45 protein-coding genes, 5 tRNA genes and 1 rRNA gene (1 of these 51 cut by a window edge) are annotated in these 49653 nt (G+C 36.7%); 2 read left to right on the top strand and 49 right to left on the bottom strand.

The features are described from left to right. Nucleotides 1-105, bottom strand: a 16S ribosomal RNA gene (locus tag BUB48_RS11725); the annotation flags it as partial. Nucleotides 106-779: 674 nt separating this feature from the next. On the opposite strand from BUB48_RS11725, the gene BUB48_RS11720 reads away from it, so the two are divergent. After that, nucleotides 780-1400, top strand: a complete 621-nt coding sequence (locus BUB48_RS11720; RefSeq protein WP_073026430.1) for a metallophosphoesterase — start codon at nt 780-782, stop codon at nt 1398-1400. 81 nt (nt 1401-1481) lie between these two features. Next, a complete protein-coding gene (locus BUB48_RS11715; protein WP_073026429.1) occupies nt 1482-2489 on the top strand; it encodes a hypothetical protein in 1008 nt (335 codons plus the stop codon). A 70-nt stretch (nt 2490-2559) separates the two neighbouring features. Here the strand turns inward: BUB48_RS11715 and BUB48_RS11710 are convergent, their stop codons facing one another. The 48 genes from BUB48_RS11710 to BUB48_RS11470 all read right to left on the bottom strand — a co-directional run. Next, a complete protein-coding gene (locus tag BUB48_RS11710) occupies nt 2560-4434 on the bottom strand; it encodes a sigma-54 interaction domain-containing protein (RefSeq protein ID WP_073026428.1) in 1875 nt (624 codons plus the stop codon). A gap of 413 nt (nt 4435-4847) precedes the next feature. Beyond that, nucleotides 4848-6104, bottom strand: coding sequence for a dicarboxylate/amino acid:cation symporter (locus BUB48_RS11705; protein WP_073026427.1), 1257 nt, complete (start codon nt 6102-6104; stop codon nt 4848-4850). Nucleotides 6105-6134: 30 nt separating this feature from the next. Next, on the bottom strand, nt 6135-6974 hold the full coding sequence (dapF, locus tag BUB48_RS11700) for a diaminopimelate epimerase (RefSeq protein ID WP_073026426.1): 840 nt from the start codon (nt 6972-6974) through the stop codon (nt 6135-6137). A 20-nt stretch (nt 6975-6994) separates the two neighbouring features. Continuing rightward, complete coding sequence (gene lysA / locus BUB48_RS11695) at nt 6995-8257, bottom strand: diaminopimelate decarboxylase (protein WP_333782601.1); 1263 nt, start codon at nt 8255-8257, stop codon at nt 6995-6997. Nucleotides 8258-8756: 499 nt separating this feature from the next. After that, nucleotides 8757-10247 carry a lysine--tRNA ligase gene (gene lysS / locus BUB48_RS11690; RefSeq protein ID WP_073026424.1) on the bottom strand — a complete coding sequence of 497 codons (1491 nt, stop codon included), beginning with the start codon at nt 10245-10247 and terminating at the stop codon, nt 8757-8759. A gap of 11 nt (nt 10248-10258) precedes the next feature. Then, on the bottom strand, nt 10259-10738 hold the full coding sequence (greA, locus tag BUB48_RS11685; RefSeq protein WP_073026423.1) for a transcription elongation factor GreA: 480 nt from the start codon (nt 10736-10738) through the stop codon (nt 10259-10261). A gap of 259 nt (nt 10739-10997) precedes the next feature. Further along, nucleotides 10998-11819, bottom strand: a complete 822-nt coding sequence (locus BUB48_RS11680; RefSeq protein WP_073026422.1) for a hypothetical protein — start codon at nt 11817-11819, stop codon at nt 10998-11000. Between the two features lie 81 nt (nt 11820-11900). Beyond that, nucleotides 11901-12824 carry a quinate 5-dehydrogenase gene (locus BUB48_RS11675; protein ID WP_073026421.1) on the bottom strand — a complete coding sequence of 308 codons (924 nt, stop codon included), beginning with the start codon at nt 12822-12824 and terminating at the stop codon, nt 11901-11903. A 111-nt stretch (nt 12825-12935) separates the two neighbouring features. Then, complete coding sequence (dusB, locus tag BUB48_RS11670; protein WP_073026420.1) at nt 12936-13901, bottom strand: tRNA dihydrouridine synthase DusB; 966 nt, start codon at nt 13899-13901, stop codon at nt 12936-12938. Further along, nucleotides 13902-14684, bottom strand: coding sequence for a type III pantothenate kinase (locus BUB48_RS11665; protein ID WP_073026419.1), 783 nt, complete (start codon nt 14682-14684; stop codon nt 13902-13904). 50 nt (nt 14685-14734) lie between these two features. Next, a complete protein-coding gene (locus BUB48_RS11660; protein WP_073026418.1) occupies nt 14735-15304 on the bottom strand; it encodes an ECF transporter S component in 570 nt (189 codons plus the stop codon). A 129-nt stretch (nt 15305-15433) separates the two neighbouring features. Continuing rightward, a complete protein-coding gene (locus BUB48_RS11655) occupies nt 15434-16423 on the bottom strand; it encodes a biotin--[acetyl-CoA-carboxylase] ligase (RefSeq protein WP_073026417.1) in 990 nt (329 codons plus the stop codon). 300 nt (nt 16424-16723) lie between these two features. Further along, nucleotides 16724-17938 carry a sodium ion-translocating decarboxylase subunit beta gene (locus BUB48_RS11650; RefSeq protein ID WP_073026416.1) on the bottom strand — a complete coding sequence of 405 codons (1215 nt, stop codon included), beginning with the start codon at nt 17936-17938 and terminating at the stop codon, nt 16724-16726. A gap of 30 nt (nt 17939-17968) precedes the next feature. Continuing rightward, complete coding sequence (locus BUB48_RS11645; protein ID WP_073026415.1) at nt 17969-18370, bottom strand: biotin/lipoyl-containing protein; 402 nt, start codon at nt 18368-18370, stop codon at nt 17969-17971. Nucleotides 18371-18383: 13 nt separating this feature from the next. Continuing rightward, nucleotides 18384-18743, bottom strand: a complete 360-nt coding sequence (locus BUB48_RS11640; protein ID WP_073026414.1) for an OadG family protein — start codon at nt 18741-18743, stop codon at nt 18384-18386. Nucleotides 18744-18758: 15 nt separating this feature from the next. Continuing rightward, entirely contained in the window at nt 18759-20306 is a 1548-nt protein-coding gene (mmdA, locus tag BUB48_RS11635) for a methylmalonyl-CoA decarboxylase subunit alpha (RefSeq protein ID WP_073026413.1), read from the bottom strand. An 11-nt stretch (nt 20307-20317) separates the two neighbouring features. Further along, nucleotides 20318-20722 (bottom strand): methylmalonyl-CoA epimerase, encoded by a 405-nt coding sequence (mce, locus tag BUB48_RS11630; RefSeq protein ID WP_073026412.1) that lies wholly within the window; start codon nt 20720-20722, stop codon nt 20318-20320. Continuing rightward, nucleotides 20723-21670 (bottom strand): methylmalonyl Co-A mutase-associated GTPase MeaB, encoded by a 948-nt coding sequence (gene meaB, locus BUB48_RS11625; RefSeq protein ID WP_073026411.1) that lies wholly within the window; start codon nt 21668-21670, stop codon nt 20723-20725. It abuts the gene before it with no gap. An 11-nt stretch (nt 21671-21681) separates the two neighbouring features. Then, entirely contained in the window at nt 21682-22080 is a 399-nt protein-coding gene (locus BUB48_RS11620) for a cobalamin B12-binding domain-containing protein (RefSeq protein WP_073026410.1), read from the bottom strand. A 13-nt stretch (nt 22081-22093) separates the two neighbouring features. Next, nucleotides 22094-23773 (bottom strand): acyl-CoA mutase large subunit family protein, encoded by a 1680-nt coding sequence (locus tag BUB48_RS11615; protein WP_073026409.1) that lies wholly within the window; start codon nt 23771-23773, stop codon nt 22094-22096. Between the two features lie 336 nt (nt 23774-24109). After that, nucleotides 24110-25777 carry a formate--tetrahydrofolate ligase gene (locus BUB48_RS11605; RefSeq protein ID WP_073026407.1) on the bottom strand — a complete coding sequence of 556 codons (1668 nt, stop codon included), beginning with the start codon at nt 25775-25777 and terminating at the stop codon, nt 24110-24112. Nucleotides 25778-25837: 60 nt separating this feature from the next. After that, nucleotides 25838-27646: an ATP-dependent zinc metalloprotease FtsH gene (gene ftsH, locus BUB48_RS11600; RefSeq protein ID WP_073026406.1), complete on the bottom strand. Its 1809-nt coding sequence runs from the start codon at nt 27644-27646 to the stop codon at nt 25838-25840. Nucleotides 27647-27716: 70 nt separating this feature from the next. Then, a complete protein-coding gene (gene hpt, locus BUB48_RS11595; protein WP_073026405.1) occupies nt 27717-28253 on the bottom strand; it encodes a hypoxanthine phosphoribosyltransferase in 537 nt (178 codons plus the stop codon). After that, complete coding sequence (gene tilS / locus BUB48_RS11590; RefSeq protein WP_073026404.1) at nt 28253-29647, bottom strand: tRNA lysidine(34) synthetase TilS; 1395 nt, start codon at nt 29645-29647, stop codon at nt 28253-28255. The genes hpt and tilS overlap by 1 nt, the downstream gene beginning before the upstream one ends. A gap of 17 nt (nt 29648-29664) precedes the next feature. Further along, nucleotides 29665-30540 carry a protein kinase domain-containing protein gene (locus BUB48_RS11585; protein ID WP_073026403.1) on the bottom strand — a complete coding sequence of 292 codons (876 nt, stop codon included), beginning with the start codon at nt 30538-30540 and terminating at the stop codon, nt 29665-29667. Then, on the bottom strand, nt 30533-31243 hold the full coding sequence (locus tag BUB48_RS11580; RefSeq protein ID WP_073026402.1) for a vWA domain-containing protein: 711 nt from the start codon (nt 31241-31243) through the stop codon (nt 30533-30535). Before BUB48_RS11580 ends, BUB48_RS11585 begins: the two co-directional genes overlap by 8 nt. A gap of 55 nt (nt 31244-31298) precedes the next feature. Beyond that, nucleotides 31299-33659 (bottom strand): stage II sporulation protein E, encoded by a 2361-nt coding sequence (gene spoIIE / locus BUB48_RS11575; RefSeq protein WP_073026401.1) that lies wholly within the window; start codon nt 33657-33659, stop codon nt 31299-31301. 314 nt (nt 33660-33973) lie between these two features. Continuing rightward, a tRNA-Thr gene (locus BUB48_RS11570) sits at nt 33974-34049 on the bottom strand. Nucleotides 34050-34060: 11 nt separating this feature from the next. Then, a tRNA-Glu gene (locus BUB48_RS11565) sits at nt 34061-34135 on the bottom strand. A 22-nt stretch (nt 34136-34157) separates the two neighbouring features. Next, nucleotides 34158-34234: transfer RNA gene (locus BUB48_RS11560), tRNA-Met, on the bottom strand. Between the two features lie 21 nt (nt 34235-34255). Next, nucleotides 34256-34331: transfer RNA gene (locus tag BUB48_RS11555), tRNA-Met, on the bottom strand. An 8-nt stretch (nt 34332-34339) separates the two neighbouring features. Beyond that, a tRNA-Leu gene (locus BUB48_RS11550) sits at nt 34340-34428 on the bottom strand. A 93-nt stretch (nt 34429-34521) separates the two neighbouring features. Then, entirely contained in the window at nt 34522-35439 is a 918-nt protein-coding gene (locus tag BUB48_RS11545) for a Ppx/GppA phosphatase family protein (RefSeq protein WP_073026400.1), read from the bottom strand. 112 nt (nt 35440-35551) lie between these two features. Further along, complete coding sequence (locus BUB48_RS11540; RefSeq protein ID WP_073026399.1) at nt 35552-35977, bottom strand: S1 domain-containing RNA-binding protein; 426 nt, start codon at nt 35975-35977, stop codon at nt 35552-35554. Nucleotides 35978-36055: 78 nt separating this feature from the next. After that, on the bottom strand, nt 36056-36370 hold the full coding sequence (locus BUB48_RS11535; RefSeq protein ID WP_073026398.1) for an FtsB family cell division protein: 315 nt from the start codon (nt 36368-36370) through the stop codon (nt 36056-36058). Between the two features lie 28 nt (nt 36371-36398). Beyond that, complete coding sequence (gene yabQ / locus BUB48_RS11530) at nt 36399-36923, bottom strand: spore cortex biosynthesis protein YabQ (RefSeq protein WP_073026397.1); 525 nt, start codon at nt 36921-36923, stop codon at nt 36399-36401. Between the two features lie 29 nt (nt 36924-36952). Then, nucleotides 36953-37240 carry a sporulation protein YabP gene (yabP, locus tag BUB48_RS11525; protein ID WP_084524549.1) on the bottom strand — a complete coding sequence of 96 codons (288 nt, stop codon included), beginning with the start codon at nt 37238-37240 and terminating at the stop codon, nt 36953-36955. Nucleotides 37241-37310: 70 nt separating this feature from the next. Next, nucleotides 37311-37556 carry an RNA-binding S4 domain-containing protein gene (locus BUB48_RS11520; RefSeq protein ID WP_073026396.1) on the bottom strand — a complete coding sequence of 82 codons (246 nt, stop codon included), beginning with the start codon at nt 37554-37556 and terminating at the stop codon, nt 37311-37313. Between the two features lie 68 nt (nt 37557-37624). After that, entirely contained in the window at nt 37625-37900 is a 276-nt protein-coding gene (locus tag BUB48_RS11515) for an HU family DNA-binding protein (RefSeq protein WP_073026395.1), read from the bottom strand. 80 nt (nt 37901-37980) lie between these two features. Beyond that, nucleotides 37981-39459, bottom strand: a complete 1479-nt coding sequence (yabN, locus tag BUB48_RS11510; protein WP_073026394.1) for a bifunctional methyltransferase/pyrophosphohydrolase YabN — start codon at nt 39457-39459, stop codon at nt 37981-37983. A gap of 24 nt (nt 39460-39483) precedes the next feature. Next, a complete protein-coding gene (locus tag BUB48_RS11505) occupies nt 39484-41085 on the bottom strand; it encodes a putative polysaccharide biosynthesis protein (protein WP_073026393.1) in 1602 nt (533 codons plus the stop codon). Between the two features lie 137 nt (nt 41086-41222). Continuing rightward, nucleotides 41223-41780, bottom strand: coding sequence for a stage V sporulation protein T (gene spoVT, locus BUB48_RS11500; protein WP_073026392.1), 558 nt, complete (start codon nt 41778-41780; stop codon nt 41223-41225). Nucleotides 41781-41885: 105 nt separating this feature from the next. Beyond that, entirely contained in the window at nt 41886-42851 is a 966-nt protein-coding gene (locus tag BUB48_RS11495; RefSeq protein ID WP_073026391.1) for a peptidylprolyl isomerase, read from the bottom strand. A gap of 1 nt (nt 42852) precedes the next feature. Beyond that, nucleotides 42853-46386: a transcription-repair coupling factor gene (mfd, locus tag BUB48_RS11490; RefSeq protein WP_073026390.1), complete on the bottom strand. Its 3534-nt coding sequence runs from the start codon at nt 46384-46386 to the stop codon at nt 42853-42855. Beyond that, the gene (gene pth, locus BUB48_RS11485) at nt 46379-46939 is read right to left on the bottom strand and encodes an aminoacyl-tRNA hydrolase (protein ID WP_073026389.1); all 561 of its coding nucleotides are present in this window, start codon (nt 46937-46939) and stop codon (nt 46379-46381) included. The genes mfd and pth overlap by 8 nt, the downstream gene beginning before the upstream one ends. Nucleotides 46940-47004: 65 nt before the next feature. Next, nucleotides 47005-47952, bottom strand: coding sequence for a ribose-phosphate diphosphokinase (locus tag BUB48_RS11480; RefSeq protein WP_073026388.1), 948 nt, complete (start codon nt 47950-47952; stop codon nt 47005-47007). Nucleotides 47953-47972: 20 nt separating this feature from the next. Further along, nucleotides 47973-49355: a bifunctional UDP-N-acetylglucosamine diphosphorylase/glucosamine-1-phosphate N-acetyltransferase GlmU gene (gene glmU, locus BUB48_RS11475; protein WP_073026387.1), complete on the bottom strand. Its 1383-nt coding sequence runs from the start codon at nt 49353-49355 to the stop codon at nt 47973-47975. A 159-nt stretch (nt 49356-49514) separates the two neighbouring features. After that, nucleotides 49515-49653: the final stretch of a hypothetical protein gene (locus BUB48_RS11470; protein ID WP_139249978.1), read on the bottom strand. It continues 194 nt past the right edge of the window; 139 of the gene's 333 nt are visible here — the last part of the coding sequence; its start codon lies off the right edge, out of view; the stop codon is at nt 49515-49517.

Raw genomic sequence — 49653 nt, 5'->3', positions numbered from 1 at the left:
ACTAAGATGATAAAATAGCAAGCTATCCCACCATCTCCGTTCGACTTGCATGTGTTAGGCACGCCGCCAGCGTTCGTCCTGAGCCAGGATCAAACTCTCATGTTAATTCTATTTAACCTACGACTTCCGTCATAGCTTCTACCTAAATTAACTCTTCTTTGTTCAATCCTACTCAAAAGAATTACTTTCATCTAGTACTGTTTAGTTTTCAAAGTCCATTTCTCTCTCTTCGTCAGCTCATCGCGCCGACGAATCTTATATTATCACGCATTTTGCAAACTGTCAATATTCATTTTCGACATTTTTGCTTCATGCTTTGATTTGCTCCCTGCCGAAGCAGGAATTTTATTTTATCATGTCTCAATGTATATGTCAACATGTTTTTTGTTGGATATTTTCAGCAATTACTTAGTAGCATATTAAAAACATGTTATTATCTTTTAGGTATTTGGGATTCATTATTGTTTGCGTTTCCCACCGAAGCAGGAATTACATCTTATCATGTTTAGATCACTCTGTCAATATATAATTCATTGGTTATTTCTTCATTTTACGTTTCATCCTATATGTCAAAAGCGATTTTTACTTATATGTTTTCCCATCATCTTAATAACAGTTAAAAAAGCCAATGTACTTAGAATCAAAGTTCAAACATAAAATATTCTTTTTTATGATGCTAGGTTTATACTCTTCACTAATTATTTTGATTAATGTAAAATTTATTATGTACAATAATATATATAATATGCATTTTTATAATATTTTTACGAGGTTGCAGAATGAATGAAAAATGGAGATATCTTTACTATAGTATAATGGGTTACGTTTTTATACCCGAGAGAATAAGAAACATTAAAGAAAAAAAGCTGCTTCATATATCTGATACACCCACAATCTTTTTTGATGCATTAAAAAAGCTATTAAATGATCTTTCGCCGCATATTATAATACATACAGGCGACATGGTAGATAACATAAAACTGGAAAAATACAGCTATCTACTCCCTAAATATGAGCAGCATCTTAAATCTATAATTGATATTATTGAAAATTCCAGTGCCGAAAAAATATATGTATGTGCAGGCAATCACGATAATGTAGAAATTATGAGAAAGCACCTCACAAGAAGTATCATTATTGAAGATTGTTCTAAAGTTGAAGTCTTTAATAAACAAGCTACACTAAGCCACTATCCCATGAAGGTAGTTGAAAACTCATCAGATTATAATTTCTTTGGACACGATATATCCTTAAGAAACGATATGATAAATAATAAGGTATATCTAAATGGAATTTCAACTATAAACATACTTACCAGCGAAACTAACAGGCTTTTCTATCTTCCTTATCCCAAGGCTATAGATGATGCGAGACTTATGAAGGGAAAAATTGGTTTGTAAAGTATCAGAACTTCATGCTGCAAAAATCACAAATGCTATACTTGCTAATTATAAAAGCAATAAAAAGGACGGTGATAAAAATTGATTTCATTAGTGAGGAAATCAAGCAAGCACTTAGTAATTGAAACATACGATGTAAATGCAATCGGAGACTATTTCATTGATACTCTTAAAGCATTTAAATCAAGCTTTTATACAGTATCATCAAGAACCAATGAAGATTATACAATTATATATATAACTGATGATATAAGCAGTGCAGCAATATTGAGCAAAGACACCCAAGTATATATGCTGCCTTTGGATTCCGATGAAATTCTATGCAGAATAACCAATGATAAAAAACATCATTTGGTCAAAAGCCTTCGAGTAGCACCAAGGCAGATAATTATGAGATATTTTGGTAATCTTGATAAAATCATTTACTCCCTATTAAAAGATTATGGGGGTAAGATAGGAAATATAAAGGAATCTGCTTTGAACTTCGAATTAACTGATAGCATAGTAGCATTTACTGATAAACCTCTTAGTAGAAATCTCAGCCTAGATGATTTGAATGAGAGATGCTTGCTAATACCCATGCCTTTTAAAGAGCTGTACAGAAATCTTAAACTCAAATTGCTTGGATATCTGAATGAAGGATTAGAGAATAAAAACTGGTTTGAATTTGACATCCGAATATATGATATATACAATGCCTACCATTTACACTATAGAAGACTAAGACATGTCATAGATAATCTGGAATTGGGACTCATACTGGGCGAAAACTGGTCCAGAGACCATGCTGTTATACTTATGACGGTGGGAGTCTATAGTATTAAATTTTTTACATTGTTTGAACCTAAATATATTAAGAAAATATTGATGGGACTTGAGATTTCTTCAGATAATAAAAGGTTGTGTGATTATGATTTATATTATGGAAAAAAGAAAATAAGTTGGATTGAATTAGCTCAGAACAAAAAAGAATCTAGGGTGGATGTGGCAGCAAGATGCAGAAAAGAACTTATTGATATGCTTCCTCCTTCTTCTGTTGAATACATCAACAATATAGAAAAAGAGATAACAGGTTCTAAGCAAATTTAGGGGATGCATAAAAATTGATGAACTAAATACAAATAAAGTGAGATTGAAATAAATCTCACTTCCCTATTAACTATACGAGGCTATACCTTTTTATCTTTTCATAGAAAGAAGTTTTTCTTATGCCAAGGGCTTCCATGGCCTTCTTTTTATCTCCATTGTAATAGTTTATGGCCCTTATTATTGCATCCTTTTCACAAAGTTCCAATTCTTTTTTTAGCGGCATTATAGTCTTTGGCGCCAATATTCTTTCACTCTTTGGTAGTTCTATATGTCTGGACAGAATAGTATTTTTCTCTGCTAAGATTACAGCTCTCTCCAACACATTTTCAAGCTCCCTTATATTTCCAGGCCAATAATATTTAGTCAATATATTAACTGCCTCTACAGAAAGCCTTTTTTCATCAGTACCAACTTTTTTACATATCTTTGGCAACAGGTTGTTAACCAAAGGATATATGTCCTCAATTCTCTCCCTTAAAGGTGGTATATATATGGGAAATACACTTATTCTGTAATATAAGTCCTCCCTAAATCTCCCTTCTAACATCTCCTTCTCCAGATTCTTATTAGTAGCAGCAATTATCCTTACATTTACATTTACTTTCTTAGTACCCCCAACTTTGTAAAAGCATTTATTCTGCAAAACCTGAAGTAGCTTTACCTGTAAACTCAATGGCATTTCTCCTATTTCATCTAAAAACATAGTCCCACCATTTGCTATTTCAAAAAGCCCTTTCTTTCCTTCACTTCTGGCCCCTGTGAAGGCTCCCTTATCATATCCAAACAGCTCCGATTCAAGTAAATTATAGGATATGGCTCCGCAGTTGACATGTACAAAAGGCTTATCTCTAACCTCACTGTTTTCGTGAATAGATTTTGCAATGGCTGTTTTTCCTGTACCGCTTTCGCCTAATATAAGTACTGTAGAGTTAGTTTTTGATGCTTTTAGGGCGAGTTTTTTAACATACTCCATTTTTTTGCTTTCGCCAATAATATTCGGAAATGCTCTTTTTAGGGTTTTCTTCTCTATTAACTCTCTTTCTACTTTTAGCTCTCTCTCTACTTTTTCCAGCTTCTGTAGAGCTTTATCCTTTTCATCTACTGCTTTTCTTATTTCCGAAATGTCTTCTACTTTTAATGCAGCACCAATTCTTTTCCCATCCCTATCTATAGGGATGAGACTGCACATGGTAGGAAATCCGTTTATCTCTTTATATTCATCCTTATAGCTAATGTCTTCTCCTCTTGCAACAGCATAGAATTCCTTTATAGTGGAACTTCCTCTGTGGATTTCAAATATGTTCTTCCCAATTACATCTAAAACATCTGATTTTTCTCCTTTTGCCCTATAAGTTTTTCCCATTAATATATCGCTAATGCTTTCACCCCTTGCAGTATACCCGTTAGACTGGTAAAACTTCATCTTCCTTGTATTACCATCTACTATTACCATATGTCCAATGCTATTTATATAGTTCATTGTATACTTTTCATTATTTACTTCAATTGTAATGATCTTATTAATGAAATCTATAATTACTCCTATGTCCACTCCAAGATATTTAGTTTTAAGCTTGAATGTTTCCTCTAAATGATCAGGTTTTAGAAATTTATATATAGGAGGTACATCTTTTCTTATATAAGCTCCTATCGCAATTAGCGCATCTCCACTTTGTATATTTTCATCATATATTCCAATGGCTTGCAACTTCTTTGCATCTAATTTTCCATCGTCAATACCTAATACATTATCTCCTATAATTACAATATCTCCTGCTTTAATTTTTCCATTATCATGACACTGCTTACCATGGTTTATAATACCGAATATTTCTTTGGCCTTTTTATTATATATCTGTATTTTCCCATTACTGTCTATGACTATTAATCCTTCAGACATCATATCTGTGAACATACTGACATATTCTTCGGAATTGAAAAGCATATTATCACCTCTAAACAAGCACATAACTTCATCGTTTCATGGATATTTGGGCAATTTGGAGCATTATTTTTATTTAATTGTATAATTTTCTAATTCTAGCTTCAAGGGCAAAGAATCTTTGAAAATAAAAGATTTAAACATTGAGGCACATGAAATATATACTCTGCTGTCTAATTCAAGGAATAAAAATACACTTGTGAAATAAATCTGCTAAAAGCAATAGACCCTAAAAAACACAGAAAAGAGATTTATTCACAAGTGCAATTTAATTTGTCATACAATTATTAAATTGAGAGGAAATATAAGCAATTATCTAAGGTTTTGTACAAACAAGCCATGGCTAAGCAGCTAATTCAGGAAGCTTAGTTAAACATATTTACTTCTTTTTGTCCGTATAAACCCTTAATGTCTATTTATTCAGATTCATTGGCTGTAAGCTTTTTAGCGATCCAATCTTTTCCTTCTAGTATTCTTGTTACCATCATGGAAGCCACTGTATCCCCTGTTGCATTAAGCATAGTGGCCGGTGGGTCTACCAAGTATCCAATTGTAGCTACTATTGGGAATGCTTCTGCTGGGAATCCATATAAATTTACTATAAGCATTTCGCCTATCAAACCTCCGCCTGGAACACCAGACATGGCTACCCCACTCAATACAGAAACTAAAATAGCCGTTAAAAAAGTCCCTATTCCTTCAAAAGGAACATCAAATAGACCAAATAAGAATGAAATTTTCAATATTGCACTTAGGCACGAGCCATCCATATGAGCAGTAGCGCCAATTGGAATTACAATTTCTCTAATATCCTTTGGCACCCCAATCCTTTTAGCTCCCTGAAGGTTAACAGGTAAAGTAGCTATGCTGCTTTGGGTTGCTAATGAAGTAATTGCTGCTGGGAATATATTTTTAAAGTAAAGATTTACAGCTTGCTTTCCACCAGAATAATATGCATATAAGTAAAATGCTATGAAGAAATATAGTATGCAAACAGGATAGTATACTGCCATTGCTCTTGCATAAGAGCCCAACAATTCCGGCCCATATTCCCCTATTAAAGCTGCAAAATAAGCACCTAATCCAATTGGAGCATAATACATTACCAACGATACCATCTTTGAAAATACTTCAGATAGAACATTAAGTAAATCTGAAACTATTTTAGCTTTCTCTCCTATCAGACTAATGCATAATCCAAAGAATACCGAGAATAAAATTAGTGGCAGCATGTTTTTTCTTGATATTAATTCCGGAAAGTCGCTTACAGTTATAGCTTTTACAATTTGTTCCGAAGTATTTAAAGCTTGTATCTCACCAGGAGCTTCCATGGCAATGCTTACGCCTTTAGCCGGTGGAAACAATTTTACTGTAGTTATCATTATTACAGATGCAATAAAACCTGTAATAACAAATATGATCAACATATAACCTATTATCTTTCCAAGCCTTTTTAAATCAACCATACTGGAAACAGCACTTGAAATTGTCACAAATACAAGTGGAACTACTAATGTAAACATCAAATTCAAAAATATGTCGCCAAATGGTTTTAAAACTGTCGCTTTTTCTCCCAACACTAATCCTATAATACATCCAATTACGATAGATGATACCAAAATAATCGGGAACCTATAATATTGCCAAAAACTTTTTTTGTTCGCCTCTGACATTTGAATACCCCCTTTTATTATTTATTATAATTATGTCAATTTTAAAAAAACTCCGTCACAAATTCTATTTGCTCCCCCTTTCATATATATTTCAAGGTCTTCTCCAATTTGAACTTCCAATTCTCCTCCTTCTGTTTTTACGTTAACAACATTATTGAGTTTACCAATAATATTGCCAATAACAACACTAGCACAAGAACCCGTACCACAGCCTAATGTTCTTCCTGCACCTCTTTCCCATGTATATATGTTTATTTTATCTCTATCAACTACCTCAACAAAATTTACATTTGTCTTTCTAGGAAATATGCAATGTGTCTCTATTTTTTTCCCTAATTCATTTATATCTATATTTCTTATATCATCTACGAATATAACTGTATGAGGTACTCCTACTAATAAAGACGAAAATACTATTTTTTCCCCACATATGTCTATGGTTTCTTCTATTATCTTTTCCTTATTTAAATCTACTGGAACATCTTTAGCTCTAAATAAAGGCTTCCCCATGTTTACTTTAACTGTTTTTACCTTGTTCTCATTGTCCGTTTCAATCCAAATAGTTTTTATTCCAGCCAATGTATCAACAGTGAAAATTTTTTTATCAATTAATCCCTCTTCATATACATACTTAGAAAAACATCTAATTCCATTGCCACACATTTCGCCTCTTGAACCATCAGAATTATAGTAAATCATTTTTATATCAGCTATATCAGAACCTTCACATACAAGTATTCCATCTGCACCAACGCTAAAATGCCTATCACAGGCTTTTAATGCCAGTTTTTCATAGTCTTTTATTTCATATTTAAACCCATTAAAAACCACAAAGTCATTTCCTGCAGCCTCCATCTTGGTGAATTCCATTTAAATACTCCTCTCTCATACTAAATTTCATTTCTAATCATGTCTTCATAAGATTCTCTTTTTACTATTAATCTATCTGATCCTTTTGATATCATGACAACTGCCGGTCTTGGATTTCTGTTATAATTGCTTGACATTGAATAATTGTATGCTCCAGTGGCTAATACAGCTAATATATCTCCTGACTCAATTTCCGGTACTTCCAAATCCCAAATCAATATATCCCCTGATTCGCAGCATTTCCCTGCAACTGTAACCTTTTTCACAGGTTTTTCTCCAATTTTATTTGCTATAACCGCATCATATTTTGCCTGATATAAACTAGGTCTTGGATTATCGGTCATACCTCCATCAACAGATATATAGGTTCTGACACCAGGAATTTCCTTAATAGCTCCAACAGTATAAAGAGTTATCCCTGCTTCTCCTACAATCCACCTTCCTGGTTCTATAATAACCAGTGGCCTGTGTAAACTGTACTTACAGCATTCTTCTTCCAGAGTATTCATTATAGCATCTGTAAAAAAGGCTACGTTTTTTCTATTTTCATCATCTCTATAGTGTATGCCGTATCCTCCGCCAGTATTTAATTCCTTTGTAACAAAGCCTACTTTATCCTTTAATTCCTTCATTAATTCAACCATTTTCTTAATTGCCAGAACGTAACCTTCATTTTCATGAATTTGTGAACCAATATGAAAATGGAATCCTGACAGTTCAATGTGTTTACAATTCATAGCTTTTCTAACTGCTACATGAATAATATTTTCATTTAATGGAATACCAAACTTTGAATCAACCTGTCCTGTTTGAATGTATTTATGAGTATGAGCATCCACTCCTGGAGAAACTCTAAAAAGAATATTAGCTTTCTTATTATATTTACTAGCAATGTCTTCAATTAAATCCAATTCATAAATATTATCTACAACGATTCTTCCCACATCATTCTTAACTGCCATTTCAATCTCATCAGCTAACTTATTGTTGCCATGAAATACAATCTTGTCCATAGGGAAACCAGCATTCAAGGCTGTATAAAGCTCTCCTCCGGATACAACATCCATTCCCAATCCTTCCCTCTTCACTATCTTTGCCATTTCCCTGGTCAAGAAAGCTTTGCTTGCATATACAGCCATTGTATTATCATATTTCTCCAAAAAATTTTCTCTGATTTCTCTACACCTGTCTGCAATATAATCCTCACTCATTATATATAACGGAGTACCATACTTTTTTGCAAGTTCAACTGTATCACTTCCATAAAAAATAAGATTGCCCACATAATCACACCCTATCTTCATAAAATAAATGTTAATTATATATCAATATATATACTTCGCAATTGTCATGCCAATATATGAAACAGCTGAATTCTAGGGCTTGTCAACACTCACTAAATTTTGAAATATTTATTTTTTTCGACATTCCGAAAAATATTCCGCTATTACGGAAAACACAAACTTGTACTCTTATTTATGTTAATTACAACACTCCTATATCTTCTATAGTTCCTTGTATTGATAAATTTAATGCTTTTATGGAATTTGTCAAACTCATGAGCATTTTAAATGATGTATGGATTAGGTCAAATGAGTTGAAAATGCAGAAACTTCCGTAATTTCAGAATATAAGAAATGTGCAACTTCATAATATCAATTTGATGTAAAATATGAAAATGGAGTAAGATCCCAACAAATCCTACTCCAAACACTTTCATAAAACTGAATAATAAAGAACATCCAAAATTAAGACATGGAGCTCATACTCCATGCCTTTTCACTAATCTAATGGCTTCATTGTTGGGAAAAGTATTACATCCCTTATAGAATAAGAATCTGTCAGGAACATAATTATTCTATCAATGCCTATTCCCATTCCTCCTGTAGGTGGCATACCAATCTCAAGGGAGTGTATAAAGTCTTCATCCATTGCATAGGCTTCGTCATCGCCATATTCTCTTTCCTTAAGCTGCTGCAAGAACCTTTCTCTTTGTACTATAGGATCATTAAGCTCTGAATACGCATTAGCAATTTCTCTTCCATATATAAATGCTTCAAATCTCTCAGTTATAGTAGGATCATCCTTCTTAGCTTTAGTGAGAGGAGATATCTCCACAGGATAATCTATAACAAATGTAGGTTGAATCAGATGCTCTTCAACATAAGCCTCAAAAGCAGCATTCAAAATATCTCCCCATGTGCAGTATTTCAAGTCTTTCTTCAATTCATCTACTAGGTTAAGTTTCTTTGCTATTTCCCTTGCTGCTTCATCACCTTTAACTTCTCTGAAATCAACACCTGCATATTTCTTAACCGCATCGATCATTGTTATTCTGTTCCATGGGGGAGTTAAATCAATTTCCGTTCCTTGATATGTGATCTTTGTTGTTCCCAATACTTCCTGAGCACAGTATGCAATACATTGCTCACAATGTTCCATCATATCATTATAATCCGCATAGGCTTGATATAACTCAATCATAGTAAATTCAGGATTGTGCCTTACGCTGATACCTTCATTTCTAAAATCCTTGCCCATCTCATATACTCTTTCAAAACCGCCTACAATGAGTCTTTTCAAGTATAACTCAGTAGCAATTCTCAAATATAGATCGATATCCAGGGCATTGCTATGAGTTATAAAAGGTCTTGCTGCTGCACCGCTTGCTATGGTTGCAAGAACAGGAGTATCTACTTCCAAGAACCCTCTATCATCAAAGAACTTTCTCACACATTGAATTATCTTGGTTCTTTTTATAAAAGCATCCCTTACTTCAGGATTCACTATTAAATCTACATACCTTTGCCTGTACCTTATGTCTGTATCCTTTAATCCATGCCATTTTTCTGGTAGAGGGTGAAGAGATTTTGTTAGAAGAACTATTTCTTTTGCATGAATTGATATTTCTCCTCTTTTTGTTTTAAAAACTGTTCCTTTTACTCCGATAATATCGCCTATATCATAGGTTTTGAATTCCTTATAGTTTTCTTCTCCGATATCGTCTGTCTTTATGTAAATTTGAATTCTGCCATTTCTATCCTGCACATCAGAGAAGGAGGCCTTACCCATATCTCTTTTTGACATAATCCTTCCGGCTACAGATACAAATTGTCCCTCCATAGCCTCAAAATTATTCTTTATCTCGTCAGAGTGATGGGTAACATCGTATTTTACTATATCAAAAGGGTTTTTGCCGGCTTCCTTAAGTGCTTTTAGTTTTTCTCTCCTAACTCTAAGTATATCATTTAGATTTAATTCCTCATTAGTCATTATTACTCCCCCTATTTATTAATACCTAAAATCTTATACTTAAGTATACCATCAGGTACTTGGATTTCTACAATATCACCAATTTTTTTGCCAAGCAAAGCTTTTCCTACTGGTGATTCATTGGATATCTTCATATTCATCGGATCTGCTTCTGCAGAACCAACTATTATATATTCCATTTCATCTCCCAAATCCTCATCTTTTACCAATACTTTTGCGCCTACATTCACTGTTTCTGTATTTATATCTTCATCATCAATAACCTTAGCTGTTTTCAATATATTTTCAAGTTGAGCAATTCTACCTTCCACAAAAGCCTGCTCATTTTTTGCTTCATCATACTCCGAGTTTTCTGATATATCTCCGAAAGCAAGCGCTTGCTTAATTCTTTGAGCCACTTCAGCTCTTTTTGTAGCTCTTAAATACTCTAGTTCTTCCTCTAACTTTGCTAAGCCTGATACAGTTAATAAGTTTTCTTTATTGTTTGACATTTATACGTCTCCCCTTTAAAAATATAAAATATAACCAATATTATAAACGCTATTGATGTGAATAATATATGTCCTTATAAAATTTTTATCCTGGTATTGATTTCTTGAACTTAGCTGCTTATCTCAAGCTTTTATCTATATAATACGAATTGTGATAGCAGATCAGTTCAGGTATTATTGCCAATATATTAATATAACAAGCACTGCATAAGGTATGCCCTTCCAGTGCTTGCCTATCATGCTATTTATTAATTATAAATTAGCACTTTTGTATTGTCAAGATTTTATTGCTTTTCTTAAGATTTGTTAAAATGCCGTTTTCTTTTAAAAAATATATATTTGGATAATAACAAGTAATTTCTCTTATATTTTTTTCAGAAATTATTTTCGCTATAAGTTTCCCGATTTCTTCTGCATATTTGATTTCTAAAGTATTTGAATTATATTCATCCTTTACTTTTGGCATAACTAAGGTTTCCTTAACACATAGAGGTGGATATGGCAGAATTCTTTTATACTTCTCAACTTCGTCTGAGCTTTCCAGTATTATTATCCTTGACTGGTTAATGAGATAACTCGCGTCAGATATAAAAGCTATGGAAAGACCTGTTTCAGTGATTATTTTTTTATGAAGCTCTTCCATCAAAGACACATCTTGGCCTTCATTTAATACTATGATACTGGATGCCTCTCTCGATAGTGCTTCCAGAAGAATAGTATCCGGCTTCTTACCTATTATTCCAAAACTTTTATTCAAGAAGTATTCTTCTACAACAGATCCAATTTCTTCTAATATCCTTATTATCTTAACTGTCGCCCATATCCTTTCCAATTCCTCATCCACTTCATCTGCATAAAGAATATACTTTATATCTTCTTCTTTTAAAAATTTATCTGTAATAGCTCTTTGCTTCTCTTTATGTTTATCATCTTTTACATAGGGAATCTCAAATATGCTTATATGGTATTCTTCTCCACCAAGCAAAACATTGATGCTACCAATCTGGCGAGGCTTACCTAAAACCCAAAACATTATTCTGTTAGCATTATGACTATGTACTACTATTGCAGCCCTTTTCATCCTCCCATCTCCAATTAGTCTGTTTGAATATTAATATTATAGGCACAATGAATATATGACAATATTTTATAGTCAAAAGACCTAAGATGCCTTAATATCCTTAAGATATACAATATGAGGTTTAAAATCCAAATCCTTCAATACAGTCATATATTCCTCAGGTTCTATATCCTCCGGATCTTTTTTTAGTATGGCTACTGCCAAAGCCTCAATAACATTGGTGCCAAATGATCTGCCGGATAGATTGGGTGTTGATGTTATCAATATGCCTGCATTTCTTTCCTTAAGCCATTCCGCATCTTCCTTTGTAACAGTATTTGTTACTATTATCTTTCCCTTAACATCCATAGGCAAAAAACGCCTTATATAATGAAAATCTCCTGCTATAATGTCTGAAATGTCAAAGTATCTATCATATTTACCTGCAAAATTCTCACCCTTGTTTTGAGCCTTTCCCGTGGGATATAACATGTTAAATGGCAGTTTACAGGCCAAAGGTGCTACTATGCTTGCTATCCTCTCCAGTTTTTTTAGAGTATATATAGGTATATTAAATCCCAGGGCTATCATTATATCTCCTAAAATCAAATTGCAGCCCTCTTCGAAAAAACCTTCTGCCATACCATATCTATCAACAGCCGTCAATATAAAAGCTCTTTTACCTTTAAGCGGCATTATATTGTCGTTTATATAGCTTGGAAGTTTTCTTTCCAAAGTTGATTTCAAACCGGAACCATCTACCATGGGAGTTATCTGGGCAGCATTTTTTATTTGCATCGCATCTCTGATAACATATTTTTTATTGCCTGCCCTCAAATATAAATCTATACCCCCCATACCAAAGGCATCAACCTTCCCGTCAAGTTTTTTCACCATTTCGATGGCTTTCTGCATATCTCCGTCTGTTCCTATTCGTTCTACTACAATCTTCTCGCCTTTGAAATCAAACTCAACCCTGTGATCCCGTTTGGACGAACCAATGCTCACACTTACAACATGCTTCATTTGCTTCGCTCCTCTGCAATTTTTATTTCATTACACTATATACATTCATTCTAATACTATTGTGAAATTTATACAATTTTATACATATCACAAAAAGTCAATAACTCCTATTTATGCCAAAGTAGCTAAATAGGAGTTTAACAACTTTTCAATTTCTTCCTTTTCTGTCATTGTAAAGATTCTGTTTTTCAAATCACAGGAACCTGGCAATCCTTTTAAATACCATGCAGCATGTTTCCTCATCTCTCTAATGCCTGTATATTCGCCCATATGCCATATCTCCATGTTTAAGTGATATAAAAGCATTTCTACTCTCTGCCTAGGTGTAGGTTCTTCCGATATAATTCCTTTATTTAGATATTCAATTACCCTTTTGAATATCCAAGGATTCCCTTGTGCTCCCCTTCCTATCATTATCCCGTCACATCCTGTTTCATCAATCATCCTTTTTGCATCTTGAGGACTCCATATGTCTCCATTACCTATGACAGGTATAGATAATGCCTCCTTTACTTTTCTGATTATGTTCCAATCCGCTCTTCCACTATAAAACTGCTCTCTGGTCCTGCCATGAACCACAACTGCTGCTGCACCTTCTTCCTCTGCTATTTTAGCTATCTCAACAGCATTTACGCTATTTTCATCCCAGCCCTTTCTAATCTTTACAGTAACGGGAATGTTCACCTGCTTTACAACGGCGGCCACTATTTGCCCTGCCAACCTTGGATTTTTCATAAGAGCAGAGCCATCCCCATTATTAACTATTTTGGGCGTGGGACATCCCATATTTATATCCACAATATCGGCTCCTGCCTCCTCCGCCTTAGCAGCAGCATATGCCATTATTTCAGGATCACTTCCGAATATCTGAATAGCAGCAGGCCGTTCCTTTGGATTTAACTCCATCAATGCCTTGGTGTTTTCGCTTTTATAGAACAGTCCTTTTGCACTTACCATCTCCGTGCATATCAAGCCGCAACTAAAGCTTTTGCATATAAGTCTAAAAACTGTATCCGTTACTCCTGCCATAGGCGCCAGGAATACATTATTTTCAGTTGTGACTTTTCCTATATTCATCTAATCACCAAGTCCTTGTTTGTTCTTTTCATATATTATTCTCAATCCTTCAAGAGTTAATAAACCATTTACAATTTGTATGGTCTGTGATTCGGCAGCAATAAGTTTAGCCAATCCTCCTGTAGCAATTACTTTTACTTTATCGTCTCCCATTTCTTTTTTCATTTTGCTTACAATATAATCTACTTGACCTACATATCCATAGATTACCCCTGATTGTATGCTGTTTACAGTATTTTTGCAAATTACTGTTTCAGGTTTTACCAATTCTACCTTAGGAAGTTTTGCAGTTCTTTGAAACAGTGCATCCATAGATATTTGAATTCCCGGAGATATAGCACCCCCCAAATATTCCCCATTTTTTGATACTGCGCAGTACGTAGTTGCTGTACCAAAATCAACAATAATCAATGGTCCTCCATAGAGTTCATAAGCAGCGACAGCATTTACTATTCTATCTGCTCCTACTTCTTTTGGATTATCATACTTTATGTTAATGCCTGTCTTTGTACCAGGTCCTACCACCAGTGGCTCGCATTTAAAATACTTTTTAGCCATATGTTCCAGTGTATACATAGCTGTAGGAACCACAGAAGATATTACTACCTGATTTATATCTGATATTTTATAATTTGAAAAATTAAACAGCTGGTTCACAATCATTCCATATTCATCACTGGTTTTGTGAATCTCTGTGCCGATTCTCCAGGAATCAAGCAACTTTTTGCCTTCATATATACCTAGAACAATATTGGTATTGCCAACATCGATGACCAGTATCATATATACTACACTCCTTTATATTAAACTTAAACCAGGCATTAAGCCTGGTTTTATACTTTTTTTATTCTTTTTAGAGCAGATACTACTGCAGTGACAACTACAACGGCAACTATTACTTCCGGTATGCCATTGGTAGTAGCTATACCTAGTATCAATGCTGCCGCTTTACTCTGATCTTGTCCCATTGCAGCTGCATACTGAGCTCCATATAGAACATAAATCATTCCCAATACTCCTATTGTATTGGTTAAGGTTCCCACTACTGCTGAAGCTGCAGCACTCTTTGTTAGTTTGTAGGTATAATAGGCTGTAATACCGATGAGTACTCTTGGCAATACTGCCACCAAAGGGTTTAAGAATACAAAAGATACAATGGTAGGCGCCATAACCGCCCGAATCATACTAAATATACCAAATATCAGGCCTATGCCTACCGCCACTACAGGGCCTTCCATTATGGCCCCTATTATTACAGGTAAGTGCATTATGGTTGCCCTTGTAGGCCCTATGGGTATAAAGCCCAATGGAGTACTTCCTAATAAGATCGATACCCCTGCCAGCATACCTGTAATAACAAGTTTTCTTACTGACATAACACTTTTTGCTCTTTCACTATACATTTTCGCACCTCCGTTCCAGTTCCTAAGGGATACCGGACGATATTTTAATTATTTTATTTGATGTTCGGCTCTATCCGATGCCGACAAAATCATTTTAACACCACTGGAACCTTGATGCAATAATTTTCTTTAAATATATCCATATATTCCTCTTACAGATACTTCCCCAGATGATACTTCCATGAGAGTACCATCGCCCAATCTGACAACAAGATGACCTTCAGCTGTTACATCTTCGGCTTTTGCCAATATTTCTCCATCCTTGCCGATTAATATAACTTCTTTTCCTATATTTGCCAAACTCCTTTTGTACTCATCCATCATAAATTTTAAACTGCCCTTTATCAAAAAAGTAGAATAGTAACTTTCAAAATAATCCAATATCCTAGCTATCAGTTTTTTTCTCTCTACCTTTACTCCTTTGGCAATCTTAATAGATGTAGCTATGTCTATAGCCTTATCAGTGAAATCAGACTCCTCTGAGTTTACATTTATCCCTATACCTACACAAAGATAGTTTATCCTTTCGATTTCTCCACTCATTTCAGTGAGTATTCCACAGATTTTTTTGCCATTAAGGACTATATCATTGGGCCACTTTATCATAGTGTCCATATCGCAAATAGCCTTTATCCCCTTCAATACTGCCATCGCTGCAATAAGTGTTATCTGTGAAGCTTGATCCGGCTTAATATCCGGTTTTAGCATAATGGTCATCCAGATTCCTTTACCTTTTGGAGATATCCAGTGCCTTCCAAGCCTGCCACGGCCTGAAGTTTGCTCCTCGGCAATTATGACTGTACCATCTGTGAAATCATTTTCAGCCATTTTTTTGCCGTAGTTGTTTGTCGAGTCCACTGAATTCAGATATATTATTTCTTTTCCTATGAAGTTGGTGTTAAGAAGTTCTTTTATTTCTACCGGATGCAATATATCAGGGGCCTCTACAAGAATATATCCTTTATTAGTAACAGAGTTAATAATATATCCTTCTTCCTTTAATTTGTTAATATGCTTCCATATGGCAGTTCTGCTGATACCCAATTTATTGCTCAATTCCTGACCTGACAAATATCTGTTTTTGTTATTTATCAGTTCCTTCAATATCTCATCTTTCATATTCTTCTCCTCTTTATTATTTGTATTTAGCTATTATGAATTCTGCATAAAATGTGGAATGGCATTTTATGCAATTTTTAGCATCATTATTATAAAATATGCCTATATTGTTATATTTTAAAATAACCAGGTTTTTCTTGCAATCCATTCAAGAAATTGTGTCCTTATATATTTCGCATCTAATACACACGCAAAAATTCTTGCTTTATAAACATTCGCAGCAACTAGAGAATTTTTAATAATTCAGTTAGAGAAAACAAAATACAGGCATCCCTGCCTGTATTTTGCTCTATATTGATTTTAGAAATTGCACATTGAGAGAAGAACACCTGCTGCAACAGCAGATCCGATAACTCCTGCAACATTAGGTCCCATAGCATGCATCAAAAGGAAGTTTGAAGGATTTGCTTCCTGACCAACCTTCTGAGATACTCTGGCTGCCATAGGAACTGCAGAAACACCTGCTGAACCTATAAGCGGATTTACCTTTCCGCCAGTCATTTTGCACATTATCTTTCCAAATAGAACTCCTCCTGCTGTACCCATTGAGAAAGCTGCAAGACCAAGAGCAATTATAGCCAATGTCTTAGGTGATAAGAATACCTCACCTTTGGCAGTTGCTCCTACTGTAGTACCCAAGAAGATAACAATTATGTTCATCAGTTCTCCTGAAGCAGTTTTCATCAACCTATTGAGCCCACTCTGGATTGTAGCTGCTTCTCTCAACAAATTACCTAGCATAAGCATACCCACAAGAGATGCTGCTGAAGGAAGAACCAATGATACTACTGTGGTAACCATTATTGGGAAAACTATTCTTTCTAGCTTGGATACAGGTCTTAACTGCTCCATGACTATTTCTCTTTCTTCCTTTGTAGTCAAAGCCCTCATTATCGGAGGTTGAATCAAAGGTACCAAAGCCATATATGAATAAGCTGCTACTGCAATGGGTCCCAATAGATGGGGTGCAAGTTTGGCAGTAAGATATATTGCAGTAGGTCCATCTGCTCCACCTATTATACCGATAGATGCTGCTTCAGGAATAGTAAATGTTATACCAGGTATAAAGTTAAGCAATAATGCTCCTATAAAAGTTGTAAATATTCCTAACTGAGCTGCTGCTCCGAGTAATATACTCCTGGGATTCGCAATAAGAGGACCGAAGTCTGTCATGGCACCTACACCTAAGAATATAAGTGGAGGATATATACCTAGCTTAACTCCTCTGTATAGCCAGTACAACAGTCCGCCTGCATCTACCAATTGGTGTACATGTTGCCCAGTTACTGGATCTACTACTATCTCATATACAGGTTCTGCATTCAATCCAGCCATAGGCAAGTTTGCTAAAAGCATACCAAAGGCTATGGGCAATAGCAACAAAGGCTCAAAACCTTTCTTCACGGCAAGATATATGAGAACAAAGGATATACATATCATTACTCCTTCTTGCCATGTCATAGAAGTAAAGCCCATGGTCCCGCAAAAATCAATTAAAGATTGAGTCAAAGACATTTAAATTCCCCCATTCGAAGTTCCATATGCCTATTCAAGCACAATCAGAACCTGTCCTGTATTTACAGAATCTCCTGCATTTACTGCTATGGAAGCTACTTTTCCATCTCCGCTTGCCATAATTTCATTTTCCATCTTCATTGCTTCAAGTATGCACAATACCTGTCCCTTTTTAACTGTATCACCAACTTTAACATTAACAGAAAGAATTGTTCCAGGCATTGGTGCTGTAATTGTATTTGCTCCTGCAGGTACTAAAGCAGGTGCTGCTGCTTTTGAAGCTGCCTTTGGTGCTGCCGCAGGTGCTGCCTTTGGAGCTGGAGCTGCTTTTGGTGCGGGGGCTGCTACTGGTGTTGCAGCAACTCCGTCTCTTATTTCTTCTACTTCAACTTCGTAGCTGTTTCCATTAACATTTATTAAAAACTTTCTCATTTATTATTCCTCCCTATAATCTGTTATACATTTGTTCTTGTCTTCCAGCTTTAGCCCATACTGGAGTATTTCCTTCTACTCTATTGATAGTTTTTATTACCAGATTACTGCTGCTTCCCATACAAGCAGCCAAAGCTGCACTTATTACTGCAATCAACTCCCCAGCATCTTCTTCAGGGACATTGACTACTTCTACAGGTTCTTCAGACTTTTCTATCTTAACAACCTCAGCTTTTTTCTCGCCCTTACCCTTATTTGATAACAACTTTAATGCATCAAGCATAAATGACAAGCCGATCAATACAAGGAATACTATACCCATACCTACCAGGGTAACTATGAGTCCATAAGTAAGTTGCTGTACCTCGCTCATTGTTTTCCCCCTCTTCTATACAGGCAAATTGCCATGTTTTTTCGCAGGTCTTGTTTCCCTCTTGCTCTCTAACATTTCAAAGGCGGAAATCAGTCTCTGTCTTGTAGTAGCAGGTTCTATTACATCATCCACATATCCTCTGCTGGCTGCAATATATGGATTTGCAAATTTATCTCTATATTCTTGAATTTTCTCTTGTCTTGCTGCTGCTGGATTATCAGCTGCTTCAATATCTTTCTTGAATATAATGTTTGCAGCACCGTCTGGACCCATTACGGCGATTTCTGCGGAAGGCCATGCAAAAACCTGATCTGCACCTAAATCTTTGCTGCACATTGCAAGATATGCTCCACCATAAGCCTTTCTTACGATTAAAGTAACTTTTGGCACTGTGGCTTCACTATATGCATAGAGCATCTTTGCTCCGTGTCTTATAATTCCGCCATATTCCTGAGTGGTACCTGGCAAGAATCCTGGTACATCAACTAAGTTCAATATTGGTATATTGAAAGCATCACATGTTCTTATAAATCTTCCAGCCTTATCAGATGCATTTATATCAAGACATCCTGCTAAAACCTTAGGCTGATTTGCTATGATACCCACAGACTTACCGTTAAGTCTTGCAAACCCTGTTATTATGTTCATTGCATAGTAAGGCTGAACTTCCATGAAGTCTCCGTTATCAACTATTGTAGTTATTATTTCTTTCATATCATAAGCTTTGTTAGAATTATCCGGAACTATTTCATTTAACTTATCTTCTATTCTGTTCAGATCGTCTTCGCATTCAAACACAGGTGCGCTTTCCATGTTGTTTGATGGCAAGAAGCTAAGAAGTCTCTTTATCTCTTCTATGCATTGCTTTTCATCGGGACTTATAAAATGAGCAACACCGCTCACTTTATTATGAGTCATTGCTCCACCTAGGTCTTCTGCAGTAACTTCTTCTCCTGTAACAGCCTTTATAACCTGTGGTCCGGTTATAAACATCTGGCTGGTCTTATCAACCATGAATATGAAGTCTGTAAGAGCTGGAGAATAAACTGCTCCACCGGCACAAGGTCCCATTATTACTGATATCTGTGGTATAACACCTGAAGCTATTGTATTTCTGTAGAATATGCTGCCATAACCGGACAATGCATCTACGCCTTCCTGGATTCTTGCTCCGCCGGAATCGTTCATTCCTACTAAGGGAGCTCCTATTTTTAGTGCCATATCCATAACCTTGCATATCTTCTTAGCGTGCATTTCTCCTAAAGAACCGCCAACAACTGTAAAGTCTTGAGCGAATGCATAAACCAGTCTTCCGTCAACTGTACCATAACCTGTCACAACTCCTTCTCCCGGAGCATCTACATCCTGCATGCCAAATTCTGTGCAGCGATGCTTTACGAAAGCGTCAATTTCAACAAAGCTTCCCTCGTCAAATAATAGGTTTAATCTTTCTCTGGCGGTTAACTTTCCTGACTCATGCTGCTTCTGTATTCTCTTTTCTCCACCGCCTTGCATTATGGCTTCTCTTTTTTTATTAAGTTCCTGAATCCTGTCCATTGACATTTTACCACTCCCTATCCTTTTCTCTCACATAACTCCACCAATAGTCCATTAGTGCTCTTTGGATGTAAGAAGGCAATCCTTGCACCACCAGCCCCATATCTTGGCTTTTCGTCAATGAGTTGTATGCCTAGTCTTCTCATTTCTTCCAGAGCTTCTTCTATGTTTTCAACTCTAAAAGCTACGTGCTGTACACCCTGACCTTTCTTTTCTATAAACTTAGCTATAGGGCTATCAGGTGTAGTAGCTTCTAATAATTCTATTTCTGTATCCCCAATGGGCAAAAATGCAACTTTTACTTTTTGCTCTTCAACGGTTTCTATACCATGAAGCTTTAGTCCCAATATTTCCTCATAAAACTTTACTGATTCTTCCAAGTTATTTACAGCAACACCTATATGATCTACTTTTGTTACCATTTATTTTCCCTCCTCTTTATTTAATACATTTGCTAATTCTACAGCAGCGTTAAACGGATCTAACTGCTTGTTAAATACCTTTGATATGAGTTCAGACAAATACTCAGTATTCTTTTGAAGCCTCATCACTCTGTCTAGTAAATTTTGCTTGAATATTTCCAAAATTTCGGTTTCAATAGCCTTTTCTCTTCTTTTGTCAAAATTGCCCGATGATACCATATATTTATAATGGCTCTCAAGGGCTTCCCAAAGCTCATCGATTCCTTTGTTATCCTTAGCTATTATATTTTTCACTGGAGGTCTGTATTCTGTCATACCGTTGAGATCAAGCATGAGCTCTATTTCCGTTGCGGTTTTCTCTGCTCCTTCTCTATCGGATTTATTAATTGCGAACACATCCCCTATCTCCATTATTCCCGCCTTAATGGCCTGAATATCATCTCCAAGTCCTGGAACCATCACCATTAATACTGTATCTGCCACTTTGACTATATCTATCTCCGATTGTCCAACTCCAACTGTTTCTACAAAGATATAGTCACATCCAAAAATGTCCATGACCTTTATTGCCCCATGTACAGACTTTGAGAGCCCTCCTAAGGCTCCTCTCGTTCCCATGCTCCTAATGAAGACTCCCTCGTCTGTATTCAGATCTGACATTCTGATCCTATCGCCCAGAATAGCTCCACCGCTGAAAGGACTTGTAGGATCAACAGCGATTATGGCAACTCTTTTGCCTTGTTTTCTTACCAGTTTTGCAAGCTTATCCGTAACAGTGCTTTTGCCTGCACCTGGAGGGCCTGTAACTCCTATTATTCTGGCTTTGCCTGTCTTATGATAGTTCTCCTTGATTATTTCTATGGCTTCCGGATCTCCGTTTTCTATCATGGTGATCAGGCGGGCGGCAGCTCTTTTGCTGCCACTTAATAAGCCTGCCCTAATATCCATTTGAATCACCCTTAATCTCTCTTTATGTTGTTTCTAATGAAATCTATAGTAACGCTTGTTGGAGTTCCTGGAGTAAATATCTCTGCTATTCCTGCCTCTTTAAGACCGGGTATATCTTCTTCAGGTATTACTCCTCCGCCTATAATCAATATATCTTCTCCACCTTTTTCCCTTACAAGCTTAACAACCTTGGGGAAAAGATGATTGTGTGCTCCTGACAATATGCTCATTGCTACACAATCTACATCCTCCTGTATTGCAGCTTCTGCTATCTGCTCAGGAGTCTGTCTAAGACCGGTATATATAACCTCCATACCTGCATCTCTCATGGCTCTGGCCACAACCTTTGCTCCTCTATCATGACCGTCAAGGCCGGGTTTTGCAACTAAGACTCTAATTGGTCTATTCATCTCATTTACCTCCTTACAGAATAACAGATTGCTGGTATTCGCCGAACACTTCTCTTAAAACACCGCATATCTCGCCTAATGTTGCATATTGTTTAACAGCTGTTAATATATATGGCATAAGGTTTTCATCGGTTCCTGCAGCTCTCTTGAGTTCTGCCAGACTTTCTTCTACCTTTGCATTATCTCTTTCATCTCTTAGAGCTTTTAATTTTTCCTTCTGCATCTCTCCTACCGCAGGATCAACTCTCAATAATCCCTTTGGAGCAGATTCTTGGATTTGGAATTTGTTCATTCCAACTACTATTCTTTCTCCACTTTCAACTTCTTTCTGATATCTATATGCACTATCCTGAATCTCCTGTTGGATGAATCCCTTTTCTATAGCTTTTGCAGCTCCTCCAAGTTCATCTATCTTAGCAATGTACTCAGCAGCTCTCTTTTCTATTTCATTGGTCATGCTTTCAACATAGTATGAACCAGCCAATGGATCTATTGTATCAGCTACACCGCTTTCATAAGCCACAATCTGCTGTGTTCTCAAAGCGATTCTTACTGAATCTTCTGTCGGAAGTGCCAAAGCTTCATCTCTGGAGTTTGTATGCAATGATTGAGTTCCGCCTAATACTGCTGCAAGGGTTTGGATTGCAACTCTCACTATGTTGTTGTCAGGCTGTTGTGCTGTGAGAGTCGAACCGCCTGTCTGAGTATGGAATCTCAACATCATTGATTTAGGATCTTTTGCATGGAATCTTTCTTTCATAATCTTCGCCCATAATCTTCTTGCTGCTCTGAACTTAGCAACTTCCTCCAACAAATCATTATGTGCGTTAAAGAAGAAAGATAATCTAGGAGCGAACTGATCTACATCAAGACCTGCTTTTATAGCAGCCTCAACATAAGCTATACCGTCTGCCAAAGTGAATGCAACTTCCTGAACTGCTGTTGAACCTGCTTCTCTGATGTGATAGCCGCTGATTGATATGGTATTCCATTTTGGAACATTCTTTGCGCAGTATTCAAATATATTAGTGATGAGTCTCATTGAAGGTTCTGTAGGGAATATATATGTACCCCTTGCAATGTACTCCTTCAATATATCATTTTGGATCGTTCCTGAAAGTTTATCAGGTGTTACACCTTGTTTCTCTGCAACAGCTATATACATAGCCAACAATACTGCAGCAGGTGCGTTTATAGTCATTGAAGTACTAACCTTATCTAGAGGTATTCCGTCAAACAGTATTTCCATGTCCTTTAATGAATCGATGGCAACACCAACTTTGCCAACTTCTCCTTCAGCCAATGGATGATCTGAATCATATCCAATCTGAGTTGGAAGGTCGAATGCAACGCTCAAACCGGTTTGTCCCTGCTCTAGCAAGTATTTGTACCTTTTGTTTGATTCTTCTGCAGTTGCAAATCCAGCATACTGCCTCATGGTCCACAACTTTCCTCTATACATGGTAGGCTGTACACCTCTTGTATAGGGAAACTCTCCGGGATAGGACAAATCTTCATTGTAATCCAAATCGGCTATATCCTCCGGAGTATATAGTCTCTTAACTTCATAGCCTGAGGTGCTCATAAACTTTTCTTTTCTTTCAGGTCCCTTTGCTAAAGTTTTAGCAATCTTATTGTTTTCCCAATTCTCTCTTGCTGCTTTTACAGCATCAAGCTTTTCTTTGTTATACATGCTTTGCCTCCCTATATAAAAAATTTTTTACTAAATACAGATAAATACAAATTAGCTTCGTAAATATTATACAAATATTTCTTGAGGTTTCAACAAATTTTATAAACCTTATTGAAATATTTGAATGATATCTTTCATTTTTGCTTATTTTTTGCAAGTTTTCCTTCTTGAAATATATTATCATATTTCTCAACCAAAGGGTACTATAAAATTTGTTTAATTTTTAACAATATCCCATGTATTTTTAATTTTTCTCATTTTCTCATTTTATTGTGTATATTATGCATCATGAAAAAAATAAAAAGGTTTCTATTAGAAACCTTTTTATTTCTTTAATTAGAAAAGTCCCGTTATAACACCATTTTCATCAATATCGATTTTCTCTGCAGCGGGAACTTTAGGCAATCCAGGCATAACCATTATATCACCTGTTAATGCAACTATAAAGCCAGCTCCTGCAGATACGCGAACTTCCTTAACTGTTATATCGAAGCCCTCAGGTCTTCCAATAAGTTCAGGATTATCTGACAAGGAATACTGTGTTTTAGCCATACATATAGGATACTTATCCAATCCCAAATCTTCAAGACGTTTGATTTCTTTCTCTGCTTTCGCTGTATATACTACACCTTTTGCACCATAAATTTCTTTTGCAATTTTTCCTATTTTTTCTTTGATGCTTTCATTTACATCATACATGAACTTGAAATTGCTTTCTTTTTCACAAGCTTCTATAACCTTAGCTGCTAATTCTTCTCCGCCTTCTCCGCCTTTTTCCCATACTTCACAGAGAGAAGCTTCTACACCTTCCATTCTGCATAACTCTAAAAGCCTTGCTATTTCTGCATCTGTATCAGTAACAAACCTATTTATGGCAACAATTGCAGGTACACCGAATTTCTTTATATTCTCTATATGCTTCCTGAGATTATCAAAACCTTTCTCCATTGCTGGCACATTCTCTGTTGCTAATTCTGTTTTCTTAACTCCGCCATGCATCTTCAAAGCTCTTATAGTCGCTACTATAACTACTGCTGAAGGAGAAATACCTGCATATCTGCATTTAATATCCATGAACTTTTCTGCGCCTAAATCTGCTCCGAAACCTGCTTCTGTAACAAGATAATCCACCAGCTTTAAGCCTAGTTTTGTAGCCATTATGCTATTGCAACCATGGGCAATATTTGCAAAAGGACCTCCATGTATAAATGCAGGTGTGTTCTCTAAAGTCTGTACTAAATTAGGCTTTATGGCATCCTTCAAGAGGAGAGCCATGGCACCATGAACTTTTAAATCCCCTGCTGTTACTGGTTTATCATCATAATTGTATCCTATTATTATCCTAGAAAGTCTTTCTTTAAGATCCTTTAGGTCAGTTGCCAAACATAGTATTGCCATTATCTCAGATGCTACCGTTATCATAAATCCATCTTGTCTGACAAATCCGTTAGCCTTTCCGCCCAAGCCTACCACAACTTCTCTAAGAGCTCTGTCATTCATATCCATAACTCTTTTCCATACTATTTGTCTCATATCTATACCCAAAGAATTACCTTGAGTAATGTGATTATCTATAGCCGCTGACAGTAAATTGTTAGCAGCTGTTATGGCATGCATATCTCCAGTAAAATGCAGGTTTATATCTTCCATAGGCACTACTTGAGCGTATCCGCCACCGGCAGCCCCTCCTTTTACTCCGAATACCGGCCCCAATGAAGGCTCTCTCAAAGCTATGGCTGATTTCTTGCCCAATCTCGCTAATGCCTGGCCTAGTCCCACTGTTGTTGTAGATTTTCCTTCTCCTGCAGGGGTTGGGTTAATAGCTGTGACCAAAACCAATTTGCCTTCCTTTTTATCCTTAAGCCTATCCCAGATGCTTAGATCAATCTTCGCCTTGTATTTGCCGTATAACTCCACCTCATCTTCATTAATACCTACATCTTTGGCTATTTCCATAATAGGTTTCATCTTGGCTTCTTGAGCTATTTGAATGTCTGTTTTCATACCGTGTATGTACCTCCATTCTTTAAATTATATTAATTAAGGAATGGTAAAAACCATTCCTTATGCATTTGCAAATACTTCTTCAAATTCATCCTTATCAAGCTTTTCCTTTTCCAAAAGAGCATTGGCAACCCCATGTAGTTTGTTTATATTGTCCCTTAGCAGCTTTTCTGCTTTTGCATAAGCATTTTCAATAATTGCTCTTATCTCTTTATCGATGCTGGCGGCAATTTCCTCGCTGTAATTTCTGCTTCTTGCCAAATCTCTTCCGATAAACACTTCATCATGATCTGTACCAAAAGTCATTGGGCCTAACTTCTCACTCATGCCGTATTCAGTCACCATCTTTCTTGCGATGGTAGTTGCTCTTTCAAGATCATTCTTTGCTCCGGTGCTTATATCATCCAATACCACTTTTTCAGCTACTCTTCCACCTAGAAGCATAACAATTTGATTTTCCAGTTCTATCTTAGACATATAATACTTATCCTGTTCAGGTAGAGAAATTGTATAGCCACCAGCTCTCCCTCTTGGAACTATGGATACTTGATGTACCGGATCAGCGTTTGGTGTCAGTCTTTGCACTACAGCGTGACCTGCTTCATGATATGCAGTCAACCTTCTATCCTGCTCGCTTACAACTCTGCTCTTTTTCTCCGGGCCTGCTATTACTCTTATCGTAGCCTCTTCCAGTTCCTTCATCTCTATTTTTCTTTTACCTCTTCTGGCTGTCAGAAGAGCCGCTTCATTCATCAGATTTTCCAAATCAGCAGGTGTAAAACCAGGTGTACCCTTAGCCAAATCCTTCAAGCTTATATCTTCAGCTAATGGTTTGTTTCTTGCATGAATCTTCAATATTTCTTCCCTTGCCTTTACATCAGGTATGCCTACAGTAATCTGCCTGTCGAATCTTCCTGGCCTCAACAGTGCAGGATCAAGTATATCCGGCCTATTTGTAGCAGCAATGATTATTATTCCTTCATTTACATTGAATCCGTCCATCTCTACCAGCAACTGATTCAATGTTTGCTCTCTTTCGTCATGACCTCCGCCTAAACCTGCTCCTCTCTGCCTTCCTACAGCATCTATTTCATCAATGAATATAATGCAGGGTGAATTCTTCTTGGCTTGCTCAAACAAATCTCTAACTCTTGAAGCACCTACGCCTACAAACATTTCTACAAAATCAGAACCGCTTATGCTGAAGAAAGGAACTCCTGCTTCTCCTGCAACGGCTTTTGCTAGATAAGTCTTTCCTGTACCTGGAGGGCCAACTAGTAAAACGCCTTTTGGGATTCTAGCTCCCAATTCTATAAATCTTCTTGGCTGTTTCAAGAAGTCTACAATCTCACCTAGCTCTTCCTTCTCTTCCTCCGCACCAGCCACATCAGCGAAGGTAACTCTTTTCTTATCATCTGTCATAAGCCTTGCACGGCTCTTTCCAAAGGACATTACCCTGCTTCCCCCACCTTGGGCTTGCTGAGAAAATATGATGAAGAATACAATTATCAACACAATCAAAGCAGCAGAAGGTAAAAATGAAAGCCACACGGAAGTTTGTTGAGGTTTCTCATATACTATATTAAGGGTACCCCTTTCAGCATAATCCTGAGCCAATTCATTAAATTGCTCTGTAGGAACGGTAACCTCAAATCCTCTTCCATCGCTGAGCTTTCCATCAATTATGGATAAACCGCCTGCTTCGGTTACATACACTTCTCTTATTCTTTTATTCTCTATTTCTGATATAAATTGGGTATAAGACAGCTTAGTCTTTCCTTCTCCAGTATTGCTAAATATCTGGGCAAAGAAAATGATTATAACAAAAATCAGCACATAGAAGCTTATACCTCTTAAAAACTTTCTCAAAAATTACCCTCCTTTAAACCAAGTTACCCCGAAACATTATAATTTTATCATAGGTAACCATAAATTACAATTAAGAATATACTTCAGGCTTCAAAATGCAAACGAAGGGCAAGTTCCTATAGACTTCTGCATAATCCAACCCATAACCAACCACAAACTCGTCTGGTATATGAAAACCTACATACTCCAAATCAACTTCTACCTTTCTCCTGTCGGGTTTTTCCAGAAGGGTACATATTTTAACACTGTTGGCATTTCTCGATTTCAAATAATCTACCAGATAGTTCAATGTCAGCCCTGTATCTACTATATCCTCCACAATCAAAACATCCTTGCCTGCAATGTCTTTCTCCAGATCTTTTATAATCCTTACAACCCCTGAGGATTTTGTGGATGAACCGTAACTTGATACTACCATAAAATCCATAGTTAACGGCAAATCTATTTCTCTTATGAGATCAGACAAGAATATTACACAGCCCTTGAGAATACCTACAATCATTAAATCTTTATCCTTATAATCTCTGGTAATCATCTGCCCCAATTCTTTTACTTTAGCTTCCAATTCTTCCTTGCTAATAAGCACCTTTAGTATATCGTTTTTCACTATAGATCCCCCTTAATTACATTAATGATTATTGCTTCTTTAGTCTCTTTAGTTATCTTATACTTTTCACTTAACCTTCTGCCCAGAATCCAGACAATTTCTTTTCCATCAGCAATGAGTAATATTTTATCCCTTTCTTCCCTAGGTATTTTCTCATCGATAAAATATTCCTTCAATTTTTTTGAGCCCTTAAGTCCTATAGGAGAAAACACATCCCCGTCAGACCTGTTTCGCAACACCAATTTATCTTTCACTTTGCCCTTATCAATATAAACCTTATATTTGTCTTTTTCAATATCTGCAATTTTAGACGCTTCTATTGTCCTAAGTCTCACAGTTAAGTCAAAAGATTGGGCAATATTATCCTTATCATATTCTAGTTCCAAATAATACTTATAATTCTCAGGCTTTGTGTTAATACTTAATACCAGATTGTTGTAGGATATGTAAGCCTTTATGTTCTGTGGCAATATGACAGCGGCACCTGTACCCTTATTCAGCAAATCCACCACGCTCTCTATGTTTTTATATTCAATACCTCTAAGGCTGCCAGTAAGCTTTTCTATACCAATTCTTATAACCCTTCTTAAAAGAGCAGGATGAATATCATGCATTTTATTAATATTATATTTTATACTATTTCCATCCACAATTGCAACGTCTAATAGCTTTTTTTCTGCTTCTTCATTGAGAAAGTCATTTTCTATGGCGACTATATCAGAAAACCTTTGAAGGGTACTCATTATATTGCTATTGAAATTCTTCTCTATATATGGTATCAACTCTAACCTCACTTTATTTCTGCCATATATAGGCTGAAGATTTGTCTTATCGATTCGTGGATTAAGACCTTTTTCACTGCAATAAGCTTCGATTTCATCTCTTCTAACATTTATAAGGGGTCTGATTATTTCTCCCCTTTTTGCTTCAATTCCCTTCAACCCTTCAATACCGCTACCCCTGAACAGATTCATCAGTACAGTTTCCGCATTATCATTCATATTATGAGCTATGGCAATCTTATTTGCGCCTACCTTTTTCGCAACTTCATAAAAGAGCTTATATCTTATTTCCCTTCCCGCTTCTTCCGAAGATAATCCTTTTTTCTTAGCATAGGCAGGAACATCGAAAACTTGTACAAAAACATCTATGCCCCATTCCTCACACTTTTCCCTAACATATAAGGCATCTTCATCAGCTTCTTTCCCCCTAAACTGATGATTCAAATGAGCAGCAAAAATTTTAAGACCCCAGGTTTCCCTAAGCTCCATAAGGACATGAAGAAGACACATGGAGTCGGGACCTCCTGAAAGGCCTACTACTACACCATCCCCGTAATCCAACATATTGTATTTTTTTATGGTCTCCTCCACAACCTGAGGTAAATCTCTCATTTCACATCTGCTCCTTGCTAATTCAAATGGCGGATTTTAATAAGCACAGCAACCAATAGGAACAACAATGATGCAATAATTGCATCCAAAGCTATGTTAAGTCTGCATGTCTTTTTCTTCTCATTCAAATCAATATCCTTAAGTTTTTCAAGAAATACGTGGCAGCTCTTTATTTGCCCTTTTAGGGCTTTGCAAATCAAATTCGAAAGACTTTTTGGTACATTATTCTTTTCCAATGTCTTTAAAACTGATGATATACTGCCTATACCCACTAGGGATACCGAGTCCGCTAAAAGAGTCATAAGAAGAATAGCTGCGCTGAATACTTGATAGGTCAAATCTGCAACCCTGGGCCCCAACCCCCAGGAGCATCTGTCATATAACGGAGTATATTCTTTTATGTTTTCTCCAATGGGTACCAGGCTGCCGAAATCCACAAGTCTTATGACCATATTATTGTAATCCACCATTATATTCTCATGCTTAATATCAGAGTATATCAAGCCCGTCTCATTAATATCCTCAATAATTCTCAGTATAATCATAAAGATACGAATTTTCAACTCCAAGGGCATATGCTTTTTCATTGCTTCCGCCAAATTATATCCTTTAATATATTCCATTACAAAAAAATGATATGTTTCTCCATTACATTGCCAATCATCCAGTTCGTAAACAATAGGAGCAAAACCCTTACCTTTATATTTTTTAATGGTATCATATTCTCTTGTAATGCTCAACATGGATTTGCTCAACTTAAGAGCAACCAGACCCCTTTTCTCATGGGTAGCAAGATATATTTCTCCAATGCCTCCTTTTCCAAGGAGTTTTAATATTCTATATTCATTTTTGTACCATTTTCCTTTTACTGTATCGAACTTCCTGTTATACATAACGCAATGAGGCAGGAGCATCATATTCAAATATTAGATTCATGGCTGCTTCAATGGCAGGACCAGTAGGGGTTCCTCCTCTTGCTCTCAACAGATTCAGGCCTTCTTTAAGTACATCCGTATCTGTAGTAAAATCACAAGCTGTATTTATGTAGTTTCCATTTTCCCCCGGATAAGAAATTAGAGCCAGCTTGGTAACACCTTTTCTGTTCTTCAATGCCTCCATTAAATCAATGATGCATTTTTTTGCCGTATCTAGCTTGTTTGCCATGCTCTTGCTGGTATCCAACAGGATTACATATAGCAAATCCACCCTATCTCCGTAATTTTCAATGAACTCCACAATCTTCATCCTTGATTGAGGTTCCATATTTGTTATATCCTTCCCAATTATGCTTTTCAATTGCTTGCTAACAATACATTCCAAAGTATGGTTTACGGTTTTCTGAGTCATCACTTGAAGAGTCATACCTAAATCCTGAATATAGCAGTAATCGGCTAATCCTCCTCCTGCCTTTGTTATGGCTTCCACTTCCATTATATCTTCCTCACCCTTGCATTCATTGTCTATTATGCCTATTGCACTGACAGTAATACCTGCAGCTTTTGCTTTAGCCGCTGCTTCCACAGGATTTATTCCTATGTTTGACTTTCCATCGGTAATAATGATCATTTGTTTAATTATTCCTGTTTCCTTTTCCATAAAAAAACCTCCTTTTTTGTATTTATTGCCAAATAAGGAGGTTCATATTCAATAATTAAGCTGATTTCCAAATCTTTGCCACCAATACGGTCATATCATCAGGAGTCTGTCCTTTTGACTTCTCCAGGCATTTTTCCATAATGATGTCAGCCATTTTTTTCGGATTCCTCGTGTCAATGTTATATATCATATCCTCAAGCCATTTTTCCTTATCCAAATCCTTTTCGTTTGCTTCCAGCACCCCATCGGTAATCATAACAACAAAATCACCGTCTCCGATTTTCCTCCTGTTAAACTCCACATCTATCTTATCAAGTATGCCTGCTGGAAGGGAGCTGTTTCTTATAACATCCACCCTATCCTTGTACTTAATAAATGTAGATACTGCACCAACCTTTAAAAATTCAACATCTCCCGTATACTGGTTTATTATGGTCATATCAACAGTAGCATAGTTATCATCATCAGATTTTATCAGAAGTAAAGAGTTTACAGCTTCTAATGCTGTATTTTGATCATAACCGGCAGCAAGAAATTTCTCAATAAGGCTTACCGCCATTCCACTTTCCATGGCTGCCCTGGGACCACTTCCCATTCCGTCGCTTAAAATCATATAGAACTTTCCGTCTTTTAATTCCAACAGTGAATAATTGTCTCCTGATACAGAAGATGTCTGCTTCTGCTTCCTTGCAATGCCTGTGACAATAGAAAATTTATGAACTTCCCTCAACTTCAGCAAGCATCCATCTCTTCCAGTAACACAGCAAGATGCATCAGCTTTGATAAAGTGCTTCCCTGTAATCTTTCTTATTTCAGGAATAATTTTGCTTACGCACTCTCTTTTACCTCCGCAATTCCTAAATCTCATATCTATCTCAATGCTGTCCTTGCCTTTCACAGCTGATACATGATCAAGATGTATACCAATCTTATCCATTGTCACCATGATTTCTTCCTCTAAATTTTTGTCAAATTCAATGTTCACATTGAATTTATTGGCCAATCCTCCTATGAGCTTTGCAGTCTCCTGCAACTGATGACTAAGTGCATATCTGCCACTATCAATTTTTTTCTTCCAGGTAAGTGTATATCTATAAATATCATAATGATACTTAAGCCTGTCCCATATCTTTTCCGGAAAGAGACATTTATCTACTATTCTATGCCTTCTGTCATCCTCATTGAAATCTCCCCTTTCTATCTTAGACAGGGCTGAGAACATCTTTTGATATGTACCGTAGAACTCCTGCTTCCAGCAACTGCTATACATCCCACATTTACAACATGTATCTCTTACTACTTTTTCCATTATTTCAGCCGCATCTAACTGGGAGAAGTATTCCTTGCTGCCCAATCCAACGTTCATGGACATAGCCAGTTCTTTGAACACATCTGATATTTCCTGAAGCCTCTCTACAGTAAAATCTTTAAGTCTGTAAGCTTCCCCAATTTTTGTTGACTCAGTTTCAATTCTCCATTTATTCAGCAAAATATTTTTTACTTTCTTTTCAGGTATAAACATAAAGATAATTGAAGCTGCCAATATCTCTTCTATTTTTATCAAAACTTCCGTTGAACCGTTTATATAAAAGGTCATGACAGAATTTCCAATAATGAACCCCAATATGGTCATGATACGACCATAAGATTTGAAAGCAGATGACAACAGCCCACAAATGCCATATACTCCTATGGCAGAAGGATATATATCTCCCGATAAAGATTGAAGCATACCAAATACTATGCCCGCTGCTGCTCCAGTACCTATATTACCCATAAACGATGCCAGCAGTATTAAAACTATAGATACTATGTTCTTAATGGACAACTGCCAGATATACACAGACGCACCTAAAAAGGACGATATTATCAACAGTAAAATGGAAACAATTTCCTCAGAGGATATCTTATTTCTTCTCTTTATGCAAGCAATCAAATCCAGAGCCTTATCATATATATTTATCAAAGCACAAAGCATTACAGATTCAATTATCATCATAAACATATCATAGAGATAGTAATATTTAAAATAAAAAATGAAAATTCCTGTAATCAGGTTTGCCAACGGAGCAAATATGCTAAAAAATACTCGATTATTAAGCCTTGTCCTACTTATAATCAAATATGCAAATAGCATCAAGGATACTAATATCATATTCTTCAACAGCAGTTCGGGAGTTTTAATACTAAAAGAACCAGCGATAATGCTAAATCCTATTATATAAGGATTTAGCTTGCTTATCATTGCTGCACATAATAATGCGATGGAAAAAGGATTAAGGTATTCCAATATAACTATCCTTCCCATAGAAAAACCAATTAAAGCTGCAGTAACACTCACTATTAATCCACTGTATTGATTCATAAGTTTTACTTTAGGTATCGCCTTCTTACCTATAGCAATTAAGTCTGCCACTATGCCCACCACCCATTACTTGCTTAAATTGTGATTGTAACCCTTATATTACCAAAAGTTGTCCGAAATATTTGTCAAGATGGGTTTAGCAGATCAAAGATATTTACGACATATGAAACAAGAAAATGACATCTAATGGTAAAAGCATAATTAATAAGACAATAGTTTACAGCTTTAATGGAATACTATTGGAAACATGTTGCATAAAAAGACGATAAAATATTTATTGATCTAAAGGTGATATGGAATAGACTAAAGCATGTACCTGATATGCAAATAAAAAACACAGCAATTAATTGCAGTGTTTTTGAAAATGGAGCTGGTGAACGGAATCGAACCGCCAACCTGCTGATTACAAGTCAGCTGCTCTGCCTATTGAGCTACACCAGCATATTATATAATGGTGACCCATGGGGGAATCGAACCCCCGTTGCCGCCGTGAGAGGGCGGCGTCTTGACCGCTTGACCAATGGGCCACTAACATTATTCAAAAATTAATGGTAGCGGCGATCGGATTTGAACCAATGACCGTTCGGGTATGAACCGAATGCTCTAGCCAACTGAGCTACGCCGCCATTTATATATTATATTGAAATTGGTTGCGGGGGAGGGATTTGAACCCACGACCTCCGGGTTATGAGCCCGACGAGCTACCAGCTGCTCTACCCCGCGATAACTATTGGTGCCGGAGACCGGAATCGAACCGGTACGGTCTTTTGGGACCGCAGGATTTTAAGTCCTGTGCGTCTGCCAGTTCCGCCACTCCGGCTAACTGTTAGGTAAATACCTCACAGCGACAAATATAATTATATATGTTTTATACTAAATCGTCAATAACAATTTTATGAAATATTAAAAATCCCTAAAAAATTTCTCCATATTTCATAATTGCGCCCTCCAGGTTATCATTTTCACTTATAATAACCTGACTCGCATCCAAATTATTTAATATATGTTTAATTATAAAAATTCCGGCAGGAATAATGTCTGCTCTTTCTTTTTGCAATCCATCCACATTATATCGTTCTTTAACCGACATGGATCTTAAGGACTCAAAAATTTCATTTAAGAAAGATTTTGCCAATATAGTATTGTGTATCTTCTGCCAATCATATACCTTAGCTTTATGGAAAATAGAAGCTGCAGTAGTGGCTGTTCCTCCAATTGCTACTATTTTGTCTATTTTTTGGCCCTTTAAGTCGTTTAACGTGTCATGAAATAATTCTTCCAGACATTTCTCCAGATTTTCAATATCTGAATCTCCAATCGGGTTGGATTTTATATATCTTTCTGTCATTCTAACAGCACCTGCATTGATGCTTTTGGAATAAATAATTTTGTCTCCCAATCCCAAAACCAGTTCAGTGCTGCCTCCTCCTACATCTATAACCAGCAAATTATCTCCTTCAAAACCATAAGACGCTCCCAACATGCCTATAGCCGCTTCTTCTTCCCCATCTAATACCATTATATCAAGCCCGGTTTCATTTTTTACCCTTTCAAGAAAAAAATCCTTATTGGAAGCATCTCTTATAGCACTGGTTGCAAATATAATAATCTTTTCTGCCCCATATTCTTCTGCTCTTTTTTTGAAATATTTAATGGCTTCTATATTTCTATCCATGGCTTTCTCTGTCAACGTCCCTGTGTTGCTCATATCTTTGCCTATTCTTGTAGTAATTATTTCCTTGCTCTTTGCCAGGAACCTTCTATTTGCCACTTGACATAGCATCAATCTAATAGAATTGGTTCCCAAATCTATTGCAGCTATTTTATTCATATGAATCTCCCTTTATATATTGTATTCCTTTGTGATATTAGATCATTCATCTAAAAACATAATTCTCAAAAACAATACTGTCAGTAGCCACTGACAGTATTTTATATTCTTATTATCTCTGAGCGAAATCTCCTTTGCGGCTATAACCACCATTCCTCTTTGATTCTCTATTTTTCATGAATTCCTGAAGCTTCTCCTCGCTCTCCTTCATAAACCTTGAAAGTCTATCCTCAAAGCTGCCGCTTTGTGATTTCTTAAACTCTTGTTGCCAATCTATTTCAACAGGTCTCGTAGATTTCTTAACTTCTTGAGCCTGCTTAATAGACAGATTTATTCTACCATCCTTATCGATATTCAATATCTTTACTTTTACTTCCTGCTTCTCTTTCAGATAGCTGTTGATATCTTTTATATAAGTATCAGCGATCTCTGAAATATGGACCAATCCGGTTTTTCCCCCTGATAGTTGGACAAAAGCCCCAAACTTTGTAATATTAGCAACGACTCCGTCAACTATCTTACCTTCCTCTATAGGCATACTGAAAAAATTCCTCCTTTAATTTGCATTGGGTGATAATTTAATTAAAACTTGAAGCAACTCACAACAATACTATAATTAATTACCCCCCTCTTGCAAATTAACATCAGACAGGGATTGGTCAACATATACCTTTTCGTCTGCCTTCACTAATCCAAGCTGTTCTCGAGCCATCTTCTCAATATATTCCTTGGAAGATGTATCCTTAAGCATTTCCTGAAGTCTTTCATTTTCTTTCTTTGCCATTTCAATCTTATCAGTGATTTGCTGCTGGGATTTCTTAAGCTTGTATATGGTGACCTGTTGGCTACCAATGGTAAAGATAGCATATATCATAAAAATAAATACAAAAAAATTAGTCCATATTATTTTCTTTTTTCTTTTATTTTTCATAATGCGTATCCTCCCATGATAAAAACCATCATGCATCCTGTTTGTGCTTTTCCCTTTTAATTATCAGTTTATAATATTTCCTCGCATCTCTCAATAGTTTTTTGGGCAATGTAGCTTTTTTCTTAGCATTTGTTAATTTTTTACTAAAAAAATCTTTAATAATATAAAAAGGGCGAACAAAAAAATACCATATGAATCTTAGAGGAATGACTATTAATCTGCTCCCCCTCTTAACCATCCCTCTCATAGTCTCCAACAAGTATGAGAAAAAAGCCACTGCAATTCTGCTTATTATCTTTTCATACAAAAAAAATCCTACCATAAAACCAATGAACACATAAACCCTTAAATCTCCGTAATTGCTTGAGAATATTGCCCATACTGCAATGAGAAGCGTCAGTAAAAGAAACAATATGTCCCAAAGAGACGTTATCAAACCTTTTGATCTATGTACGCCTTTGACAGCCCTATATATATCATAGATCAATCCTATGATAATGCCCCCATATACAGTAATGGAAAAAACAAAAATTTGAAATTGCAGTGTCTCCATAGGACAACCTCCATTGATACACTAATGGATTATTTAAATAGATTTTTTAGGAAACCTTTCTCGTTCTTATAAGCTGTCTTTGATTCATAGACCATAGAATGCACTAATCCTTTTATCATTACATTTCCATTATCTATATCAAGACTGCTTATGCTTAGTCCTTCACCTTTTATAACCAATTCTCCCATCTGTGTACCAACGATAACAGTATTTTCATTGAAGCTATCTACATCAATGACTCCTGTTATATAAAGCTTTTCCCTTCCTTCGAGAGTAATATTATGAGGTTTCAACTTAATATCTCTCATATCATCCATGATACTAGCCTCCCACACATAAATAAATTGCCTTATTCATTTATATGCGGTTTTGGCTATTATATGAATGTTATGATTCAATTATCCTATACATTTCCTTTGCTTCATCTTTGGCAGCCTTCTCATTTACATTTAGAACTTCCGCCTTTATTTTTCTATCTCCATAAGCTATTTCAATTATATCGCCAATCTTCACTTCCGCTCCGGGTTTTGATATTTTTCCATTGAGATATATTTTTTCACCCTCACAGGCTTCCTTGGCAACAGTTCTTCTCTTTATAAGCCTTGATACCTTAAGAAATTTATCCAGTCTCATACAATAGCCTCCTCTAGAAAAAAATCAGGTCATAGACCTGATTTTTACTCTGAATATGTATGTCGTAATTATTTGTTAACAGAATCTTTAAGATCCTTGCCTGGTTTAAATACTGGAGCCTTTGAAGCTGGAATCTTTATTTCTTCCTTTGTTCTTGGATTTCTTCCGATTCTTGCTGCTCTTTCTTTAACTTCAAATGTTCCAAAACCAACTAACTGTACCTTGTCGCCTTTCTCTAGTGCTTCTTGTACAGTATCCATAAATGCTTTCAGAGCTTTTTCAGTATCCTTTTTTGTCAATTCACATTTTTCAGCCATGCTGGCAATAAGTTCAGCCTTATTCATTATATTTTCCCTCCTAATATTTGTTCATAAGTACTATATGCATATTCTCTATTTTTGCCAAAATTCCTTCTTTTTTATCATTAGTTTTCATCATTTTTATTAAATTTATGTGTTTTAGCCTTATTCCATAGCAAATCCATCTCTTCCAATGTCATTTTTTCCAATTTACTTCCTTGTGCCATGGCAATTTCCTCAATATAACCAAATCTGGAAATGAACTTTTCTATGGTTTTCACTAAAGCAAAATCAGGCTGGATTTTAAGAAATCTTGCCACATTAACCACTGCAAAGAGCAAATCACCAATTTCTTCTTCTATTTTTTCATTTTCAGCAGTTTTATATACCTCTTTTAATTCTAAAACTTCTTCATCAACCTTTGCTATTGCTCCACTCACATCAGGCCAATCAAATCCGACCAAAGCTGCTTTCTCCTGAACCTTATAACTTCTCATCAAAGGGGACATAGATTTTGGAATAACCTTCAAAGCTTCTGTATATGTATCCATTTTTTTCTCGTCCCTCTTCGAAGCTTCCCAACTCTTCAAGGCACCGCTTTCATCATTTGCCTCTACATCACCAAATACATGGGGATGTCTTGAAACCAACTTATTAATCAGACTTGTTATTACATCATTTATATGAAATTCACCATCTTCTCTTCCAATCTGGCAGTGAAAGACTACTTGCAAGAGCACATCTCCCAACTCTTCTACCAGTTGGTCCACATCACCACTTTCTATGGCATCTATAACTTCATAGCACTCCTCAAGAAGATACGGTTTCAGGCTTTCATGAGTTTGTTTCCTATCCCATGGGCAGCCATTTTCTCCTCTGAGAATTTCCATCAAGTCTACCAGGTCATCTAAGTTTTTGAATCTTTTATCCTCAGGAGCAGGAGGAATATATACGCTTGTAAGATAGTCCACCCATTCTATTGAATTTAATTTATATAGCGGAATCCATTCCACTTTTTCCTGATTTTCGACGCCTGCTGCTCTAATTATACATACTTCTTGATCATCATTATAATAGTCCATTAGCATCAATTTTACCTCAGAAGCTACCAGTTTGCTATAAACTTGTGTGATTATATTGGCGCAATTGGTATCCGGTTTTTGCTTATCCATTCTTAATCCATCAATTATCTTTAACCCCGAAGAAATATCCACCTTCAATGCAGTAGTTACTGCATCTATGAAGCTCATAGCTGCCTCTATCTCAACTTCAACCTTTCCCTTAGCCTTATCCAGTATAAGCTGAACACTTCTTTCGGCAGTAAAGGGATGCCCTGGCACAGCAAAAACCACATTCTTGCCCTCCATGGCCCTTTTTATAACTTTTTCACTTATGATCTCGTATACTTCTTCAAAAGTATCTGCAGAATCATAGATATCATCACAATCATCAAATTTTATTCCCATGGCAGAGATTTTATCCACTATAGGATGCTTTCTAGTCCTAAAAATCAATTCCTCTGCATTTTTTATCATATTCTCTGCTTTTATTGTCAGGCTGTCATAATCTCCAGGCCCTAAGCCTATTATTGTAATCTTTCCCACAATAATCCCCTTCCTCCATAGGCGCTAGATCAGGCCCCTTTTCTTCAACATCTTAGATAGTTTTTGACCTCCGGGAGCTGAGTCCAACTCCTCCTTTGTAACTCCTTTTATTAGTATTATAACCACTCCATATACTACTACACCAATAAATATACCTAGTAAGGCCGCTATGGAATTTCTTCCGGTAAATCCATAGAACAATTTGTGACTATAATAAGCTGAAACTGTCATGACAGCTGTAGCAATTGCCGGTTTTACTGAAATAGAAATAATATTTAAGCTTTTCTTCTGATACTTCACTAAAGCCCTGTAATTCAACACAGCAGCTACAGCATACCCTAATACGGTTCCAAGAGCGGCTCCATTGATGTTTAAAACAGGCATGGAAGTAAGAACATAACTTATCACAGCCTTTGCCGAGGCACCTATAACCATATTGACAACAGGTATTCTTTCCTTCCCCATACCTTGAAGTATTCCGGTCATAGTTTGCACCAATGTAAGAAATATTACAGCCGGTGATACAAACCTCAATGCCAATCCTAAGCTTTCTGTCTCATTGGGATAAAACATCTGCATAATAGGTCCTGCCAATATGAAAAGCCCCATAGCTGCGGGCAATCCCAGCAAAAGGCTCATTTTTAATGCAAGTTTTGACTTTCTTCTTACAACTTCCAAATCTTTTCTTACCATGGATTCAGATATTGAAGGCACCAGGCTGGCTGCCAGAGATATGGTAAATACCTGCGGAACATTTACAAAGGATGTGGCTATACCTTTCAGTTGTCCAAAAAGCTTAGTGGCTGTCACTTGATTAAATCCTGCTGCTTGAAGCCTATCCATTACAATAAATGTATCCAACAGATTCATAATAGGCATTATACTGCCACCAATCATAATTGGCAATGCAAATTTAATTATTCTTCCTATTATGCTAACTACCGGCTCTGTCTTTTTTCCCTTGAACTGGTTTAGTTCAACCATAATCCTAGGTCTGTCTTTTCTATATATTATGTATAGAGTAATAAAGCTAACCAACCCACCTACTGTTGTACCAAATATGGCACCGGCGGCGGACACCATATACCCATAAGGCAGAAACAAATAAGCCAAAAGGAAACCTACCAGAACCCTGCTTAATTGCTCTGTAACTTGAGACACAGCGCTGGGTGTCATATTCTGCATACCTTGGAAGTAACCTCTAAAGGCTCCGCTGATTGATACAGTAAATATTGCCGGTGATACTGCTAAAACGGCAAAATAGGAACCTGGGTTTTTAAACGCCTGCGTAAAAGTATCTGCATTAAAGTATAGTGTTACAGATAGGATAAGTCCAATTGTGGCCAGCAATCCCATAGCCACCTTAAAAATTTTATGCGCCTCGTCTCTTCTTCCTTCTTCCAGCCTTTCTGATACCAGCTTAGATATGGCTGTAGGTATGGAATAGGAAGAAAAGGTAAGCATAAGAACATAAAGATCATAGGCTGTCTGATGATATGCCATGCCTTCAGAAGTTATGATTTGACCTAGTGGGATTCTATATATGGCTCCCAATACTTTTGAAACCAACCCTGCTATAGTAAGTATCAATGCTCCTTTTATGAAGGAATGCTTTTTGTTTTCCATATTTGACCTCCATCTTTGCTTTGCAAATACATTTTATCATATCTCTTATTTAAAATATACATTCAATTAATTTATTAGAACCCCTTATGGTACATCAAGAAAAATGATGGCAGCATATTTAAGGCTGCCATCCTACTCTATTGCTCCATTTGTTTTCCTAAGAAACTTGCTGCAGTCTCTGCAATTTTTCTCTCTAATTCACTCATCTTTACATTTGCCTCTTTGCTGAGAAGTATAACAGAACCGATTGGATCACCCTCTGCCACTATAGGTACTATGACACCGGAAGTATATTTTGATGAACCTTCTTCTTCTGCGGTTATATTTATCATCTTATTGCCATTTGTACCATCCAGCATTACGGGTACCTTGTCTTCAATAATTTTATCCAACGCTGGGCTTATCTTTTTCTCCAAAAGTTCTTTTTTAGATGTTCCAGCTACAGCAATTATTGTATCGCGGTCGCTGATACATGCAATATGGTTTAAAGAGCTATGTAGTGATTCAGCATATTCTTTTGCAAAATCACTAAGTTCACCTATTGGAGAGTATTTCTTTAAAATAACTTCTCCCTCTCGGTCTGTAAAAATCTCAAGAGGATCTCCTTCTCTTATGCGAAGGGTTCGTCTTATTTCCTTCGGTATGACGACTCTTCCTAAATCATCTATTCGCCTTACAATTCCAGTTGCTTTCAAGCTTTACCCTCCTTTTGCGATTTTTTTTTGACAAGTATGTCTGTAATTCATATTATTTTACGGAGGTTAAGCTTTTATTCACATATTTGCAAATTTAGGAATATGCTATAGATTTTCCGGAAATTTTTCTATTTTTACATTGCTCATCATTTCTTCAAGAGCTTCATCATAACTTTTGCTCTTCTTTTCTGTTATAAGGGCATTCCTCAATTCATTCTTTACATCTTCAAACTTATCAATGCTTTTTTCTTCAACCTTGATTATATGATATCCATATTCGCTTTTTACTATATCGCTTATTTCACCGGGCTTTAATGCAAAGGCTGCTTGTTCAAAAGACTCCACCATATCCCCCTGTCTGAAATATCCTAGGCTGCCACTGTTTTGCTTGGCACTAGGATCAGTAGAATATTCCTTCGCCAAAGCGTTGAAATCTTCTCCAGCTTTTACTCTCTCCAATATCTTTCGTGCCTCTTCCTCTGTATCAAGAAGTATATGGCTGGCTTTTACCTTATAAAATTCATTTATATGTCTCCCATAGTAATCTGCCAATTCTTCATCAGCGATTTCAACGTTTTTTGTTAGTTCTTCCTTCATCTTGTTTTTGACCAAATCTTTTTTCAGATTGTCTCTGAAGTATTCTTCATCAATGTTTAAACTAGTCAGAAACTCAATATATTTCTCATCGGAATTAAAGAGTTTTTTCCATTTGTCCACTTCTGCATCTATTTCTTCATCTGTCACAGTTATACCCATTTCCTGGGCCTTTTTCATCTGCACCTTGTCGCTTATCAACTGATCCAATACTTTTTCCTTTGCTAAATCTTCATATTTCTTGCCCTCATATTGCTTTTCCCATATGCTTGGATCTTGTTCTAGTTCCACTTGAGTTTTAAATATTTCAAATACCTTGTCAAACTCTGCTTTGGTAATCTCCTCACCATCAACTTTAGCCACTACCGTTGTTTCAGGATCTCCAGGTTTTACCCTCACCATTTCACATCCTGCAGCTACAAAAGTACCCAATGTCATTATCAAAATTCCTGCTATCCATACCCTTCTATAGTTCATTTCAATTTACTCTCCTCTCAAGATCACTGTTTTCCTCATTGTACTCATCCAGCTTCTCCAAAAGTTCAGATATAGCTTTAAGATACTTATCGTCTCTTACTTTCTCCAGCTTGAATACAAAGTAGGGCTGTTCAATGGCTGTAAAGGTCAGCTTATTTCCATATTCACTCATAAGCTTTATGGCTGCTTCAGCCTTGATGAATTTGTCATTTTTAAACTTCAGCATTACCCCTTCGGGCTTTTGAGATACCAATACTATGCCATGTTTTGAAGCAAGATATTTTATATAAGCTATACTCATAAGGTTTCTCACCGAATCAGGTATATCGCCGAATCTGTCTTCTATTTCCTCCTCAATGTCGTAGAGATACTTCAATCCTTCAACGGAAGCTATCTTCTGATATATTTCAATCTTTTGATTTTCATCCGTTATATAGGATTGAGGTATATATGCTTCAATATTGAGTTCTATTACGGTATCAATCTTCTCCTTAACAGGCTGTCCTGTCAGTTTTCTTATGGTATCCTCAAGCAATTTTGTATATAGATCATATCCGATGGCCTCCATATGTCCGTGTTGTTCCCTGCCTAGCAGGTTTCCTGCACCTCTGATTTCTAAATCTCTCATTGCTATCTTAAAACCTGAGCCAAACTCCGTAAACTCCTTTATGGCTTGAAGTCTTTTTTCTGCCACTTCTGTAAGAACTTTATCTCTTTGATAGGTGAGATATGCATAGGCCAATCTGTTGGATCTTCCTACCCTTCCCCTCAACTGGTAAAGCTGAGATAAGCCCATCTTGTCCGCATCATATACTATTATAGTATTTACGTTTGGTATATCCAAGCCTGTTTCTATTATGGTTGTACACAAAAGTACATCATATTCTCCATTATAAAAATCCAACATGGTGTTTTCAAGAAGGCTTTCATCCATCTGACCATGAGCTACACCGATCCTGGCTTCAGGCACAAGACTCCTCAATCTGTCCGCCATCTTTGAAATGCTTCTTACTCTGTTGTAGAGAAAATATATCTGACCTCCTCTGTTCATCTCCCTTAGTATGGCATCCCTTACTATTTCCTCATTATACTCCATAACATAGGTCTGAACAGGATATCTCTCCTCCGGCGGTTCTTCTATAACACTTATATCTCTAATACCTATCAGAGACATGTGCAATGTCCTTGGGATAGGAGTAGCTGTCAAAGTAAGCACATCCACATTCTGTTTCATCTGTTTTATCTTTTCTTTATGGGTCACACCAAAGCGTTGTTCTTCATCGATTATCAAAAGCCCCAGATCCTTAAACACCACATCATCCTGAAGCAATTTATGGGTTCCTATAATAAGATCTACAGCACCAATCCTTAACCCTTCAAGAATCTTTTTTTGTTCCTGGGGGGTTCTGAATCGGGATAACATTTCTACATTTATGGGAAAGTTACCAAACCTCTGACGGCATGTATTATAATGCTGCTGAGCCAATATGGTGGTAGGCACCAGTATGGCAACCTGCTTTCCATCATTAATGCACTTAAAAGCAGCTCTCAGTGCCACTTCTGTTTTTCCATATCCCACATCTCCACATAGCAATCTATCCATTGCTTTATTGCTTTCCATGTCCTTCTTTATCTCTTCTATGCAGTGGAGCTGATCCGGGGTCTCCTCATAGGGAAAGGAATCTTCAAATTCTTTTTGCCACTTGCCGTCGGGAGAAAAAGCATAGCCTTTTGCCTGCTGCCTCTCAGCATAAAGTTTTAGCAAGTCCTCTGCCATGTTTTCTATAGCCTTTCTGGCTCTTGCTTTTGTTTTTGCCCATTCTATTCCTGAGAGTTTATTGATCTTGGGGACCTTTTCTCCTCCCACATATTTCTGAATTAAATCAAACTGATCCGTAGGAATATACAGTTTATCATTGCCTTGGTATCTGATATGGAGATAATCTCTCACCACATTGTTCACTCTAAGCCTTTCTATACCCATATATTGGCCTATACCATGATTCTCATGAACCACATAATCACCAATCTTAAGATCGCTGAAAAACTTTATAGTGGTGCCTTTCTTTTTTACAATCTTTTTTCTGTTGGCACCAAACACATCCATATCCGTAATTATGGCATATTTGATGGAGGGGAATTCAAAACCTCCGCTGAGGTTTCCAGGCAAAGCTACAATATGCCCTTCTTGAAGTTCGAAAGTCAAATTCTCCTGATATAAGGCTTCTATACCTTCATCCCTCAGCGCCTCCACTATCCTTTGTCCTCTTTCCTTGCTCCCTGTTAAAATTATGACTCTATACTTTCTACTTTTTAGTATCTTTATCTCATCAATAAGAAGATTTATTTTGCCGTGAAAAGGGGGCATTGATCGGGTGACAAAGCTTATGGATTTTTGAGGCTTAAAATCCTGGGAGGTTTTTAGCAAAGTATTTATACATATTATCTTTTTATCTTCTAATTTCAACAAAATATCATCATAAGTAAACAGTGCATCCACTTGCTCCGGCAAAAGATCTCCCTCTTCTAGGAGGCTCTTGAAATGCTCTTCATATTCCAGCCTTATATTATCATATCTCTGTCTTACTCTGTTTGGTTCATCTATGATTACCATAAAATCTTCCAGATACTCAGTGATGCAATAGCTCTTCTCATAGAAGAAGCTTGAATACCTTTCTATTCCCTGAAAATAGATGTTTGATTTTATCCTATCAATATCTTCTATAATTTTTTCCCTAAGTTTTTCTCCCAAGGCCTTTTTCTTGGTAGAGGCATCATAAAGATCCAATCTTTTATTAAGGGCTTTTTCTATATTTTCTGAAGCTCTTGCAAAATCCTCAGAGCTGAACAACATTTCCCTCATGGGAAATAATTGAGTCCTGTCCAACTTTCTTATGGATCTCTGGCTTACTAAGTCAAAATGTCTTATGGAATCTACCTCATCATCAAAAAGTTCAATTCTTACGGGATAATCTTCTATGGGACCATAAAAGTCTATTATTCCACCTCTTATGGAAAACTGCCCTCGGCCTTCTATCATATCTACTCTCTCATAACCTGATGTGGAAAAATAGGTTGCAAACTCTTCTACAGGCATTTGTCCTCCTACTTCTATGCTGATAAACTTTGAGTAGAAGTCATGAGGATTAGGCATTCTATTCAGCAATGCTTCCACAGATGCACACAATATGATCCTATCCTTTGAGGCTATCCTGTTCAATGCTCTAAGCCTATTTACCGCAATTTCATTGCTCCTCGCATCTATTTTGTGAAAGATCATCTCTGCCGAAGGCAATAGAACAGCGGCGGATTCATCAAAAAAGCAAATATCTTCATAAATTTTCCTTGCCAAAACATCGTTATGGGTTATCAATAATATGGATTTATTGAAGCTTCTGCTCAACATAGCAGCCATCATTGATTTTTGGGCATCAGAAATCCCGTGAACTTCAACCGTATGAGTGTTTTCACGAAGAGATTGATCCAGATATTTATATTCTTCCAAAGATTGAATGGGCAACAAGACCTTATCCATTGTACTTGTTCATTGCAGATGCAATGCCTTTCAGTATTATTTCTTGGACGGCTTCAGCAGCCTTTTTTGCCGCTTCAGCCATAATCGGGATTTCGTCTTTAGCAAACTTGCCCGTAACATAGTCAGCTAAATCCATATAATCAGGCTGCTTGCCGATACCAATTCGTATTCTCGGAAAATCATCCCTTTGTAACAAGTATATTATTGACTTCATGCCGTTATGTGATCCTGCACTTCCTTTGGGTCTTATCCTCAAAACCCCTTTGGCTAGGTCTATATCATCATATATGACAATGAGATTTTCCATAGGCAGCTTATAATATTCAACAATATCCAGAATGCTTTCGCCGCTGAGATTCATATATGTCTGAGGTTTTACCAACAATACCTTTTCAGTCCCCACATATCCTTCTCCGATCAAAGCTTTATGTTTTATTTTATTGACGCTGATATTTAATTTCTGGGACAAGTAGTCTATGGTAATAAACCCTATGTTATGTCTTGTATCAGCATACTTTGTCCCAGGATTTCCTAAACCTGCTATTACAAACATAATCTCCTCCAAAAACTCAAGGCAACAGACATGTAAGATGCCTATTGCCTACTAGTTGTCCATTATTAATCGAAAAGCTTGCTGACGGATAGTCCTTCGTATATTCTGTGTATTGCTTCTGCAAATAATGGTGCAACCGAAAGAACCTTTATTTTGTCGCTATGCTTATCCTTTGGCAGAGGAATGGTGTCAGTCACAATCAGTTCCTTGATCACTGAATCATTGATTTTCTCAAAAGCCGGCCCTGACAGCACAGGATGAGTACACGCCACATATACTTCCCTTGCCCCCATATCCACCAAAGCCTTGGCGGCATTAGCTACTGAACCTCCTGTATCTACCATATCATCAATAATAATGCAATTCTTATTATGAATATCTCCTATAATATTCATAACCTCTGCTACATTTGCCTTAGGTCTTCTCTTATCAACTATAGCCAGAGGAGCATTTAGCTTGGATGCAAGGTTTCTCGCTCTTGTAACCCCTCCAACATCCGGAGAAACCACTACTACATCGCTTAAATCCTTTTCCATGAAATATTTGCTGATTATGGGCATGGCATAAAGATTGTCCACTGGTATGTTGAAAAATCCCTGTATCTGTGGAGCATGCAAGTCCATTGTCAATACTCTGTCCGCTCCTGCGGTTGTTATCAGATCTGCCACCAGCTTAGCAGTGATTGGTTCCCTCGGCTTTGACTTTCTATCCTGTCGTGCATAGGCATAAAAAGGTATTACCGCAGTAATTCTTCCTGCTGAGGCCCTTTTCAATGCATCAATCATTATCAAAAGCTCCATTAAGTTTGTGTTGACAGGAGCGCATGTAGATTGAATTACAAATACATCTGCTCCTCTTACAGATTCACTTATGTTTACAGATATCTCTCCATTGCTGAAGGTGCCAACCTGAGCATCTCCTACAGGTACACCCACAATATCAGCAATTTGCTTTGTCAACTCTTTGTTGGCATTACAGTGAAAAATTTTTATACTCTCACCATGTGCTATCATTTAATTATAACCCTCCTAGTCTATTCTTCCTCTTTTACGAGGCCTTTTCTTCTGACCCATCCTTCTATGTTCTCCTGTCTTGCTCTTCCAATGGCGAGGCTTTCTTCAGGTACGCTTCTGGTCACTGTAGTGCCAGCAGCTATATATGAATTCTTTCCTACCACAAGGGGAGCCACCAGGTTTACATTGCAACCTACAAAACTATTGTCCTCAATCTTGGTCCTGTGTTTTTTCTTACCATCATAATTGACAAATACCACACCGCAGCCCAGATTTACTCCCTTTCCTACATCACCGTCTCCCACATATGTAAGATGAGAAGCCTTGGAATAATCTCCAAAATTTGAATTCTTTATTTCAACAAAATCTCCGATCTTAGCTTGTTTGCCTATCACATTTCCAGGTCTAAGGTAAGCAAAGGGACCTACCGTAGTGCCTTCTCCTATTCTATTTTCTATAACCACAGAATTCTTTATATTAACTCCTTTACCAATATGGCTATCAGATATGGTAGTATACGGACCTATCACCGCATCCTCTTCTATGTATGTATTCCCTTTTATCATACAACCAGGCAATATGGTCACATCTCTCTCAATTTTTACCCCGGCATCTATGTAAGTATTTTGAGGATCAACAATTGTTACGCCGTTGAGCATGTGGTTTTCTAAAATCCTTCTTCTCATAATCGAAGCCGCTTGAGATAATTGAAGCCTGTTATTGACGCCCATTATCTCCTCCGGATTTTCAATCCTATAGGCCCCTACTTTGAGATTTCTTTCATTGAAAATTTTTATGACATCAGTAAGATAGTATTCATTTTGATTATTGTCATTTTTTAGCTCTTTTAACGCATCTTTAAGAAAAAGTCCATTAAATAAATATATACCTGAATTGATTTCCTTTATCTTCTTTTGCTCTGCATCCGCATCCCTTTCCTCTATTATTGCAACAACCTTGCCTTCAGCATCTCTTATAATTCTGCCATAGGAAAAAGGATTATCCAATTCGGCAGTCAACACCGTAGCATCAAATCCACCCTGTCTATGAAAATCTTGCATTTTGATTATGGTTTCAGGTGTAAGCAGGGGAGTATCCCCATACAATACCAGAACATCACCTGATGTTATGTAGCTTTCTGCCATCATAACCGCATGACCGGTACCCAACTGCTGCTCCTGATATGCAAATTTCACAGTTTCAAGTTTATCTTTAACCTGAGAAGCTCCATGGCCTACCACCACTACAATATCTGATGTCCCTGCTTCCCTGGCACAGTCAACAACATGCTCAACCATGGACTTACCACATATTTCATGCAATACCTTAGGTTTCTTGGAATACATCCTTTTACCCTCTCCTGCCGCTAGTATAACGGCAAGAATATAGGATGTGCTATTCAAATTATCACCCTCTATAACACTTTTTTTATTTGTTCAATACTATATTCTAACACAATATCTTGGGTATAAAAAGTATATTTATATAAACCCTTAATATTGTTCCCCTTTATTAGAAAAAAATACCGGGGCTGCTATACTCCGGTATTAGCTGCTTTATCCCTATTTTTTCTTGTAATATGGATGAGGACACCAGTCATGGCCATCTTTTTCCATGCTTTTCTTATAATAGTAACCTTCTTTGTCATCGCTACTACAGTCCATATCCTCATCCTTTTCATAAAGGTCTTCCAAATTCCAT

It is taken from the genome of Lutispora thermophila DSM 19022, assembly GCF_900142105.1.
GTDB classification, from domain to species: Bacteria; Bacillota; Clostridia; order Lutisporales; family Lutisporaceae; genus Lutispora; species Lutispora thermophila.
Note: the sequence above shows the minus strand (reverse complement) of the source record. Positions and strands in the feature narration are given on the sequence as shown.

What these genes read in the sequence shown, in the direction of transcription:
- BUB48_RS11720 (WP_073026430.1), top strand. Translation starts at nt 780, where the DNA reads ATGAATGAAAAATGGAGATATCTTTACTATAGTATAATGGGTTACGTT.
- BUB48_RS11710 (WP_073026428.1), bottom strand. Translation starts at nt 4,434, where the DNA reads ATGCTTTTCAATTCCGAAGAATATGTCAGTATGTTCACAGATATGATG.
- BUB48_RS11705 (WP_073026427.1), bottom strand. Translation starts at nt 6,104, where the DNA reads ATGTCAGAGGCGAACAAAAAAAGTTTTTGGCAATATTATAGGTTCCCG.
- dapF (WP_073026426.1), bottom strand. Translation starts at nt 6,974, where the DNA reads ATGGAATTCACCAAGATGGAGGCTGCAGGAAATGACTTTGTGGTTTTT.
- lysS (WP_073026424.1), bottom strand. Translation starts at nt 10,247, where the DNA reads ATGACTAATGAGGAATTAAATCTAAATGATATACTTAGAGTTAGGAGA.
- greA (WP_073026423.1), bottom strand. Translation starts at nt 10,738, where the DNA reads ATGTCAAACAATAAAGAAAACTTATTAACTGTATCAGGCTTAGCAAAG.
- BUB48_RS11680 (WP_073026422.1), bottom strand. Translation starts at nt 11,819, where the DNA reads ATGAAAAGGGCTGCAATAGTAGTACATAGTCATAATGCTAACAGAATA.
- BUB48_RS11675 (WP_073026421.1), bottom strand. Translation starts at nt 12,824, where the DNA reads ATGAAGCATGTTGTAAGTGTGAGCATTGGTTCGTCCAAACGGGATCAC.
- dusB (WP_073026420.1), bottom strand. Translation starts at nt 13,901, where the DNA reads ATGAATATAGGAAAAGTCACAACTGAAAATAATGTATTCCTGGCGCCT.
- BUB48_RS11665 (WP_073026419.1), bottom strand. Translation starts at nt 14,684, where the DNA reads ATGATACTGGTCATCGATGTTGGCAATACCAATATTGTTCTAGGTATA.
- BUB48_RS11660 (WP_073026418.1), bottom strand. Translation starts at nt 15,304, where the DNA reads ATGTATAGTGAAAGAGCAAAAAGTGTTATGTCAGTAAGAAAACTTGTT.
- BUB48_RS11655 (WP_073026417.1), bottom strand. Translation starts at nt 16,423, where the DNA reads ATGAAAGATGAGATATTGAAGGAACTGATAAATAACAAAAACAGATAT.
- BUB48_RS11650 (WP_073026416.1), bottom strand. Translation starts at nt 17,938, where the DNA reads ATGTCTTTGACTCAATCTTTAATTGATTTTTGCGGGACCATGGGCTTT.
- BUB48_RS11645 (WP_073026415.1), bottom strand. Translation starts at nt 18,370, where the DNA reads ATGAGAAAGTTTTTAATAAATGTTAATGGAAACAGCTACGAAGTTGAA.
- BUB48_RS11640 (WP_073026414.1), bottom strand. Translation starts at nt 18,743, where the DNA reads ATGAGCGAGGTACAGCAACTTACTTATGGACTCATAGTTACCCTGGTA.
- mmdA (WP_073026413.1), bottom strand. Translation starts at nt 20,306, where the DNA reads ATGTCAATGGACAGGATTCAGGAACTTAATAAAAAAAGAGAAGCCATA.
- mce (WP_073026412.1), bottom strand. Translation starts at nt 20,722, where the DNA reads ATGGTAACAAAAGTAGATCATATAGGTGTTGCTGTAAATAACTTGGAA.
- meaB (WP_073026411.1), bottom strand. Translation starts at nt 21,670, where the DNA reads ATGGATATTAGGGCAGGCTTATTAAGTGGCAGCAAAAGAGCTGCCGCC.
- BUB48_RS11620 (WP_073026410.1), bottom strand. Translation starts at nt 22,080, where the DNA reads ATGAATAGACCAATTAGAGTCTTAGTTGCAAAACCCGGCCTTGACGGT.
- BUB48_RS11615 (WP_073026409.1), bottom strand. Translation starts at nt 23,773, where the DNA reads ATGTATAACAAAGAAAAGCTTGATGCTGTAAAAGCAGCAAGAGAGAAT.
- BUB48_RS11605 (WP_073026407.1), bottom strand. Translation starts at nt 25,777, where the DNA reads ATGAAAACAGACATTCAAATAGCTCAAGAAGCCAAGATGAAACCTATT.
- tilS (WP_073026404.1), bottom strand. Translation starts at nt 29,647, where the DNA reads ATGAGAGATTTACCTCAGGTTGTGGAGGAGACCATAAAAAAATACAAT.
- BUB48_RS11585 (WP_073026403.1), bottom strand. Translation starts at nt 30,540, where the DNA reads ATGTATAACAGGAAGTTCGATACAGTAAAAGGAAAATGGTACAAAAAT.
- BUB48_RS11580 (WP_073026402.1), bottom strand. Translation starts at nt 31,243, where the DNA reads ATGGAAAAGGAAACAGGAATAATTAAACAAATGATCATTATTACCGAT.
- BUB48_RS11545 (WP_073026400.1), bottom strand. Translation starts at nt 35,439, where the DNA reads ATGAATAAAATAGCTGCAATAGATTTGGGAACCAATTCTATTAGATTG.
- BUB48_RS11540 (WP_073026399.1), bottom strand. Translation starts at nt 35,977, where the DNA reads ATGCCTATAGAGGAAGGTAAGATAGTTGACGGAGTCGTTGCTAATATT.
- BUB48_RS11535 (WP_073026398.1), bottom strand. Translation starts at nt 36,370, where the DNA reads ATGAAAAATAAAAGAAAAAAGAAAATAATATGGACTAATTTTTTTGTA.
- yabQ (WP_073026397.1), bottom strand. Translation starts at nt 36,923, where the DNA reads ATGGAGACACTGCAATTTCAAATTTTTGTTTTTTCCATTACTGTATAT.
- yabP (WP_084524549.1), bottom strand. Translation starts at nt 37,240, where the DNA reads ATGGATGATATGAGAGATATTAAGTTGAAACCTCATAATATTACTCTC.
- BUB48_RS11520 (WP_073026396.1), bottom strand. Translation starts at nt 37,556, where the DNA reads ATGAGACTGGATAAATTTCTTAAGGTATCAAGGCTTATAAAGAGAAGA.
- BUB48_RS11515 (WP_073026395.1), bottom strand. Translation starts at nt 37,900, where the DNA reads ATGAATAAGGCTGAACTTATTGCCAGCATGGCTGAAAAATGTGAATTG.
- BUB48_RS11505 (WP_073026393.1), bottom strand. Translation starts at nt 41,085, where the DNA reads ATGGAAAACAAAAAGCATTCCTTCATAAAAGGAGCATTGATACTTACT.
- BUB48_RS11495 (WP_073026391.1), bottom strand. Translation starts at nt 42,851, where the DNA reads ATGAACTATAGAAGGGTATGGATAGCAGGAATTTTGATAATGACATTG.
- mfd (WP_073026390.1), bottom strand. Translation starts at nt 46,386, where the DNA reads ATGGATAAGGTCTTGTTGCCCATTCAATCTTTGGAAGAATATAAATAT.
- pth (WP_073026389.1), bottom strand. Translation starts at nt 46,939, where the DNA reads ATGTTTGTAATAGCAGGTTTAGGAAATCCTGGGACAAAGTATGCTGAT.
- BUB48_RS11480 (WP_073026388.1), bottom strand. Translation starts at nt 47,952, where the DNA reads ATGATAGCACATGGTGAGAGTATAAAAATTTTTCACTGTAATGCCAAC.